Raw genomic sequence first — 57,671 nt, 5'->3', positions numbered from 1 at the left:
GTGATCGACTCGGTCTGTTCCCTGATCCGGTCGTCGCCGTCGTACGCGTAGGTCGTGACGCGGGCGAGGCCGCCGGGGTCCAGCACACTGGTCGTGGTCCGGCCGAGCGCGTCGACGGCGTACGTCTCCGTGGCCGAGCCGCCTCCGGTGACCTGCTTGGTCAGGTTTCCGGCGCCGTCGTACTCGTTGGCCTCCAGCACGATGTCGTGGCGGCTGCCGTCGCCCTGGGTGACCTGCCGGGCCGTGGTGGTCGCGGCGAGCCCGTCGTCGAAGTAGGTGTACGCCGTGGTGGCGCCGAGCGCGTCCGTGGTCGCGGCCAGGCGGCCCGCCGGGTCGTAGGCGTTGGAGACCACCACGAGGTCGCGCGTGGTGCCGGACGGATCGCCCGTCCAGTCCTTCAGGACCGTCTCCGCGTGCTGGCCGCTCGCCGTGTAGCGGTCGGTGAGCCGGGTACCCTCGGCGTCGGTCGTCGCGTTCACCCGGCCGAGCGCGTCGTGCTCGTAGCGGGTCGTGTTCTGCTCGGCGTCCGTGACGCTGTCGTTGAGACCGAGTTCGTCGTAGTGGTAGGCCGTGGTGCGTTGGGGGTCGCCGCCTGTGGTGTCGGACGTCGACTCGGTCAGCAGGTTGCCGTCCTCGTCGTAGCCGCGCGTGATCGTGGCGGTGTGGGTCGTGTCGGTGATCTCGTTCCGTACGGCGGCGCCGGTCTCGGAGACGATCCGGGACCGCTTGTCGTACATGTACAAGGTCGTCACCCCGGTCGGGAAGGTGTCGGACGTCTGCTTCTCGGCGGTCCTGCGACCCAGGCCGTCGTACGTGTACTCGGTCACCAGCCCCGACGGCGCGGTGGACCTGGCCAGGTCGCCGCCCGCGAAGTACGCGTACGAGGTAACCGCACCACCCGGGGTGGTCTCTGTGGCGACCAGGCCGGCCGGGACAGTGCCGCCGCCGACCGCGGTCTCGGTGCCGGTCGTGTAGGTGGTGGTGCTCTTGCGGCCGTCCGCCAGGGTCGTGGTGTCCGGCAGACCGAGGGCGGTGTAGGCCATGGCCGTCTTGAAGCGGTCGTCCTTGACGCTCGTCGAGCGGGCGTCGCGGACCGCTGTGGGCCTGTCGTTGCGCGGATCGAGTTCGTTGGCAGTGTTGAGGTAGTAGTCGGTGAACGAGGTCCAGCAGGAGTCCACGTCCCGGCAGGTCGTCGCCGATACGGTGTTACCGCGCTTGTCGTGTCCCGTGATGGTGACGTGCCCGGCGGGGTCGGTGGCCGTGTGGAGGTAGCCGCCGGTGTCGTAGGCGAAGGTGCTGACACCGCCCTCGGCGTCGGTGGCGGAGACGGTGCGCATGCCATGCAGGGCGTCGTACATCTTGCTCGTGACGCCGCCGACCGGGTCCGTGACCTTGACGGTCGAGGTCAGGGCTGAGGTGTCCGCGAAGGCCGCCGCACTGTAGTGAGCCGCTACCTGATCCTCCGTCAAGGGGTGTGGGTAGATGGCGACTTCGTCGATCTGGCCGGTGAAGTGACTGACGTCCGCCGGAGCACTCGGCCAGTTCTTCGCGAAGCCCGCGCCGATGTACGTACGGGAGTTGGACTGGTGGCTGACGGCGCCGGTGAGGGTGCCGACGGACACGCCGTCCAGGTAGAGGGTCTGTGTGGTGCCGGAGGCGGAGACGACCGCGTGGTGCCACTGGTTGTCGGTGACGGTCGCGGTCGAGGCCAACGGCGTCGCCGTCACAGAGGAGTTGACGTAGAACTTGCCGTGCAGCTTGCCGTCGGCACCCACGTACAGCACCGGGGTCCAACTGCCGCTCGCCGCCGTCGCGCCGGCCATGGAGGCCGACTGGTCGCCGATGAGCACCCCGGCGCGGTCCGTCTTGAACCACATCTCGGCGGCGAGGTCGGTCGAGGCGCGCATGACGCTGCCCGGCACCTCGGCGTAACCGCCGCCGGAAAGGGTGACGGCACTGCCCTGCCCCGCTCCAAATGCTCCGGTGGATCCCAGGGTGGCGTTGGTGTAGGTGCCGTTGCCGCTGTTCACCGTCACGGAACTCTTGACCGTGCTGCCGGTCGTCTCGTCCAGACGCCAGTAGCCGCCGGGTGCGTCGGCACCGGTCGCGCCGCGGTAGTGGGCGGCGTCTCCGGTGACCATGTCGGTACGGGCGCGGAAGTGCGCGGAGACCGTGGCGGCGTCCAACGGGTGCTGGTAGACGGCGACTTCGTCGATCTGGCCGGTGAAGTGACTGACGTCCGCCGGAGCACTCGGCCAGTTCTTCGCGAAGCCCGCGCCGATGTACGTACGGGAGTTGGCCTGATGGTTCACGGCCCCCGCGAGGGCGCCCTGCTTGGCCCCGTCCAGGTAGAGCGTCTGCACGGAGCCCGAGGCGGAGACGACCGCGTGATGCCAGTCGCCGTCGGTCACGGTGGCGGTGGAGGCCAACGAGGTCGCCGTGACGGAGGAGTTGACGTAGAACTTGCCGTGCAGCTTGCCGTCGGCACCCACGTACAGCACCGGGGTCCAGCTGCCCGCGACACCGTCCTCACTGTCGACCGCGACGGACTGGTCCCCGACCAGCACGCCGGGCTTGGCCGTCCTGAACCAGAGTTCGACGGCGACGTCCGTGGCGTCGTGCAGGGCGTCGTCCGGGACCTCGGCATAGCCGCCGGCGCCGTCGAAGTCGACGGCCGTGTCGTCACCGGCGGAGAACACCCCGGTGGCCGCGAGGGACACCCCGTCGCTGTACGAGCCGTCGGCGCCGTCGGTGAGCGCGCTGGCCGCGGCGGCCCCGCTGCGGTCGCCGAGCCGCCAGTAGTTGGCGGGGCCGCTCGCCTGCACCACCTGGGCGTATCCGGCCGAACCGGAGGCGTAGTCGGGGGCGGAGATCTGCCAGGTGCCACCGTTGGCGTCGGTGAGGTGGTCGACCCGGTCGGTGCCGGAGTCGTAGGTGATCTGCGCTTCGACACGTCCCGAGGGCAGGGTTGCCTGCGTCAGGCGGCCCTTGGTCTGGCGGGCCGCGTAGTGGGCGGCGACGGCGGGTTCGGCGAGCGGGCGGTCGTAGACGGCGACCTCGTCGATCTGGCCGGTGAAGTGCCCGAAGGTGTCGGTGGTGTCCAGGGAGGGCCAGCCGCCGCCGGTGTAGCCGGCGCCGATGTAGGTGTAGACCTGCTCGGTGTGGTCGATCGCGCCGGCGAGCGTGCCGATCCGTGTGCCGTCCAGGAACAGGGCCTGGTTGGTGCCCGCGCCGGACAGGACGACGTGGTGCCAGGTGTTGTCGTTGACCGCGCTCGTGCTGGTGATCGGGCCCTTGCCGCCCTCGCGCCAGAACTGGCCGCGCAGCTTGCCGTCGGTGCCGACGTACAGTGCGGGCGTCCACCAGGTGGGCTTGCCGTCCTCGATGCGCTCGTCCTCGTAGGAGAACAGGACGCCCGGTCCCCCCGTCTTGAACCACAGCTCCACGGTCAGGAACGACGAGGCGTGCACGGTGTTGTCGGGCAGGATGACGTTTCCGTCGACACCGTCGAACGAGGCGGCCGTGTCGGGCGTACCCGCCAGGGCGCCTTCGGCCCCGAGCGTGGCGTCCGAGTACTCCGCGTTGTTCAGCCCCGACCGCGAGGGCGCCTCGCTGCGGGCGACGGCACCATCGGCCTCGCCGAACCGCCAGTAGGAGACCGGATTGTCGTCCAGCACGGTGCTGCGGTAGAGCGAGCCGTCCGTGTAGTCGTACGTGGTGCAGGCCGTGGCCGAGTCGGGCGGGCAGACCCTGGTCAGCCGGTCGCCGCTGTAGGCGTACGTCCAGGTGAGTGCCCCGGTCGCCGCGTCCACCGTGCCGGTGGTGACCTGGGTGACGTGACCGCCGGTCCAGGCGAAGGTCAGGGTGCGTCCGGACAACGCGTCCTTCGCCAGGGTGAGCTTGCCACTCGTGTACGTCAGGATCTGAGCGCGGCCCGCGCCGTCCGCGATCTTCGTCAGGCGGCCGGTGGAGTCGAAGGTGTAGGTGGTCGCCGTCTTGTCGGTGAGCGTCCAGCCGCCCGCCGCCACGGACTTGAGGGTGGCGAAGCCTCCGGAGGGCGCCGCGTAGGTGCCGTCGGCGTTCCGGCCGAAGCGTACGGTCTGACCGCTCTGCAGGGTCACCACCAGGTCCCCGGAGGACAGCCAGCTGCCCTGGTCCGGGGTGATGCGCATGTCCCAGGCCGTCGACCAGCCGGCACCGAACACCGAATCGGTGCGCGGGTCCAGGGAGTTGTAGGTGCGGGTGACCGCGAGTTCCGGGCCGACGGTGCTGACCGCGGCGTCCGTGGCCGCCGTCGTGTAGTTGCCCGCCTGGGAACCGAACGGCCTGCCCTCGTCGGCGGTCGCGAGATGGCTGGTGATTCCGGGCTGCGGAACGGCGGTGGAGAAGTGGGCGGGACGCGGCAGCGCGGAGGTGGCCTCGCCGTCACCGACCCTGACGTACCAGGCGTACCGCTTGCCCCAGGACAGCCAACCGGACGGCACGGCCCAGGACTTGGACGTCTGCGCGGTTCCGGCCCTGCAGTTCGCGCGTACGTTGCTGCCCTTCACCTCGCACACCTCGAAGGTGTACGTCAGCGCGGCGTTGGGGTAGCGGTCGCTGTCCTTGCCCGAGGCCCAGAGAGTCGGTGTGAGGGTGTTCTGGACAACACCGCTCGCGGGCGACTCGGCCATCAGCACCGGCGGAATGTTGACCGCGTCGAACTTCATCGCCACGCCCGGCACACCCGAACCGGCGAAGCTGCCCGTGCCGCGGTCGTCCATGGTCCAGGCGAGCGTGTAGGTGCCCGGCGTCAGCTTGGCTATTCGGGCGTCCACGGTCACGGTCTCGCCGGGCGAAATGGTGCTGGGCATGGTCGTCCACACGGAGTTGGTGCTGGTGTCCGTGATGTTGTCGCCGTCGCTGTCGTAGAGGTCGTAGCGCAGCTGGTAGCTGTTGGTCGGCGTCCAGCTCTCCGCGCCCCGGTTGGTGAGAGTGACCTTGAAGAGGCCCTCCTGGGTCGCGGTGACCGGCTGTACCCAGCCGCCGAGCTTGTACGTGGCTCCGTACTTGGTCCAGGTGACGTCGAGCCGGGGCTTGCCGTTCGGATAGTCGTCCGAGCCGAACTGCTTCCAGCTCTTGGAGTCGGTCGTGGACGCCTTGACGGCGAGGCCGTAGTTCCTCTGCCGGCCGTGCGTCCAGTCGTCGACCAGCTTACGGCCGGCCGCACCGAGGCTGATGCCCTCCCAGGCCGGTGCACAGGTCCAGTCCCCCGCGCCGCTGGGCTGCCAGCCGTGCGCGAAGCTCTTGGAGGTCAGCGCCGAGCCGGTGGACGGTCCGGGGTACTTGGTGGTGGTGGACTCCGACCAGTTCGACTTGATCTGGTGGACCGTCACCGGACGGGCCTTGCAGGACTGCGACCAGGAGTTGTACAGGTTCAGTTTGGCGCTGAGCACCCAGTCGTTCTTCAGTGTGGTCTCCAGACCGGAGAACCGCAGGAAGGACGCGGCCTTGTGCGAACCCGCGTCGTACGTACCGGTCTTGAGCACGGTGTCGGTGGAGAAGTTCGTGTTGTACGGGGCTTCCACATAGGTGCCCGAGGTCGCGCTCACCCCCGCCACGGAAGGATCGACCCGCACCGGGAAGACCCGGGCCGGGTCGTGCAGCCACTCCTGGTCGAGCGACACCTTCAGTACCTGACGGCCGGACTCCTCCGCCAGGCTGTAGATGACTCCGGTGGAGATCGCGCCTTCGTTGGCGTTCTCCGCGAGGCGGGAGTCCTCCATCCAGCCCTGCGGTATCCGGGCCCGCTCCGCGCCCTCGCCGTCCTCGAAGACGACCGCGCCCGCGTCGTCCAGACGGGCGGTCAGGCCCGTGGTCGCCAGCGGGAAGCTCCACTCCGTGGGAGCCTCGGGTCCTTTGAGGAGCAGGGTCTCCTTGACCGACGCGTTCCCGGCGAGGAACTCGATGTCGGACGAGGCGCGGACGTCCGGGTAGGTGATCGTGCTGCCGTCGACCTGACCCGCGGTGTGCGCGGCGCCCGACACGGCGAATCCGACCGATCCGTGTTCTCCGAGGTCCAGTTGGGCGACGGGGTCGGCGTCCGCGTGACCCGCGAAGCCGATGGTCACCTCGGTCGAGCTGGTCTCCCAGAGCGGTGCGGCGACGCTCATGGTGCGGGTGCCCTCGGGCTGGGTGAGGGAGGTGTCGATCGGCCGCCAACTCCCCGTCTCGTCGCGGAAGTTGACCGGCTCGTCGTAGTACTGGGTGGTGTAGGTGCCGTCGACGTTCTGATAGGTGCGTCCCTGGGCCGTACGCTCGCCGGCCATTTCACGGCTCGTCTCCGGGTCGAAGCCCTTGACCTTGGGCACCTCGGGGACGACGACCGGATCGGCACTGTCGGACTCGATCGACGGCGCGGCGGCGATCAGCGGCTGCACGGGGAAGCCGGTGTCGAGGGCCAGTTCACCCTTGCCGCTCACATGCCCCGAACGGCCCCCACCCGCGGTGGCGTCCGTCGCATCGGCGACTGCTGCAGGCCAAGCGGAGGTCATTTCTTCGCGAGTCACCACAAGATCACCGCCCGATATCAGGGCGGGAGCATGGCTCACCCACCCCGCCCCCTGTCCACCAAGGACAACGACACACCCCCACCACTCCCAAACGGTGCATGCCCGCCCCCACCCCCCAGGCCTAGCCTGCGGAGAAAGGTGCGGACAAAGACCCGCCTCCGTCACGCCCCCAGGAGCCCCAAATGACCTCCCTCCACCAGGAGCGCCGCCTACTCACCCCCATCCCCGGCCCCAAGTCCCAGGAGCTCCAGGCCCGGCGGCTCGCCGCAGTCGCGGGCGGTGTCGGGTCCGTGTTGCCCGTCTTCACCGTGCGGGCGGGCGGCGGGATCATCGAGGACGTCGACGGGAACCGGCTGATCGACTTCGGGTCCGGTATCGCCGTCACCTCCGTCGGCGCGAGCGCCGAGGCCGTCGTGCGGCGGGCCTCCGCCCAGCTCGCCGCCTTCACGCACACCTGTTTCATGGTCACGCCGTACGAGGGGTACGTCGAGGTCGCCGAGGCGCTCGCGGAGCTGACGCCGGGCGACCACGCCAAGAAGAGCGCCCTCTTCAACAGCGGTGCCGAGGCCGTCGAGAACGCCGTGAAGATCGCGCGGGCCTACACCAAGCGGCAGGCCGTCGTCGCGTTCGACCACGGGTACCACGGACGTACGAACCTCACGATGGCCCTGACCGCCAAGAACATGCCGTACAAGCACGGCTTCGGGCCGTTCGCGCCCGAGGTGTACCGCGTCCCGGTCGCCTATGGGTATCGGTGGCCGACCGGTGCGGACAACGCCGGGCCCGAGGCCGCCGCGCAGGCCATCGACCAGATCAGCAAGCAGGTCGGGGCCGAGAACGTCGCCGCGATCATCATCGAGCCGGTGCTCGGCGAGGGCGGTTTCATCGAGCCCGCGAAGGGGTTCCTGCCGGCCGTCCGGCAGTTCGCCGCCGACAACGGCATCGTCTTCGTCGCCGATGAGATCCAGTCCGGGTTCTGCCGTACGGGACAGTGGTTCGCGTGCGAGGACGAGGGCATCGTGCCCGACCTCATCACGACCGCGAAGGGCATCGCGGGCGGGCTGCCGCTCGCCGCCGTCACCGGGCGCGCCGAGATCATGGACGCCGCGCACGCGGGTGGCCTGGGAGGCACCTACGGCGGGAACCCCGTCGCCTGTGCGGGTGCGCTCGGCTCCATCGAGACCATGAAGGAGCTCGACCTCAACGCCCGTGCCAAGCACATCGAGGGCGTCATGAAGGCGCGGCTGTCCGCCATGGCCGAGAAGTACGAGGTCATCGGTGACATCCGTGGCCGCGGCGCCATGATCGCCATCGAGCTGGTCAAGGACCGCACCACCAAGGAGCCCCACCCGGAGGCGACCGCCGCGCTCGCGAAGGCCTGTCACCAAGAGGGTTTGGTGGTCCTTACCTGTGGTACCTACGGCAACGTCCTCCGCTTCCTGCCCCCGCTGGTGATCGGCGAGGACCTGCTCAACGAGGGCCTCGACATCATCGAGCAGGCCTTCACCAGCGTCTGACCCGTTCCCGGCCCCCGCCGCCCCTCCGCACCACCCGTTCGTACCGGCCGACCGGCCCGGATTCCGCTTGTTTCCGGGCCCGTGCGGAGCCGGTGCGGACGCCGTCAGAGCGTGTGAAGAAGGTGTGCGGGGTGGATGGCGGGTCGCCGATCCGCCTGTTTCAGCCGCCTCCCCTGCCGTAGGTTCTATCCAGATGAGAGATACACCCCGCCCGCAGGAAACTGCGGGTGGCACCTGGTCGGGGCCTCCCCAGCTTCGATCCGGTCGTGCCCTCGCGCACACAACCGGAGCTTCCGGCTCCGGGTCTCCTCACCGATCGGACAGTCGCCCGCCCCAAACCCCCCGGGGCGTGCGACGATCCGATCTGATCGACCGGCCCGGTACTCTCCCCCCTGTTCCGGGCCGGTCGAACTCTCGGATTCTCCTCACCCTTCTGACCCTCGCGGTCCTCCTCTTCGCGCTGATCACCTGGCAGGTCGCCGTCCACGGCCCCCTCGCCCGCGCGGACGAACGCCTCAGCGACTCACTGGTCCACCCCGCTCGCGGCTGGGCACTCCTCGCCGACCTCGGCGGCATCGCCGTCGCCGTTCCGGCCCTTCTCGTCGTCCTGGTGTACGTCGGACTGCGCGCGCGTCGGGCGGGTACGGAGCGCTGGTGGCGGGAACCGGTCGGCGGGGGCCTGCTGATGGCGGCTGTACCGGCGATCGTCGTACCGCTGAAGGAGCTGGTCGCCCGGTCCGGGCCGCCGGTCATGGGCCCCGGCACCGGCTTCTACCCCTCCGGTCACACCGCGACGGCCGTCGTGGCCTACGGCTCCGCGACGCTGCTCCTGCTGCCGTGGCTGCGCCGTACGTACGCCCGACTGCTCGTCCTGATCAGCTGTCTCGCCCTCAACGCGGCCGTCGCCGTCGGACTGGTCGTCCGGGGTTTCCACTGGCCCTTGGACGTGGTGGCGAGCTGGTGCCTGTGCGGGGCACTGCTGATCCTGCTGCGGCTCTTCGCCCGCAGACCCGCAACCTCACCCTGATCCCGTCGGCGGCCAGGCCACCCTCCAGTGCGGCGCGATCACATGCACGGGAGTGAAGTCGGGCTCGGTGCCGCCCGGACGGAAGGTCCGCATGGTGGTCTCCGCGGTCACCTTGAGGTCCCAGTCGATCGTGGCCCGGTAGTCGCCGCAGGTGACGTCGGCGAGCAGCCGCCAGTCGACCAGTCCGCGGTCCTCCGTGTGCGGGGCGAGCACGAGCCGCCAGCCCGTGCCGGCGGCGATCCGCAGCGGGAGCCCGAAGTCCGGCACCACGGGTATCCCCTTCGCGTCGAGCGCGGGACGTATCAGCGGCGGAGTCAGGTCGAGGAACACCTCCGCGTCCGGCACCTGCATGGGCTGGTAGTTCTCCAGACCGCGCCTGCGCGCCTCCGCCAGATCCTCGGCGAACGAGATGCCGGGACCGGGCTGCGGTACGAGGCTCACCCCGTTCGGCTTCATCGGGCTGCGACCGGTCACCTCGGCGCGCAGATCGCGCAGTACGAGGACCTGGTCGCCGCTCGCCACCAGGTCGACGTAAACGTTGTGGCCGGTCAGGGGGATGTGCAGGGGTTCCGGGCCGACGGTGGTGCTGGGGTCGAGCACGGCGAAGGCATGGCTCAGCCCACCGACCCGTATCTCGAAGTTCTCGGGGTGCGGGGGCTGCTCCGGACGCCCCGAAACCCCGTTCGGCCGCTTCTTCTCCCGTCCACGCCACCACTTCACGCCAGGTCCTCCCAGCTCAGGCCGCGCGGCGGACGGGCCGCCGTGCGGAACGGGTGGCCCGCGAGGTCCACCCTGACGGTTCCGGTGCGCCGGCCGCAGACCCAGTCCAGCTCCAACTCCCAAGCGACCTGCCAGCGTTCGGTCTCCACGCGCAGTTCGAATGTCTCGGGGTCGTCCGGGCCGACGGTGTACGAGAACGTGGCCGGGGTGTCCGCGCCGCGCGGATCGAGCCGGGGCGGGTCCTCGTCGAGCAGCACGGTGTAGGCGCGCACGGGCAGTATCCCGGCGTGCGGCGACAACTCCCCTCGCGGCGCCCGCCGTTCGATGACGACGACCCGAAGTCCCGCCAGGACGACGGTACGTTCCGTCGCCGTGACGTACAGCCGTACGGTGTGTCCGCTCGCCGGTACGACGCGCCGCGGCTCACCGGCTCCCTCGGGCACATGGATGTAGCTGGCGTCCGAGACGCGGACGTGGATGTCCAGCGGGTCGCCGCGGGGTGTTCGGCGACGCTGGAGGCGGACCGTTTCCTCGACCAGGGCGGCGGTGACGATCGCGCTCAGAACCGGGGCGAGCCACCCCGGGGCCAGGTCGGAGACCCACAGGACGACCGTGGCCACGGCGGTGACCGCGAGGGCCGCGGCGACCGCGCGCCCCCGGGCACGGACACGCCTCACTCTGTCTCCGAGCGCCACGGCGGCTCCTGTCCTGATCGTCAATTACCCGGCTGTACCCAGCCGTTGACTGTGCGACACGCCTTTCGGCATACCTTCCGACATACCTTTCGACACACTTGCGCCCCACATGGCCACGGTTCGCGTCGACCGCACGGACGGCCGACGAGAGCGTGGTCATGCGGTGATTACGAGAACCGCGCGAGCCTCGACATCACCTGTCCTCGTCCGTCGCCAGACCCGCCGCCGCCTCGTGCATGGCCAGTTCGAGGAGTGCCGGGTCGGTGAGGGTGCCCGAGCCGTCCGGCGGGATCAGCCAACGGACGCCTCCCGTCGAGCGGTTGGGGTACGGCACGACGATCCACGTGCCGCGTCCCGCCGTACGCACCCCCGTGCCCAGCCAGCGGGCCGCGGTGCCCGGCGGCACGAAGAACCCCATCCGGGAGTCGCCGAAGTCGACGAGCACCGGGCCGGGTTGGTCGATGACGCGGGTGAGGACGTCGAGGGTGGGGTAGCCGAGTTCGCCCGGCAGGATCAGTACGTCCCAGGCCTTGCCGGCGGGCAGCAGCGCGATCCCGAGGGGATTGCGCTCCCATTCCCACCGGCAGGCCTCGGGATCCGGAGCCACGGACGCCAGCCACTCGACCGCCGTTTTCGCCCCTGTCATGAGGGGTCCTCCCTTTCTCTGTGAACGCTGGTCGCGTCACGAGGGAGAGAGAGGTTCCCCGGGAGCATTACGCGGGTTCGGCAAGGTTTCGGGAGTGAACCGGCTCATAGCCACTGAGCTGGGCGCAAGCGCCCCCTAAGGGGCGCGGGGAACTGCGCGACAAGCCCCCACCGACCGGCAGCGGACGAACGACCTCCTAGCTGTCGAATCCCAACCCCAACCGATCCATCGTCTTCAACCACAGATTCCGCCGCCCCCCACGCTCATCCGCCCGCGCCAACGACCACTTGGTCAGAGCGATCCCCGTCCACGCGAACGGCTCCGGCGGAAACGGCAGCGGCTTCTTACGAACCATCTCCAGCGACGTCCGCTCCGTCCGCTCCCCCGCCAGCAGATCCAGCATCACGTCCGCCCCGAAGCGCGTCGCCCCGACACCGAGACCGGTGAACCCCGCCGCGTACGCCACGCGCCCCCCGTGCGCGGTGCCGAAGAACGCCGAGAAGCGCGAGCAGGTGTCGATCGCGCCGCCCCACGCGTGGGTGAAGCGGACGCCCTCCAGCTGCGGGAAGCAGGTGAAGAAGTGGTCGGCCAGCTTGGCGTACGTCTCCGGGCGGTCGTCGTACTCGGCGCGCACCCGGCCGCCGTACGGATAGATCGCGTCGTAACCGCCCCACAGGACGCGGTTGTCGGCGCTCAGCCGGAAGTAGTGGAACTGGTTGGCGCTGTCCCCGAGGCCCTGCCGCCCCCGCCAGCCGACCGAGGCGAGCTGCTCCTCGCTCAGGGGTTCGGTCATCAGCGCGTAGTCGTAGACGGGGACGGTGTACGCCCGGACGCGCTTCACCAGGCTCGGGAAGATGTTCGTCCCGAGCGCGATCCGGCGGGCGCGGACCGACCCGTAAGGGGTGCGTACGGCCATTCCCGCGCCGTACGGCCGTAGCGTGAGCGCCGGTGTGTGCTCGTACACGCGCACGCCCAGGCGCAGGCAGGCCCGCTTCAGCCCCCAGGCCAGTTTCGCCGGGTTGAGCATCGCGACGCCGGTGCGGTCGTGGAGGCCTGCCAGGAAGGTGGGGGACGCGACCTGGTCCCGTACCGCCTCCGTGTCCAGGAACTCGGTGCCGGTCGCGAGGCCCTTGGACGTCAGCTCCTCGTGCCAGGCGCGGAGTTCGGCCGCCTGGTGGGGTTCGGTGGCCACGTCGATCTCGCCGGTGCGTTCGAAGTCGCAGTCCAGGGAGTGGCGGGCCACGGCTTTCTCGATCTCGTCGAGGTTGCGGGCGCCGAGTTCCTGGAGCTGGTGGATCTCGTCGGGCCAGCGGGCGAGGCCGTTGGCCAGGCCGTGGGTGAGGGAGGCGGCGCAGAAGCCGCCGTTGCGGCCGGAGGCGGCCCAGCCCACCTCGCGGCCCTCGACGAGCACGACGTCCCGCTGCGGGTCGCGCTCCTTGGCGATCAGCGCGGTCCACAGCCCGCTGTAGCCGCCGCCCACCACCAGCAGGTCGCAGCTCTCGCCGCCGGTGAGGGCAGGCTCGGGGTGCGGCTTTCCGGGGTCGTCCAGCCAGTACGCGACCGGCTGGGCGTCCGAAAGGGATTTCGTCCAGCGATTTACATTTCCATGGGTCATGGCGCTTGGGGCCATGATTCCAACTCCCTACGAATGACGAGGAAAGGCTATGAACTCTTCTGCCTGTTGCGGCGATTACCGATGACCATTCCGCTCAGCACGAGCAGTACCGCGACCAGGAACATGGCCGTACCGATGACATTGATCTGTACGGGAGTTCCGCGCTGCGCCGATCCCCAGACGAACATGGGGAAGGTGACGGTCGAGCCCGCGTTGAAATTGGTGATGATGAAATCGTCGAAGGAGAGCGCGAAGGCGAGCAGCGCGCCCGCGGCGATTCCGGGGGCCGCGATGGGCAGGGTCACGCGTACGAAGGTCTGCACGGGGCCCGCGTAGAGGTCCCGGGCGGCCTCCTCAAGGCGCGGGTCCATCGACATCACGCGTGCCTTGACGGCGACGACGACGAAGCTGAGGCAGAACATGATGTGGGCGATCAGGATCGTCCAGAAGCCGAGCTGCGCGCCCAGGTTGAGGAACAGGGTGAGCAGCGAGGCCGCCATGACGACCTCGGGCATCGCCATGGGAAGGAAGATCAGGGAGTTGACGGAGCCCCGCGCGCGGAAGCGGTACCGCACCAGCGCGAAGGCGATCATCGTGCCGAGGACGGTCGCCCCGACGGTCGCCCAGAAGGCGATGCGAAGGCTGAGCGAGAGCGAGCCGCACATGTCGGCGACCCCACAGGGATCACGCCAGGCGTCCGTCGAGAACTGCTGCCACTCGTAGTTGAAGCGGCCCTTCGGCTTGTTGAAGGAGAACACCGTGACGACGACGTTCGGCAGCAGCAGATAACCGAGTGTGATCAGTCCCGCGATGACGACGAAATGTCTCTTGAGCCAGCGCCCGATGGAGTTCACGAAGGCCATTTAAACCAGGTCCTCCGTCCCGGACTTGCGGATGTAGAGGGTGACCATGATGAGGATCGCCGCCATGAGGATGAAGGAGAGGGCGGCGGCCGTCGGATAGTCGAGGATGCGCAGGAACTGCGTCTGGATGACGTTTCCGATCATGCGGGTGTCCGTCGAGCCGAGCAGATCGGCGTTGACGTAGTCGCCGCTCGCCGGGATGAAGGTGAGCAGCGTGCCGGAGACGACACCGGGCATCGACAGCGGGAAGGTGACCTTGCGGAAGGTCGTGAACGGCCTGGCGTAGAGGTCGCCGGCCGCCTCGTGCAGCCGTCCGTCGATGCGTTCGAGCGAGGTGTAGAGCGGCAGGATCATGAACGGCAGGAAGTTGTACGTCAGACCGCAGACCACCGCGAGCGGCGTGGCCAGCACCCGGTCCCCCGCCGTGATGCCGAGCCAGCTGGTGACGTCCAGGACGTGCAGCGAGTTGAGGGCGCCGACGACCGGGCCGCCGTCCGCGAGGATCGTCTTCCAGGCGAGCGTACGGATCAGGAAGCTGGTGAAGAACGGCGCGATCACCAGGATCATGATCAGGTTGCGCCAGCGTCCCGCGCGGAACGCGATGAGGTAGGCCAGCGGATACCCCAGCACCAGACACAGGATCGTCGCGGCGCCCGCGTACAGCACCGAGCGCAGGAACTGCGGCCAGTAGTCGGCCACGGCGTCCCAGTAGGTCGCGAAGTGCCAGGTGACCTTGTAGCCCTCCTCCAGGGAGCCCGTCTGCACGGACGTGGAGGCCTGGTAGACCATCGGCAGCGCGAAGAACACGAACAGCCAGAGAATGCCGGGCAGGAGCAGCCAGTACGGCGTCCAGCGGCCTCTCTTTCGCGGGGGCTTCCTGGCCGGGGCGGGCGCCAGGGGCGGCGCTTCGGGGGTCGCGGTGGCCATCAGGCGGCCGCCTCGTCGTCGACCGTGCCCACACCCGCGTCTATGTCCTGATCGGCGTCCAGGCCGAAGGTGTGGGCCGGGTTCCAGTGCAGGACGACATCGGCGCCGGGGGCGAGCCTGGCGTCGCGGTCGATGTTCTGGACGTACACCTCGAACTCGGGACAGACGGGGCTGTCGATGACGTACTGCGTGGAGACGCCGATGAAACTCGTGTCGGCGATCTTGCCGGTGATGCGGTTGCGGCCGGCCGGGATGTCGCCGGCGTCGTCCGCGTGCGTGAGGGAGATCTTCTCGGGGCGGACCCCGACGAGCACCTTGCCGCCGGTTCTGGTCGGCGCCGAACAGCGGGCCTCGGGGAGGAGGAGCTTGCCGCCGCCCGCCTTGAGGACGATCTCGTCGCCGCTCTTGGCGTCCACCTCGGCCTCGATGAGGTTGGAGGTGCCGAGGAAGTTCGCGACGAAGGTCGTCTGCGGGTTCTCGTAGAGATCGGCGGGCGAGCCGAGCTGTTCCACGCGCCCCGCGTTCATCACGGCGACCGTGTCGGCCATCGTCATGGCCTCCTCCTGGTCGTGCGTGACATGCACGAACGTGATGCCCACCTCGGTCTGGATGCGCTTCAGCTCCAGCTGCATCTGGCGGCGCAGCTTGAGGTCGAGGGCGCCGAGCGGCTCGTCGAGGAGCAGCACCTTGGGGGTGTTGATCAGCGCACGGGCCACGGCGACGCGCTGCTGCTGGCCGCCGGAGAGCTGGTGCGGTTTCTTGCGGGCCTGCTCGCCCAGCTGGACGAGTTCCAGCATGTCCTCGACCTGCTTCTTCACCGACTTGATGCCGCGCCGGCGCAGACCGAAGGCGACGTTCTCGAAGATGTCGAGGTGCGGGAAGAGGGCGTACGACTGGAAGACGGTGTTCACCGGCCGCTTGTACGGCGGCAGGTTGGTGACCTCCTGCTCGCCGAGGTAGACGGTCCCGGAGGAAGGTTCCTCCAGCCCGGCGATCATCCGCAGGGTGGTCGTCTTGCCGCAGCCGGAGGCGCCGAGCAGGGCGAAGAAGGAGCCCTGCGGGACGGTGAGGTCGAGGGGGTGTACGGCGGTGAAGGAGCCGTAGTTCTTGCTGATCCCGGAGAGACGGACGTCGCCGCCGTGTTCTGTGCTGGTCATGATGTGGTCCTTGGGGAGTCGGAGGGGTTTCGCACCGCTGGGGCAGGCGTGGCTACGCCCCTGTCAACTTCGCGAACTTCTCCTCGTACGCCGTCTCTTCCTTCTGGCTCAAGGACCTGAACGCGTGGGACTTCGCGGCCATCGCCGCGTCGGGGATGATCAGCGGGTTGTCCGCCGCGTCCTTGTCGATCTTCGCGAGGTACGGCTTCACCCCGTCGACGGGACACACGTAGTTGATGTAGGCGGCCAGTTCGGCGGCGGGTTCGGGCTCGTAGTAGTAGTCCATGAGCCGCTCGGCGTTCGTCTTGTGGCGCGCCTTGTTGGGGATCAGCATGTTGTCGCTGGACGTGATGTAGCCGCTGTCCGGGATGATGAAGTCGATGTCCGGGCTGTCCGCCTTGAGCTGGACGACGTCCCCGGCCCAGGCGATACAGGCCGCGAAGTCGCCCGAGGTCAGGTCGGCCGTGTAGTCGTTGCCGGAGAAGCGGCGGATCTGGCCCTTGTCGACGGCCTTCTGGAGGCGGGCGATCGCCGCGTCGTAGTCGTCGTCGGTGAACTTCGCCGGGTCCTTGCCCATGTCGAGCAGGGTCATGCCGATGCTGTCGCGCATCTCGGAGAGGAACCCGACGCGCCCCTTCAGCTTGGGGTTGTCGAGCATGTCGGAGACCGACTTCACCTCGACGCCGTCGAGCGCCTTCCTGTTGAAGGCGATGACGGTCGAGATGCCCTGCCAGGGGTACGAGTAGGCGCGGCCGGGGTCCCAGTCGGGGCTGCGGAACTGCTCCGCCAGGTTCGCGAACGCGTGCGGAAGGTTCGACGCGTCCAGTTTCTGGACCCAGCCGAGGCGGATCAGCCGGCCGGCCAGCCAGTCGGTGAGGACGATGATGTCCCGGCCGGTGTCCTGGCCCGCCGCGAGCTGCGGCTTGATCTTGCCGAAGAACTCGACGTTGTCGTTGATGTCCTCGGTGTACTTGACCTTGATGCCGGTCCGTTCGGTGAACGCGTCGAGCGTGGGGTGGTGCTTCTCGCTCTCGTCGACGTCCATGTACTCGGTCCAGTTGGAGAAGTTGACGGTCTTCTCCTTGGCCGAGTGGTCGTCCGCGGAGACGCCTCCCGCGGTCTTGCCGGCCGCGGGGATGCCGCAGCCGGTCAGCGCGCCGAGGCCGCCGGCCACCAGGGCGCCGCCCGCGGAGGCGCGCAGCAGGGACCTGCGGGTCAGGGCGGCCCTGCCGTTTCGGAAGCTGCGCCGCATGGCGGCCACCTGGGCCGGCGAAAGGCGGTCGGGCTCGTACTGCTCCATGCGCTGGTGCCCTTTCGGGAGGGTGTGCGGCCGCTGGTCGGTCGGCCTGTGTCCGGTCAGCGGTCCCCGAAGATCGTGCGGTGCCAGTCCTTTCGGGCAACCGCGGTGTTGTCGAACATGACGTGCTTGATCTGCGTGTACTCCTCGAACGAATACGAAGACATGTCCTTGCCGTAGCCGGACGCCTTGTATCCCCCGTGGGGCATCTCGCTGATGATCGGAATGTGGTCGTTGACCCACACACAGCCCGCCTTGATCTCGCGGGTGGCGCGGTTCGCCCGGTAGACGTCCCGGCTCCAGGCGGAGGCGGCGAGACCGTAGGGCGTGTCGTTGGCGAGCCGGATGCCTTCGTCGTCGCTGTCGAAGGGGAGTACGACGAGAACGGGCCCGAAGATCTCGGACTGGACGATCTCGCTGTCCTGGGCCGCGTCGGCGACCAGGGTGGGCCGATAATAGGCGCCGCTCTTCAGCTCCCCCTGAGGAGCCTCTCCGCCGGTCACCACGCGCGCGTAGGCACGCGCCCGCTCGACGAAACCGGCGACCCGGTCGCGCTGCGTGTGCGAGATGAGCGGCCCGAGGTCGGTGCCCGGCGTGAACGGATCACCGAGCCGGACGGTGTCCATAAGGGCGGCCGTTTTCGCGATGAACTCCTCGTACAGCGGGCGCTGCACATACGCGCGCGTGGCGGCCGTGCAGTCCTGCCCGGTGTTGATGAGCGCGCCCGCGACGGCGCCGTTGACGGCCGCGTCGAGATCGGCGTCGTCGAAGACGACGAAGGGTGCCTTTCCGCCCAGCTCCAGGTGGAGCCGCTTGACGGTGGCCGTGGCGACCTCGGCGACCCGCTTGCCCACGGCGGTGGATCCGGTGAAGGACGTCATGGCGACATCGGGATGCCCGACGAGATGCTCCCCTGCCTCCTTGCCGGTCCCGGGGACGACATTGATCACCCCGTCCGGAATCCCGGCCGCGGTGGCCGCCTCGGCGAAGAGGAGCGAGGTCAGCGGGGTCAGCTCGGCGGGCTTCAGCACGATCGTGTTGCCGGCCGCGATCGCCGGGAGGATCTTCCAGGCGGCCATCTGGAGGGGATAGTTCCAGGGCGCGATGGAGCCGACGACCCCGATGGGTTCCCGGCGGACGTACGAGGTGTGGTCACCGGAGTACTCCCCGGCCGACTGTCCCTGGAGGTGCCGGGCGGCGCCGGCGAAGAACGCGGTGTTGTCGATCGTCCCCGGCACGTCGAACTCACGGGTCAGCTTGAGCGGCTTGCCGCACTGGAGGGACTCGGCACGGGCGAATTCCTCGGCGCGCTCGGCGAGGACGGCCGCGAAGCGGTGCAGTGCGTCGGAACGCTCGCCCGGGGTGGCCCCGGCCCAGCCGGGGAAGGCCTCGCGGGCCGCGGCGACGGCGGCGTCCACGTCGGCGGAACCAGCCAACTCGTACGTGTAGACCTCGTCGCCGGTGGCGGGGTCGACGACCGCGAACGTACGGCCGGAGGTGCCGTGGGTCAGCCGGCCCGCGATGTACTGCGCGCCGGCCGCGAGCCGCTCCTGCGCCGGGAAGCGATGGCCCGGATTGTGCATGTCGCTCTCCTCCGTCGCCCGCCCCGATATGTGGGGGTCAACGTAGCTCCAGGTCGATTTGAGTGCCGATCCTGACAGAGTAAGTGGACTCCAACAAGGGATTCCGTTGTTGCCTTTTGGTTACGCGACGGAATCTGTCGACCAGGTGTCGAGTCGAACGGGAAAAGGCGGGGCACGTTGTCAGTGGTGGGTGCCAGACTCGCGTGCATGGGGAAGATCGATTCTCGGGACACGCTGGTCAGCGCGGTCCGGTCGGGGGAACACATCAAGTATCTGCACTTCTGGGGGCATCGGCCACGCCCGGACGGCCGCGTGGGAGCGAGCTGTCTCAGCCAGTGGTGGCCGGCCGCGTTTTCCGTGGCCGGGGTGGAGTACGCGACGGCGGAGCACTGGATGATGGCCGCCAAGGCCCGCCTCTTCGAGGACACGGAGGCGGAGCAGCGGGCGATCACGGCACCGAACCCGGCGCTCGCGAAGAAGGCCGGCCGTCTCGTACGCGGCTTCGACGAGGCCGTGTGGGAGCGCGAACGGTTCGGCATCGTGGTCGAGGGCAGCGTCCACAAGTTCGCCGCACATCCCGCGCTACGGGAGTTCCTGCTGACCACGGGCGACCGCGTCCTGGTGGAGGCAAGCCCCGTGGACCGCGTATGGGGCATCGGCCTCGCGGCGGACGACGAGGCGGCACAGGACCCGGAGCGGTGGAGAGGCCCGAATCTGCTGGGGTTCGCACTGATGGCGGCGCGGGAGCGTTTGCGGGCCTGAGGAGGTCAGCAGATCCACGCCGGTGCGTCAGCCGCGCCCCTTGGGGGCGCGGGGAACTGCGCGACCAGCCACGACGAACCCGCAGACAGCGACAACCCGAGCCACGCAGACGAAGCCCTGATCGCCGGCTACACGCGCTGGGACAGGGACGTCGAGTAACCGTCGTCAAACGTACTCGCGTCACTGTCGTCGCCGAAGGCGATGACTATGACGCCGAACGCCACAGCGATGACGATGCCCACCGCACCGCAGATGATCCCGGCCAGCGCCTGCCCCCCATTGGTCGCCTCGCCCCGCCGGACCTTCCCACGCCCGATCACACCGAAGATCACCGCGAGGATCCCCAGGATGATCGCCAGCGGCCACAGACAGAAGAGGACGGCCGACACGATCCCGACCACGAGCGCGGCCGTACCCATGCCATTGCTGGGCTGGGGCGCCATGGGGGCCCAGCCGTAACCGGGCCCGCCACCGTATGCCGGAGGGGGCGGGGCGTACACGGGACCGCCACCGCCGTATCCGGGCTGCTGCGGGTAGCCGTACACCGGCCCGGCCGGGTAGGAGTGCGGTGCCTGTCCGGGGCCGTCGGGGGCTATGGGCGGCGGGGGCACCGGCGCGGCGGGCTGCGCGTAGGAGGCCGGCGGGGCGGGGGGCGCGAAGGGGTTGTCCTGCGGGGTGCCCGCCACGTGACCGCCGGGCGGGGCGAACGGGTTGGCCCAGGGCTGGGAGGGCTGGGGCCCGGGCGGTGCGGCCGCCGGCGTCGCGGGGACCGTCGGATGGCCGTGGGCGGAGGGGGACGTCGGGGTCGTACCGCCGTCGTCCCAGAACAACGTGGTGCCGGAACCGTCGGCGGCGGACCCGGAGCCCTGGGCATCGTCCGCCGGCGGTGCCCAGGGGTCGAACTCGGGTCCGGAATCCGTGGCGCCGCCGGAGGCCGGGGGCCTGTCCAGCGGGACCCGGGCAGGTGTGCCGCTCGCGGGACTCTCGCTTGCGGTCTCACCGGTCGCCGCGCCCTCGGAACTCGCCCCCTCCGAGGGGACGTTCTCCGGTGGGTGCGGCGGCTGCGCGGCGTCGGACATGCGTGGGGTCCCCTCGTTCGTGCGTTCCCGTCATGCTACGGCCCGGGATCACAGGGCGACGGGGGACCTCGGCATCCCCGCCGGACCGCCTGTCCCCACCCGGGACGGAATCCGCGGGCGCCTCCCCGGGGACCCGGCCTACGATGATCCCCGAGTCATCGATCAGCCGATCACCCGCGTCCCGCCGACCGTCGCATGTCCGGGGCGCCGTTCCCGGGGAGGAACCCTTGACCGACAACAACCAGCGTGCCGCGGCGGACGTCCAGGACCCGCACGCCTTCATCGCCGGGCTGCCCAAGGCCGAACTGCACGTCCATCACGTCGGTTCCGCCTCCCCGCGGATCGTGTCGGAGCTGGCCGCGCGCCACCCCGACTCCAAGGTCCCCACCGACCTCGAAGCCCTGGCCGACTACTTCACGTTCACGGACTTCGCCCACTTCATCCAGGTGTACCTGTCCGTCGTGGACCTCATCCGGACCCCGGAGGACGTGCGGCTGCTGACGTACGAGGTGGCCCGCGAACTGGCCCGGCAGCAGGTCCGGTACGCCGAGCTGACCATCACCCCGTTCTCCTCGACCCGGCGCGGCATCGACGAGCGCGCCTTCATGGACGCCATCGAGGACGCCCGGAAGTCGGCCGAGGCCGAGTTCGGGACCGTGCTGCGCTGGTGCTTCGACATCCCCGGCGAGGCCGGGCTCGAAGCGGCCGAGGAGACCGTGCGGCTCGCCACCGACGACCAGCTGCGCCCGGAGGGGCTGGTCTCGTTCGGGCTCGGCGGGCCCGAGATCGGCGTACCGAGGCCGCAGTTCAAGCCGTACTTCGACCGGGCGATCGCCGCCGGACTGCGCTCGGTGCCGCACGCGGGCGAGACCACCGGGCCCGAGACCGTCTGGGACGCGCTGAACCATCTGCGCGCAGAACGAATCGGGCACGGTACGAGTTCCGCGCAGGACGCCGAACTGCTCGCGCACCTCGCCGAGCAGCGCATCGCCCTGGAGGTCTGCCCGACCTCCAACATCGCCACGCGCGCGGTCCGTACGCTCGACGAGCACCCGATCAAGGAGTTCGTGCGGGCCGGCGTCCTCGTCACGATCAACTCCGACGACCCGCCGATGTTCGGCACCGACCTCAACAACGAGTACGCGGTCGCCGCCCGGCTGCTCGACCTCGACGAGTGGGGTCTCGCGGACCTCGCCAAGAACGCCGTCGAGGCCTCCTTCCTCGACCCGGCGGGCAAGGCCGCGCTGGCCGCCGAGATCGACACGTACACCTCGGCGTGGCTCGCCCGCTGACCACCACCGGGGAACATCACGGGCCGCGTCCCAGCACAATGGACCCATGCAGAACGTGACCGCCGTGGCCCATCGCGGCGACCCCTACCGCTTCCGTGAGAACACCATCGACTCGCTGCGTTCCGCGCTCGCCCAGGGCGCGGACGCGGTCGAGTTCGACGTACGGCTCACCCGTGACGGTGTGCCCGTGCTGCTGCACGACGCGACACTGAAGCGACTGTGGGAGCAGGACCGGCCGCTGGCCACGCTGTCGGCGGCCGAGGTGCACGGGCTGACGGAGGGCGGGGTGCCGACTCTCGCGGAGGCGCTGGCCGTGACCGAGGGCAGCCGGGTGATGATCGATCTGCCGGGGTCGCCCGATGTCCGGGCGGTACGGCGGGTGGTGGACGTGGTCCGGGAGTGCGCGGCGGAGGACCGCGCGTACTACTGCGCGGACGCCCCGGCGATGCTCGCCGTGCGCGCGGCCGATCCGTCCGCCGAGATCGCCCTGACCTGGAAGACCCTCGCACCGCCGCGCCCGGCCCTGCTGTCCGCCGTACGCCCGCGCTGGCTCAACTACCGCTTCGCCCTCGTCGACCGGAGCCTCACCGCACGGGTGCACCGGGACGGCTATCTGCTGTCGGTGTGGACCCCGGACACCCGCCGTGCCATGCGACGGCTGCTCGACGTGGGCGTCGACTCGATCACCACGAACCGCATCGACGCGCTGTGCGCGCTGCGCAAGGGGTGACGGAGCCTCCGCCGTGTCAGGTGCGCCCGCCCGCGAACTCCCGTGGCGGCGCGATCGCCTGAGCGTCCGCCCCCTCCCCCACCCACAGCCCGATCAGCAGCGCCGCCGTCGCCTCCAGCAGGGCCGCCCGGTCCAGACTCCCGGCGTTCAACGGCTCGCAACCCAGGTCACGGACGAGTTGTCGTACGACGGACAGCGCATGTTCGTCGTCGCCGCACAGGGGGACGGCGAGCGGGCGGCCGTCGAAGACCGGCGAGGCCAGGCGCCAGACATCCTCGTGGCAGAGGTTGAACGCCTTGATCACGTGAGCGGCGGGGGCGGCGGACGCGATGCGCCTGGCCGCCGAGGGGCCACCCTCCGTCAGCAGGGCGAAGCCCGGGCCCACCGGGTTGGTGCAGTCGATCAACACCCGCCCGCGCAGCGGGACTTCGAGCGCGGCGACCGTGTCCGCAGCCACCGGGCAGGGCAGTGCGAGGAGTACGGCGTCGGTGCCGTGTTCCGCCGCCTGCGGCAAGTCACCGCTGCCGACGGCCCCGATGCGGTGAGCGAGCGCCGCCGCGCGTCCGGCGTTCCGGCCGCCGACGAAGACCTCGTGACCGGCCCGCGCCCACTGGGTGCCCAGGGCGTCCGCCATGCCGCCCGTACCGAGGATTCCCACTCGCCTTGTCGTTCTCATGCTCATGCTCCTGACGGTAGAAGGCCGTTGGGGCACCATTCGGTGCGTGACCACCGACACCGAGCCGCCCTTCCTCGCCGACTGCCGGGCGCGGCTCGCCTTCGATCTGCTCGCCAACACCTGGAACGCGGTGGTGGTGTGGGCGCTGCGCCAAGGGCCCGTGCGCCATGGGGAGTTGAGGGACCGGATCGGCGGCATCAGCCAGAAGGTGCTGACCGAGACACTGCGGCGGCTGGAGTTCAACGGGCTCGTCCGACGACGGGCGTACGGCGGCTCGCCACCGCGCGTGGAGTACGAACTCACCGGCCTGGGACGGTCGTTGCTCGCCCCGGTCGAGGCCTTCGGCGTATGGGCCTTCGAACACGGTGACGAGGTCATGGAGGCGCAGGAGAACTACACGCGGGACGCCTGAGCGACGGTCGCCGGGTCGGTCGGGATGGTCCGGGTGACGTACTGCGGAACCGGGGTGTCGTCCTTGCCGGTGTCGCGGACGAGGCCGTAGCGGATGGCGCCCTCGGGGGGTCCGGCGGTCACGTCCTCCTCCACCTTGTCCCAGGTCGTCGGGAAGACGTTGAGGCCGTAGTCGGCGCCGCGTTCGTTGACGGTGAGGGTGACGCTGCCGTCGACGTAGAAGTACTCGTTCTGCCACATCTGCTGGGTGCCGGCGGGCAGAACGGTGTAGCCGGTGGTCGAGCTGCCCATGCCGGTGGCGGTGGTGTCGGTGGTGCTGACGCTGTCGTCCATGCGGCGCCCGCCGCCCGAGGCCACGTGGAAGAGCTTGCCCTTCAGGGCGGTCCAGGTCGGCATGACCAGGCTGCCGGACCGGTACTGCGGCGAGATCTGCCAGCGGACGAGGACATAGCCCTTGCCGGTGAGGGTCACGCTGTCCCCGCGGTGGTTCATGGTGGCGTGCGCGCCGCCGGTGCTGGTGATCCCGGACTCGGTCCGGTGCGGGAGGGCGGCGGGCCGGGCGTTCGGGTCGGGTGCCGTGTCGACGGCGTCCACGACCGTGCCGTACGCGTCGGTCTTCGGCCGGGTCGCCGACGGGGAGGGGGACGGAGTGGCCGAGGGTGAGGGTGAGGGGGATGCCGACGGGGACCGGGGCGGGGATGCGGTGGGGGCCGCGGGCGACTGGGCGCGGGCCGTGGGGGCCGCGACGGCCGGCGGCGGGTCCTCCGGGGTCTGCGTCACGACGTACGCGCCGCCCGCGACGATCGTCGCACCGGCGCTCAGGGCGACGGCCGGCTTGGTCAGGGCGCCGAGCATCTTGCCCGACCAGCCGACGGAAGCGGCGGCGGTGGCTGCCGCGGCCGTCTTGCCGCCGAAGGCCAGCGACAGGGTGAAGCCGACGGGCAGCGGGACGAGCGCGATGCCGACCAGGAGCCGTTCCGCAGGTACGACGACCGCCTCGCCGGGGCTCGCGCAGTACGCGCACCCCCTGATGTGCCGGGCCAGCCGCTTGCGCCACACGGAGTCCGGGTCGCCGTCCCAGCGGGCGGTCAGTTCGCGCAGGTCGGGGCAGGCGCCGTCGAGCGCCCGGACGATTCCGCGCGAGGCCTCCAGGCGCTCCTTCATCCGCTGGACGCGGACGGCTGCGTGCTGCCGGCTGATGCCGACGGCCGCCGCCAGCTCACGCCGGGTGAGTTCGCCCGCGACCTCCAGCCACCACAGCGACAGCAGCTGCCGGTCCTCGTCGTCGAGCCAGCGCACCGCCTCCGCGACCTCGCGCCGCTGCCCCTCCAGCTGAAGCCGCAGCACGGTGAGTTCGGCGAAGTCGGCAGCACCGTCGGCGGTCTCGTCGCGCAGGGTGTCGGTCGTACGACGGCGGGCGCGGTCCCGGATCTGACGCATCGCGATCGCGACGAGCCACGACCTGAAGCTGTCCGGGTCGCGCAGTGAGCCGAGGTTGTCGACGGCCCGGAGCATGGTCTCCTGCACGACGTCGTCGACGTCCGCGTGACCGTTCAGGGCCCGGCCGACGATGTTGTAGACCAGCGGCAGCCAGCCCTCGACCAGCTCGTCCAGCGCCCGCCGGTCACCGGCCTGCGCCGCAGCGATGGTGGAACTCCACTGGCGCCCGTCCACGAAAGCCCTTTCTCGCACGTATGTGCACCTTACGTCGCCCTGTTGCACACCAGTCCCACGCCCCGGTCACACACCAGGTCGCCCGAGGAGACGGTTCGGGGGCACCCCCGATAACAGTTTTTGGCTTCCCCGGAGCCCGGCCAGGACACGGCCCCTAGGTGCGATCCCCGACAACTTCCGTACGGGGTAACCCAGTTGGCCTCGGGCCGACACCAGGGTCGACGTCATCCTCGATGACGATCCGCGCCACCCCGCATGGATCAAGGATGTGAACACCGACACCAGCCGCCTCCAGGAGCAGCCGATGAGCGCACGTCCCCGCACACGCACCCGCACCGCCTTACGCACCACAGCTCTCGCCACCGCCCTCACCCTCGCCCTGGCGGCCGGCCCGCTGGCCGCACCCGTGCTCGCCGCCTCCGCCCCGGCATCCGAGACCGCGCAGGTCGCGGGCCCCGACGCCAAGGCTCTGCGGGCCGCGATCACCGGACTGCCGAACGCGGACGCGACCGCCGCGCTCGTACGGGTCGGCGGCAAGGGCCCGGACTGGCGCGGCAGTGCGGGGGTGCACGACCTGGCGAGCGGGCGCCCGGCGGACCCCAACGGGCGTTTCCGGGCCGGTTCGACGACCAAGGTGGTCACGGCGGCGGTCGTGCTGCAGCTCGCGGCGGAGGGTGACGTGGACCTCGGCCGGCCGGCCCGGCACTATCTGCCGGACCTGATCCCGGCCGCGTACAAAGACGTGACCGTGCGCCAACTGCTCAACCACACCAGCGGAATTCCGGTCCCCGATCTCCCCGGCGACACCTTCGAGGAGGTGTACGCGCATCGCTTTGACATCCATACGGCTCGCGAGATGGTCGCCTCGGCCACCGCGAAGAAGCCCGAGTTCGCGCCGGGCACCGGGCAGCACTACCTGAACATCGGCTACACCGTCCTTGAGGTGCTGATCGAGCGGGTCACCAAGCACTCGTACGAGCACGAGGCGGCCCGTCGGATCTTCGGCCCGCTGGGGATGCGGGACACGTATCTCCCGGGCACCGACCCAGAGATCAGGGGGCCGCACAACCACGGCTACCAGGCCGTGCCGCGCGCGGACGGGACGACGGAGCTGCGCGATGTCACGGTGTGGGGTACCACGGACACCGGAGCGGCGGGGGCCATGATCTCCACGACCGCGGATCTGGAGCGGCTGCTGACGGCCCTGTTCCGTGGACAGGTCGTGCCCGAGCCGCAGTTGGCGGAGATGTTCACCGTGCCCGCAGGTGTCCCCGGGGCCACGATGACCGCGGGTCTCCAGCGCCATGTCACCGCCGACGGCACGGAGGTGTGGGGGAAGTCGGGCGGCCGCTGGGGCTACAACACGATCGTCGTCGCCACCCGCGACCTGTCCCGCACCCTCGTCTACTCGGTCAACTCGACCGACGCCAAGGGCTACGACATGAATCCGGTCGCCGGGCGCATCATCGAGGCCGCGTTCAGACGGTGACGGCCGCGGCGGCGGGAGGCGCGGGGCTGAGTGCCTCCAGCCGCTTGATCCGCTTCCGTACGGCGTACAGCGGGATCACACCGAACACCCCGAACGAGATGTCGATGACCGTCCACCAGAAGGGAATTCCCCGGATCGGCCCGCAGATCAGCGCGAGCGGAACGACCCCGGCGCAGGCGATCATCCCGAACTCGACGACCCAGATGTTGCGTACGGGGTCGCGGTAGGGCCCGTAGAAGGCGACCGCGATGACGAGGTGGGCGAAGGCGAGCCAGTCCGTGCCGTAGAGGACGAAGGGGTAGCGCTCGTCGGTGGCGTCGAGACCGTCCCGGACGCGTGCGACCCAGTCCATCAGCCCCGGCAGATGCTCGGGGACGGACAGCGCCCGCAACAGGCTCTCGGTCCAGCGCAGTTCGTGCACCAGGGGGAAGGCGGTGGCGCCGCTGAGCACCAGACAGACGACGAAGAGGACCAACCAGGCGCGGATGCCCTTGAGAAGGGCGGCTCTGTCGCTCATGGGGGCAGCATACGCTTGAGTTGAACACGTTCAAAAGCGCTTTCGCCGTCCAGGGACCGCCGTTCGGATCACGCCGACGGCGGCGTGAGTGCCGCGAAGGCCTCGTCGAGGAGGGCGTCGAGGTCGGGGGCGCCGTCGGAGGAGGTCCAGTGACTGACGGCGATGTTCAGGGCGTCCACCGCGGCGGCGGCACGCACCAGCGGACCCAGCGCCGTGGGCCCGGACGAGCCGGCGCGCTCGGCGAGGGCCGCGGCGATGGCGGGCCGCCAGCCGGCCTGCTTCTCCTGGCTGCGGGCACACAGCGCGGGCGTCTCCATGATCAGACGGGACATCACCAGGGCACCGGCCGGATCCCGGCGATGGGACTCCAGGATGACGCCGAGCGCGTGCCGCAGCGCCGTCCAGTCGTCCTCGTCGGCCGGGCGGGCGCGCAGCGCGTCGGCGATCGTCTCGCCCTGTGCGTCGACGGCACCGAGGACGGCATCCTCCTTGGTCCCGAAGTAGCGCAGGAAGGTGGAGCGGGACACGCCGGCGGCAGCGGCCAGGTCATTGACGGTGACCTTGTCGAACCCCTCGGACCGGAACAGCTCGAAGGCAACATGGGCCAGCTCCGCCCGTACGGCGGCCCGTGCGATGTCCCTCGTGTTCGTGCGCACTGTTGCACCCACCCCGCCCACGACCTCCGGTCGCTGATATGACACCGAGTCTCAATCATACGCGGCGAACCGCCCACGACCGCCGACACCCCGAGTTCACCGAATGCGCATACCGAATCAACATGGGAAAGGTGCGGCGGGAAAACTGATTTGAAAAACCAGGAAAAGTGTGAGCACCGGCGGGCGGAGCTCACTCCGTGCCCACACATCGCAAGAAAAGGCAAGTCGACGTCGGAGCAGATCACAGGGCCTGTTGCAGGGGATCGGAGGGGAATGTCAAGCGCGAGAATGACCACACAGGATTCCCCTCTTTCGTGTCTTCGCCGGAATGCATGAGGTGCTACGGTCGCATTTCTCCATTCCCACGGATCAGCGGGCCGTTTCCCCATCCGAAGCTCTCGGGAATGCCGTCGCACCACACTCCCTCTGGAGTTCTCGCATGCCTTCCGACAGCGCGACTGTCACCCCCTCGGTCCACACCGGCGCGGTTACTGGCGCCCCCGGCGGCCCACGCCGGCTGGGGCTCGCCCTCGTCGTGATCGCCGCGGCCCAGCTGATGCTGATCCTCGACGCCACGATCACGAACATCGCCCTGCCCGCCATCCAGACCGAACTCGGCGTGTCCGACGCGAACCTCGCCTGGATCGTCAACTCCTACGCCCTGGCCTTCGGCGGACTGCTGCTGCTCGGCGGCCGGGCCGGCGACCTCTACGGACGGCGCCGGGTCTTCCAGATCGGCATCGCCGTCTTCACCGTGGCCTCCCTGCTCGGCGGCCTCGCCCAGAACGAGGGCCTGCTGATCCTCGCCCGCGTCCTCCAGGGCGTCGGCGCGGCACTCGCGGCGCCCAGCGCGCTGGCCCTGATCACCACCACGTTCCCCGCAGGCAAGGAACGCAACAAGGCCATGGGCGTCTACGCGGCCATGGCCGGCATCGGCGCCACCGTCGGCCTGCTGCTCGGCGGTGTGCTCACCGACACCCTGGACTGGCGCTGGGTGTTCTTCGTCAACATCCCCATCGGCGTGGCCGTCCTGGCCGGCACACGGCTGCTCGTCGAGGCGGAACGCCACCCGGGCCGCCTGGACGTGCCCGGCGCGGTCACCGGCACCGGCGGTCTGATCTCCCTGGTGTACGGCATCACGCGCGGCGGCGAGCACGGCTGGACCAACGGCCTCACGCTGGCGTCCTTCGCGCTGGCCACCGTACTGCTGGCCGTCTTCCTGGTGGGCCAGCGGCGGGCCGCCCACCCGATGATGCCGCTGCACCTGTTCAAGGACCGCACCCGGTCCGGCAGTTACGCCACGATGCTGTTCATCGGCGCCGGGATGATCGCCTTCTTCTACTTCCTCACCCTCTACATGCAGCTCATCCTCGGCTACAGCGCCGTGAAGACCGGCTTCGCCTATCTGCCGTTCAGCCTGGGGATGGGCATCGCGGCCGCCGCCAGTTCGAAGCTGGTCACCCATGTCGCTCCGCGCGTCGTGGCGGGGCCCGGTCTGCTGGTCGCCGGGGCGGGCATGTTCTGGTTCGCCGCCCTCACTCCGGACTCCTCCTTCACGACCCATCTCATGCCGGCGATGTTCGTCACCGCCCTCGGCCTGGGCATGAGCTTCGTCCCGATGACCCTCGGCGCGGTCCACGCCGTCGAGCACCACGAGACGGGCAGTGCCTCCGCGCTGCTCAACACCGCCCAGCAGATCGGCGGCGCGCTCGGCCTCGCCGTCCTGTCGACGCTCTCCACAACGGCCGCCGACGACAAGCTGCCCGAGGCCGCCTCCTCCCTCTACCGGGGCCTGGCCACCCGGGACCACGCCCTGATCGCGAAGGCGGGCGAGGCCCTGACCCACGGCTACACCGTGGCCTTCGCCGCCGCGTCGGTCATGTTCCTCGCGGCCCTGGTGATCACCGCGACGGCCATCAACGCGAAGAAGCAGCAGCACGTCGAGGGCGCGGCCCCGGTCCACATGGGCTGACACCGGCCCGCGCGGAGCGAGCCGGTCGGCCTTCGGGCCGGCCGGCTTCGTGCACCGCCCTCCACACGGACGTGCAGGAAGCGGCCCTCCGGCGGCGAAGACCTACGCCTAGCCGGAAACCGCCGACGAAGCCGGTCCCGTCAGCTGCGCGCCCAGCCAGGCGCGGCCGCGTTCCAGCAGTTCCCGGGCGAGGCGGGAGTCGGGGGCCCAGGTCTCGAAGCCGTGGGGCGCGCCGGGGACGAGGTCGAAGACACAGTCCACGCCCGCGTCGCGCAGGCGTTCGGCGTAGGTGCGGCACTCGTCGGTGAACAGGTCGATGTCGCCGACGCTGATCCAGGCCGGTGGCAGTCCGCGCAGGTCGGCGCGCCGGGCCGCGACCGCGTAGTCGGGGGTGCCGGGGCTGCCGGGCTCGGCGCCGAGGTAGGCGGCCCAGCCGAACCGGTTCGCGGCGTTGTTCCACACCCGGTGCTGCACGGGGTCCAGTTCGCGGCGGGCGGCGGTGCGGTCGTCGGCCATCGGAGCGAACAGCCACTGCGCGACCGGCCGGACACCACCGGCATCGTGCAGCCGCTGCACCAGACAGGCGGCGATCCCCGCACCGGCGCTGCCGCCCCCGACGGCGACGCGTTCCCGGTCGATCCCCAGGGAGCCGGCCGACTTCCCCAACCACTCCCAGGCGGCGAAGGCATCGTCGAGCGCGGCCGGGAAGGGGTGTTCGGGGGCGAGGCGGTAGTTCGCCGAGACGACGACGATGCCGAGCGCCTGGGCGGTCGCGGAGCAGAACACCTCGTCCTGCAGAGCGTCGCCGATGACGTATCCACCGCCGTGCACCCACAGCAGTGCCGCCCCCGAACCACCGCCGGCCGGGGTGTACACCCGTATGCCCTGACCTTCGTCGACAATCTCGACGCCGACGCCCGTCACCGGCTCGCCCGGACTGTGCCGGCGGGCCAGAGCGCGCACACCGCGCAACACCCACCTCGGGCGGAGCGGCAGTCGCGGCATGCGCGTGACGTTGCGACGCAGTTCCGGGGCGACCAGGTCGAGCTTCATGGGCACTCTCCCCTTTGGTAAATCGTATTACCATGAGTCCGCGATACCTTAACCACCGCGCCCGAAAGCGCACAAGACCCAAGACCCGGACCGGAGGAGCGAGCACGTGAGCGAGTCCCCACGCCAGTCCGCGCGACAGTCCCCGCGCGTGACGGCCAAGGACGTCGCCCGGGTGAGCGGTGTCTCGCAGACGACGGTGAGCTTCGTCCTCAACGGTGCCGCCGGGCATGTCTCGCAGGAGACACGGGAGCGGGTACGGGAGGCCGCCCGCACACTCGGTTACGTCCCCAACGGTTCGGCGCAGGCGCTGCGCAAAGGGGCGTCCCGGATCGTCCTGCTCAACGTCGAAGGGGTCCCCACCGGCAGCGGCCTCGGCAGCTACATCCGCGGCCTCGACGCCGAACTCGCCTCGCACCAGCACGTACTCCTGGTGCTGCACGGCCATCTCTCCTCGCAGGCCCTCTCCGACGTGGCCCAGGCCGTCTCCGCCCGGGCCGTGATCGACCTGGGCGACGCCGGCCACGCGGACGAGATCGCCACCGAAGCTTCCCTCACCGCGTTCTCCGCACAGGCCGACGTCCCGGTCCGGTACCTCGTCGAGCGGGGCCACCGCCACATCGCCACCGTCCTGCCGGACACCGCCGAACTCCAGGTCCTCGCCGGTCTGCGCGAGCGGCTCATGCGCGAGGCCGCCGACACCGCAGGCCTGACCGACTGCCCGACGCTGGTCCTTCCCGGCGACCCCGAGGCAGCCGGCGAACAACTGCGGGCCTTCCGCGCCGAACACCCGGAAGTCACGGCCCTCGCCGCCTACAACGACGACCTCGCCCTGGTCACGCTCGCCACGATGCGCCACCTCGGGCTACGGGCCCCGGAAGACCTGGCCGTCATCGGCTTCGACGACACCCCGCACGGCGCACTGTTCTCACCGGCGCTGACCACCGTACGGCTGGACGCGGAGTCCCTCGGCCGCATCGCCGCACGCACCGCACTGGGGCTGCCGACAGCCGGTCTCGCCCCCGAACCGGCACGGGTGATCGTCCGCCAGTCCGGCTAGCGACCCGGACGTCGTGGGCCGGCGGCCGGGGAGGGGGCGGCCGACGAGGCTACAACCCGACAATCACGTTCCACCGCTTGGCGAACTCCACCCGCTCCTTCCCGGTGATGTCCCGGGCGATCGCGAGCCTCTTGCGCATCGCGGTGTCGGGGAAGATCAGCGGGTCCTCGGCGAGGGCGGCCGTGTCCTCGTCCTTCGAGGACGCCAGTACGTCCTGGGCAGCCGGTACCGGGCAGACGTAGTTGACCCAGGCGGCCAGCTCCGCGGCGACCTCGGGCTGGTAGTAGTAGTCGATCAGCGCTTCCGCGTTGGCCTTGTGCCGCGCCAGATTCGGGATCATCAGCGACTCCGCCCACAGCTCGGCGCCCTCCTCCGGGACGACGAAGCGGATGTCCGGGTCGTCCGCCTGGAGCTGGATCACATCGCCCGAGTACGCCTGACAGGCGAGTACGTCACCACTGGCGAGGTCCTTGATGTAGTCGTTGCCGGTGAAGCGGCGGATGTGCCCGCTGCGCACCCGCGCGGCGACCTGCTCGCAGACCAGCTCGAAGTCGTCCGCCGTCCACTTGGTGATGTCGACCCCGTTGCCCTGCATGAGCAGCGCGAACGCCTCGTCCAGCCCGGAGAGGAGGGTGACGCGCCCCTTGAGGTCGTCCGCCCACAGGTCGGAGACATGCCGGATCTCCCGGCCGACCCTGCGCCGGTTGTACGCGATACCGGTGATCCCCGACTGCCACGGCACGGTGAACCTGCGGCCGGGGTCGAAGGCAGGTGAACGGAGCTGCGGATCAAGGTACTTGGTGACGTTCGGCTGCCGGGCGCGGTCCATCTCCTGGACCCAGCCCAGCCGCACGAACCGCGCGCACATCCAGTCGCTGATGACGATGAGATCGCGGCCGGTGCTCTGGTGGTTCATCAGCGCCGGACTGATCTTCCCGAAGAACTCGTCGTTGTCGTTGATCTCCTCGACGTAGTCGACGGTGATCCCCGTGCGCTTCTCGAACCCCTCCAAGGTGGGCCGCCGTGTGGTGTCCTCGTCGTCGGTGTCGATGTAGAGCGGCCAGTTCGCCCAGATCAGCCGCTTGTCCCGAACAGAAAGATCGGCCCCGGCCCGCTCCCCCGGCGCCACATAAGCAGCGGGCACACCACACCCGGCAAGCACCCCACCTCCACCGACCGCACCGAGCACACGCAGCAGGGACCGACGGGAGAGCGAGGCGGAGACACGTGACGCTGACATGCGCGCAGCATGCCACTCCGTGCACACGAGCGCCCCAAAGGGGCGCGGGGAACTGCGCGACCAGCCACACCCAGCCCGCACCCTCCAGACCGCCTCCCCCACCACCCCCTCAGGAACCCCCAGTCAACCGAGCCGCCGCAGGCAACCGCACCTCCACCCCCAACCCACCCCCCTCCCGAGCCCAGGCCACCACCCCACCCCCATGCGCGGCGACAACCGCAGCCACGATCGACAACCCCAGCCCAAGCCCCGTAACACCGGCCCCCCGAACCCGCACCCGCTCCCCACCCAACCGCCGGAACGGCTGAAACAACCCCCGCACCTGATCCGCCCCGATCACCACCCCACTGTTCTCGATCCGCAGAACCGGCCACCCCCCATCGACCCCCGTCCACACCCGCACCCAACTCCCCTCCCCCTCGGGCAAGTTGTGCCGAACAGCGTTGTCGGCGAGATTGACCACCAGCCGCTCGATCAGCTGCGGATCCCCCAGCAGCGGCGCCGGCCCCAACTCCGCCTCCACACACGGACGTCCACCACCACTCTCCGGCAGCCGCCCCCGTACCACCTCCGCCAGATCCACGAACTCCCGCCGCTCCAGCCCCTGTTGGCTGCGCGCCAGCGTGAGCAGCGCGTCGATGAGCCGTTCCTGTTCCCGGCCCGCCGCACGCACCCGTACACAGGCGGCCCGCAGGGTCCCGGCGGACGCGTCGGGGTCGGCGAGCGCCACGTCGACAAGGGCCTGCTGCAGAGTGAGCGGAGTGCGCAGTTCGTGCGAGGCGTTGGCGACGAACTGCTTCTGCGCCTCGAACGCCCCCTCCAGCCTGGCGAGTACGGCGTCGAAGGTGTCGGCCATCGCCTTCAGCTCGTCGTCGGGACCGGGTACCGCGAGCCGCTCGTGGAGGTTGTCGGCGGAGATACGACGAGCCGCGGCCGTCATCGTCCGCAGCGGATCCAGCACCCGCCCGGCCATCAGCCAGCCCAGGGCCACCGACACCACGATCATCACGGCCAGCGCGATCCCCGACTCCATCAGCAGCTGCTGCAACTGCTCGTCCCGCTGCACCGACAGCCGCTGCTGGACGTACTGCGCGACGAGGGGCACGTCAGGGCCCTTGGGGACGCCTTTGGGAACCGTGCCCCGGGGCTCGGGACTTCCCGCCCTCACTCCGGGCTCGGAGTTCGCCACCAGCACATACGTGAAGCTCAGCAGCACCGCCCCCGCGACCGCGAACAACGCGCTGTAGAGCAGGGTCAGCCGCCACCGGATACTGCGCGGCCCACGCAGCGCCAAGCCGACCATGGACCTCACAGCCGGTACCCCGCCCGCTCGACGGTCTCGATCAGCGGCGGCTCCCCCAGCTTCCGCCGCAGCCGGCTCACCGTCACCTTCACGGTCTGGCTGAAGGGGTCGGCGGCCTCGTCCCAGGCCCGTTCGAGCAGTTCCTCGGCGGACACCACGCTCCCGCGCGCCCCCATCAGCAACTCCAGTACGGCGAACTCCTTGGGGCTGAGCGGCAGTTGGCACCCGGCGCGAGTGGCGACCCGCCGCGCCGGATCGAGCCGCAGCTCACCGCTCACCAGCACCGGCGGCAACGCGGGCTGCGCACGGCGCGCCAACGCCCGTATCCGCGCGACGAGTTCCAAGAACGCGAAGGGCTTCGGCAGATAGTCGTCGGCGCCGAGTCCGAGCCCCGCGACCCGGTCGGCCACCGTCCCGGACGCCGTCAGCATCAGCACCCGTGCCCGGCTGCCGCCCCCGGTCAGCGTGCGGCACACCTGGTCGCCGTGGACGCCGGGCAGATCGCGGTCGAGCACGACGACGTCGTAGCCGTTGACCGCGGCGCGCTCCAGCGCGGTCGGGCCGTCGAAGGCGAGGTCGACCGCCATCCCCTCCCGGCGCAGGCCCGCGGCGACGGTCTCGGCGAGTTCTTCGTGGTCCTCGACCACCAGCACACGCATGCCGGTCAGTGTGGCGCGCGGCCGGTTACAGGGCGATAAGTCCGCCCGTTCCGCTGCTGTAACCGGCGACGCGCTTCCGTGGATCCCGCATCACCCACGACATCACCACCACCCACGACCCACCTGGAGGCACCCATGCCCGTACTCGCGGCCCGCCCCCGGCGTCTCGCCCTGGCCTGCGCCATGATCTCGGTCGTCGCGCTGGGCACGGTCAGCGCGACGGCGGCCATGGCGACCGGAACCACCGGAACCACTGAGACCGGATCCGGATCCACCGGCACGCCGGACCCCACAACCCCGGAACCACCGCGCGGAGGTGAGGCGTTCGGCCTGAAGTACGAGCCGACCGACAAGGCCCCCGACGACGTCAACGAGGCGAACGACGACTTCGCCGCGTGCATGCGCGACGAGGGCCAGACCCGCTTCCCGAGCTTCCACGCCGTCAAGGACGACGACGGGGAGATCCGGCTGCGGACGAAGCTGGGAGGCGAGCGCGGCGACCGGAACCGCACCGACATCGGCGACTTCCGCAAGGCCCTGGAGAAGTGCGCGCCCATCATGGCGAAGACGGGCATCACCTTCCCCGACGAGGACGAGTTCCCCGGCGCCCCCGACCACGAGCTGCCGGGCCCGCCGGACTGCGGAGTGCTCAACCGCACGGACCACGCGGAGACGCGGGCGTCCTGAAACAGTGCGGCCCCGGACGGAGAACTCCCGCCCGGGACCGCACACACACCTGAACGACCGACGACCGACCGTCAGCCGTCGAGCGACGTCATCACATGCTTGATCCGCGTGTAGTCGTCGAACCCGTACCCCGAGAGGTCCTTGCCGTAGCCGGACTTCTTGAAGCCGCCGTGGGGCATCTCCGCGACCAGCGGGATGTGGGTGTTGATCCACACACAGCCGAAGTCCAGGACCTTGGACATCCGCATCGCACGCGAGTGGTCCTTCGTCCACACGGACGAGGCGAGGGCGTAGTCCACGCCGTTGGCCCACTCCACGGCCTGCTTCTCGTCCGTGAAGGACTGGACGGTGATGACCGGGCCGAAGACCTCGTTCTGGATGATCTCGTCGTCCTGCTTCAGACCGGACACGACGGTCGCGGCGTAGAAGTAGCCCTTCTCACCGACCCGGTGACCGCCCGCCTCGACCTTGGCGTGGGCGGGCAGCCGCTCGATGAACCCGGTGACCTGCTTGAGCTGGTTCGGGTTGTTGAGCGGCCCGTACAGCACGTCCTCGTCGTCCGGCTGGCCGGTCTTCGTCTCGGCGGCGGCCTTGGCGAGCGCTGCGACGAACTCGTCGTGGATGGACTCCTGGACGAGGACGCGCGTGGCCGCCGTACAGTCCTGGCCCGCGTTGAAGTAGCCCGCGACCGAGATGTCCTCGACGGCCTTGGCGATGTCGGTGTCCTCGAACACGACGACCGGCGCCTTGCCGCCCAGCTCCAGGTGGACACGCTTGAGGTCCTTCGACGCGGACTCGGCGACCTGCATACCGGCCCGCACCGAACCGGTGATCGACGCCATCGCGGGCGTCTTGTGCTCGACCATCAGCCGCCCGGTCTCACGGTCACCGGTGATGACGTTGAAGACACCCTTGGGCAGGACCGAACCGATGATCTCGGCGATGAGGACCGTGGACGCGGGCGTCGTGTCCGACGGCTTGAGCACCACCGTGTTGCCGGCCGCGATCGCCGGTGCGAACTTCCATACGGCCATCATCATCGGGTAGTTCCAGGGCGCGACCTGCGCGCAGACCCCGACCGGCTCGCGCCGGACGATCGACGTCATCCCGTCCATGTACTCGCCGGCGCTGCGCCCCTCCAGCATCCGGGCGGCACCCGCGAAGAAGCGGATCTGGTCCACCATCGGCGGGATCTCCTCGGACCGGGTGAGCCCGATCGGCTTGCCGGTGTTCTCCACCTCGGCCGCGATCAGGTCCTCGGCACGCTCCTCGAACGCGTCGGCGATCTGGAGGAGGTACTTCTGCCGCTTGGCCGGCGTCTCGTCGCGCCAGGCGGGGAAAGCGGCGGCGGCAGCCGCCATGGCGGCGTCGACGTCCGGCTGCCCGGACAGCGGCGCGGTCGCGTACGCCTCGCCCGTCACGGGGTTGACCACCTCGGTGGTCCGCCCGTCGGCGGCGTCCCGGAACTCACCATCGATGTAGTTGCGCAGACGACGCAGCTCGGTGCTCACTGCCGGCCCTCCAGTTCAGGTGTCCAATGACTCAGCTGTCCAATGACTCGGGTGTCCATTGGCTGAGACACCCACCCTATTCCGCAGTCCGACGTTTTCAACACCCCCGATCCCCCGCATGCTGCGAAATCCGCAAGACAGACACCCATGAACAACGAATTTCATCGATCGAGCCTTGCGAAAGTATCGACCCCTCGTGCACAGTGAGCGCGTGGCCAGTCGAAGCGCAGAGCACAGGGACGCCCGCGAGCCCAGGAACGGCACGCCCCAGCTGGACGCCGTCTCCCTCGGCATCATCGAACAGCTCCAGGAGGACGGCCGCCGGCCGTACGCGGCGATCGGCAAGGCGGTGGGCCTCTCGGAGGCGGCCGTACGCCAGCGCGTCCAGAAGCTGCTCGACCAGGGCGTGATGCAGATCGTCGCCGTCACGGACCCCCTCACCGTGGGTTTCCGCAGGCAGGCGATGGTCGGCATCAATGTCGAGGGAGACACGGAGTCGGTGGCGGACGCGCTCACGGCCATGTCCGAAGTCGAGTACGTGGTGATGACCGCGGGCTCCTTCGACCTCCTCGCCGAGATCGTCTGCGAGGACGACGACCATCTGCTGGACGTCATCAACAAACGCATACGGGCCCTGTCCGGCGTGCGCTCCACCGAAAGCTTCGTCTACCTCAAGCTCAAGAAGCAGACCTACATGTGGGGAACCCGATAACCGTGACGACATCCGACAGCCCCAAGGACCTCAGCCGCACCGCGTACGACCACCTGTGGATGCACTTCACCCGCATGTCGTCGTACGAGAACGCCCCCGTCCCGACGATCGTCCGGGGCGAGGGCACGTACATCTACGACGACAAGGGCCGACGCTACCTCGACGGTCTGGCGGGGCTGTTCGTGGTCCAGGCCGGACACGGCCGCGTCGAGCTCGCCGAGGCCGCCTTCAAGCAGGCGCAGGAGCTGGCCTTCTTCCCGGTGTGGTCGTACGCCCACCCGAAGGCGGTGGAGCTGGCGGAACGTCTGGCCGACTACGCGCCGGGCGACCTCAACAAGGTCTTCTTCACGACGGGCGGCGGCGAGGCCGTCGAGACCGCCTGGAAGCTCGCCAAGCAGTACTTCAAGCTGACCGGCAAGCCCACCAAGTACAAGGTCATCTCGCGCGCGGTCGCCTACCACGGCACCCCGCAGGGCGCCCTGTCGATCACCGGCCTGCCCGCCCTGAAGGCCCCTTTCGAGCCCCTGGTCCCCGGCGCCCACAAGGTCCCGAACACCAACATCTACCGCGCCCCGCTCTTCGGCGACGACCCGGAGGCGTACGGCCGCTGGGCCGCCGACCAGATCGAGCAGGAGATCCTCTTCGAGGGCCCGGACACGGTGGCCGCGGTCTTCCTGGAGCCGGTCCAGAACGCGGGCGGCTGCTTCCCGCCCCCGCCGGGCTACTTCCAGCGGGTCCGCGAGATCTGCGACCGCCACGACGTCCTGCTCGTCTCGGACGAGGTCATCTGCGCCTTCGGCCGCCTCGGCACGATGTTCGCGTGCGACAAGTTCGACTACGTACCGGACATGATCACCTGTGCCAAGGGCATGACCTCGGGCTACTCCCCGATCGGCGCCTGCATCATCTCGGACCGCCTCGCGGAGCCGTTCTACAAGGGCGACAACACCTTCCTGCACGGCTACACCTTCGGCGGCCACCCGGTCTCGGCGGCGGTGGGCCTCGCCAACCTCGACCTGTTCGAGCGCGAGGGCCTCAACCAGCACGTCCTGGACAACGAGGGCGCGTTCCGCTCGACCCTGGAGAAGCTGTACGACCTGCCGATCGTCGGTGACGTCCGCGGCAACGGCTTCTTCTACGGAATCGAACTGGTCAAGGACAAGACGACCAAGGAGTCATTCGACGCGGAGGAGACGGAACGTATCCTCTACGGCTTCCTCTCCAAGGCCCTCTTCGAGAACGGCCTGTACTGCCGTGCCGACGACCGCGGCGACCCGGTCGTCCAGCTCGCCCCGCCCCTGATCTCCAACCAGGAGACGTTCGACGAGATCGAACAGATCCTGCGCGCGACGCTGACGGAGGCATGGACGAAGCTGTAGCGCTCCGCTGGCGGCCCGGCGCGTCATCTGCGGGTCCGTCGTGGCTGGTCGCGCAGTTCCCCGCGCCCCTTTGGGGCGCGGCTGCACCTGCCTAGATGGCCCGGGTACATCCGTACGAGTGAGAACGGGTGCACCCGGGCCGTGTGCTGTCCGGCCTCGCGCCGCCGAATACCTAGCGTGCCTGTAACCGATCGGCCCTGCCTTCGTTCCCCCGCACGGGGGATTTCGCGGATTCCGCCCGCGATCCGCACGGCATTTCTGATCTGAACCGAGGTGTACGCGATGGTGGCCCCGCCGGACAACGACGTGCTCTGGGCACGCGCCCTGCACTTCCAGCACAACGACGGCTCGCCGGCGCTGAGCGGTGTCTCACTCGGCGTCCGGGAGGGCGAGATCCTCGCCGTCAGCGGCCCGCGCGGCAGCGGCAAGACGACCCTGCTGCGCTGCCTCTCAGGCCTGGTACGACCGCAGCGCGGCGAGGTCTGGTTCAACAGCGCGCCCGTGCACACGATGGGCCCGATCGCCCGCGAACGGCTGCGCCGCGACCGGTTCGGCTGGATCGACCCGGCCCCCGTCCTCGTACCGGAACTGAACGTCTGGGAGAACACGGCCCTGCCCCTCATGCTGCGCGGCACCAGCCGCCGACGGGCCAAGACGGCGGCCCTGGAGTGGCTGGAGCGCCTGGACATCGGCGACCGGGCCCGCAAACGCCCGCACGAACTGCGCCAGTCCGAACGCCAGCGCGTCTCGATCGCCCGGGCACTGGCCCCGGCCCCCACGATCCTCTTCGCGGACGAACCGACGGCGACCCTCTACCAGGCGGACCGCGCCCACGTCCTAAGAACCCTGACGACAGCGGCCCGCTCACACGGCATCACGGTGATCCTGGCAACCCACGACACGAACACGGCGTCCCTGGCGGACCGCACGGTCTCCCTCCTCGACGGCCGCCGCGTGAACACCGTGCACCTGCCACCGGTCGACAACAAGGAGAACGGGAACGAGCCCGGCACCGGGCACGAGTCCCGGACCAGGGCCGGGACCAGGGCCGGGGCCAGGGCTGGTGCCAGGGCTGGTGCCAGGGCCGGGGCCGGGGCCGGAGCCGGAGCTGAAAGCGGCACCGGAGCCCGAGCCGGAAACGGGACTGGGAACGGGGTCGGGGCTGGGAACAGGGTCGGGAACGGCGTCGGGGGCGGGAACGGGGTCGGGGTCGGGGTCGGGGTCGGGGTCGGGGTCGGGGTCGGGGTCGGGGTCGGGAACGGTGCCGGTGCCGGAGCCGGTACCGGGGTCGGGAACGGTGCCGGAGCCGGTACCGGGACCAGGAACGGTGCCGGAGCCGGAGCCGGCACCACGGACGGAGCCAGAGCCGGGAGCGGGAACCAGAACGGTAGCGGGACCGGAACCGGGACCAGGAACGGTGCCGGAGCCGGAGCCGGCACCACGGACGGAGCCAGAGCCGGGAGCGGGAACCAGAACGGTAACGGGACCGGAACCGGGACCAGGAACGGTGCCGGAGCCGGAGCCGGCACCACGGACGGAGCCGCAGCCGGGAGCGGGAACCGGAACGGTAACGGGACCGGAGCTGGGACCAGTGCCAGGAACGGTGGCGGGGCCGGGAGCAGTGGCGGGGCCGGAGTCGGGAGCGGTGCCGGGACCACGAACGGTGCCGGGAGCGGTGCCGGGACCGGGACCGGAAACGGGGCCGGGACCAGAAACGGGGCCGGGACCGACGCGGAAGGTCGGGCGGCGTGCTCGCTCTCCGTCTAGCCCGCGGCTCCCAGTCGGCCGTCCAGCTCCGCCGTCTGCTGGTGGCGACGGCGTCGGCGGCCACGGGTTTCCTCCTCCTCGGCACCCTGGGCCACGCCCTCGCCCACCAGGACTCGGCCGGCGGCTCGGCCCTGCGGCTGGCCTGGTGCGTGGCCCCCATCGCGGCCACGGTCCACTTCGCGGTGACGGTGGCCCGTACGGACCCCGGCACGAGACCGCGTCCGGGCCTGTCGGCGATCGGCCTGGGCCCGGCCCGCCTGATGGCCGTCTCGGCCGCGACAACGGCCCTGTCCTGCACCCTCGGTTCGATGCTGGCCCTCCTGTTCTTCCTCCACCTGCGAGGCGACCTGACGGGCATGCCCTTCGACGGCGACGCGTCGGACTTCCTGGCCGCAGACCATTCCCTCCCCCTCCCGGCAGCCCTGACCCTGCTGACCCTGGTCCCGGCGGCGGCATCGATCTCGGTCGCGCTGACATTGCGCCCACGAGACACACACCGCCGCACACGCGCACAAGCTGCGGGCGCACGCACACAAGCCGCGGGCACACCCGCCCAAGCCGCAGGCGCACGCGCCCAAGCTGCGGGCAGCAGTGCCGCTGGGGCGGCGCCCGTCCCAGCGAGAGGCGGCACTCCGTCAGCGCCGGGCAGCGCGGCCAACCCCCCAGCCCCCACTCCGGGCACCCCCGAATCCCCGGCCCAGGACCCCGACGACCTCCCCTCCACCGACCCGCACCCCCTCCCCGCCCCCAACCCCACCCCGCGAGACCTCCCCTGGGGCATCGCGGTGCTGGCAGCAGGCCTCGCCGTAGAGGCCTACGCCAGCCGCGACACCCACACCCCCGGCCTCACCATCCCCGGCGGAGCCACCGGCAGCCCCGCAGCCGTACTCGCCGGCTGGACCCTCACCGCCCTCGGCCTCGCCCTCGCCGGCCCCGGCCTCACCCACCTCTGCGGACGCCTGCTGCAAGCAGTCCGCCCCGGCGCCCTCCGCCTCCTCGCCGGCCGCGTCCTCATGGCGGAGTCGACCCGTATCGGCCGCCCCCTCGGCGTCGTCTGCGCGGTGGCCTCGGGCGCGTACGCCATGGCCACGCTGTACGACGCCGACGACCCGTCCCTCGGCCCCCTCACCACCCTGGGCGCCCTGGTCGTGGCCGGCTGCACGGTCGCCACGCTCCTCACGGCCGCCGCCGAGGCCAGAGCCGCCCGCGCGGACACCACCGCGGCCCTGCTCCGCCTGGGCGCCCCGGCGACGACCCTGCGCACCGCCGCAGCCATGCGCGCAGGTGCCCTCCTCGCCCTGTTCGCCCCGCTGACCTTCCTGATCGCGGAGCTGGCGGCGCTACCACTGACCACCTGAACCCCCACTGAACCCCCACGAAAAAAATCCCGCACCCACCGATGAGTTCCGCCCGACCCCCGGGTCTACCCCTCCGAACAGCACACATCACGAATGGGAGAGACTCCGATGACCTCGCCGACCTACCAGCAGATGATCTTCGTGAACCTGCCCGTGAACGACCTCGGCGCCTCGAAGAAGTTCTTCACGGAACTCGGCTACACGATCAACCCGCAGTTCAGCGACGACAACGCCGCGTCCATCGTGATCAGCGACACCATCGTCGCGATGCTGCTCACCAAGGCGTTCTACGCGACCTTCACCCAGAAGGAGATCGCGGACGCGACGAAGACCAGCGAGGTGCTGGTCGCGCTGAGCGCCGAGAGCCGCGAGAAGGTCGACGAGCTGGTCGACAAGGCGCTCGCCGCGGGCGGTTCCCCGGCCGGCCAGACGCAGGACCTCGGCTTCATGTACGGCCGCTCGTTCGACGACCTCGACGGCCACACCTGGGAGGTCGTGTGGATGGACCCGGCGGCCGTCCAGGGCTAGTCCGAGCGCGTACACGGACCGTGCTTACATGGGCGGGTGCAGACGAGCCCCGCCCATGCGGCCCACCACGACGACCGTGAGATCGAGACGCTGGAGGAGTTCGACGCCGTGGTCTCGGCGCGCGGCACCCTCGCCGGATTCCGCGTCCAGGCCGTCGATCTGACGGACCGTACGAAGGAACTGCTGACCAGCGACACCGCGGGCGCCGTCTTCCTCGGCTGCCCGATGCGGCAGGACGCGGCGGCGAAGGTACGCGCGAGCGGCGCCCTGGTCTTCCCGCCCGCCCCCGACCTGCCGTTCGACCCGTACCGCGGCCATGTCCACACGCCGGACGAGCTGTTCGCCGGACTCGACAGCGGCTACGAACGCACCCCCGACGCCCTCGCGTACGCCTGGTTCCAGCGCACCAAGGCCGACGGCGACATCTTCGCCTCGATGCTGCGCTCCGTCCACGACGACTCCGTCACCGACGCCCTCGACGAACTCCTGCGCGGAACACAGGTCGTGGGGGTGATGGGCGGGCACGCGATGAAACGCGGGACCGAGGCGTACGCCGGTGCCGCGCGCCTGGGGCGCGAGCTGACGCGCGCCGGGTTCACGGTGGCCACGGGCGGCGGCCCTGGCGCGATGGAGGCGGCGAACCTGGGGGCGTACGCGGCGCCCTTCGAGGACGCGATGCTCGACGAGGCGTGCGAACTCCTCGCCGCAGCGCCCTCGTTCACCCCCTCGATCACCGACTGGGCGCGCGCCGCGTTCGAGGTCCGCTCACGCTGGCCCCGAGGCGGCAACTCGGTCGGTATCCCGACCTGGTTCTACGGACACGAGCCGCCGAACGCCTTCGCCTCGCACATCGCCAAGTACTTCGCCAACGCCACCCGCGAGGACGGGCTGTTGGCCCGCTCGAACGCGGGCGTCGTCTTCCTGCCGGGCGCCGCCGGGACCGTACAGGAGATCTTCGACAACGCGACCCCGAACTACTACGAGTCGCGCGGCGAGCCCACGCCCATGGTGCTCGTGAACCGCGCCCACTGGACCGAGCGACTGCCCGCCTGGCCACTGCTTCAGGCGCTCGCGCGGGAGCGGGCGATGGAGGACCGAATTGCCCTGGTCGACCGGATCGAGGAGGCTCCGGAGGCCTTGAAACGTCTCGCTGGTTAACGGGTAGGCAAAACCAATCGCTGTAGCCCGCATACGGATTGACAGCCCTTATCCCGCGCTTATAAACCTGTGAGACTCCTGGGGGTGATGAGGTGATGAGGTCTCTTCACTCCCTCCACCCCCCTCAGTTGCGCATCCCGTGAAGGGCAATCGTGTCCATATCTCGCCGTACCGCACGTTCCGTGCGTTTTCTCGGTGTCGCCTCCGCCTCGGCCGCGCTCGCGCTGGGTGTCGCCGGCAACGCGTTCGCCTGCAACATCAGTGAGTTCTCCGCCGTCGCCAAGTGCGACGGCGAAAACGGTGTCATCAGCGTCACCGACAAGGACCCGTCGGGCACCCCGGCCACCGTCACCGTGTACCTGGGCGACAAGGTCATCGGCACCGAGGACGTCGTGGGCACCCGCGAGGGTGTCACCGTCGACTTCTCGGAGGACTGGGCGCCGAACACGACGTACCGCGTCCACGTCAAGGCCGGCAACCAGGTCGACGAGTACATCAAGGGTGACGTGACCACCCCGGACGAGGCCTGCAAGACGGAGCCGACCCCGACTCCGACCCCGCCGGCATCGGAGACCCCGGAGCCGTCCGAGCCCGCGACGCCGACCCCGTCGGCCTCCGAGCCCGAGGAGTCGGCCACCCCGACCCCGTCGGCCGACGAGAGCACCCCGGGTGCCCCCGCGAGCAGCGTTCCGACGCCTGCGGGCGGCAGCTCCAACCTCGCCGAGACCGGCGCCAGCTCGAACACCGGTGTGATCGCCGGTATCGCGGCTGCCCTGGTCGCCGTCGGCGGCGGCGCCGTCTTCTTCGGCATGCGCCGTCGTGGAGCGTCCAGCAACCGCTGACGTCCCGCAAGCGGTATCCGGTTGTACGTACGTTGTGGCCCGCCCCTCGTCAGGGAGGCGGGCCACTCCGCTGTCAGCCGAAGGTGGCCCTCTCCAGCCAGAAGTCCAGCAGCTCCCGCTCTCCGAGAACCTCCAACTCCGGGCTGTCCAGCGGAAGTCGCCGATAAAAGGCGAGCAGGACGCCCGTGAGGGGCCCGCGCAGAGCGACCGTCGCCTTCTCATGCCCGCGACGCCACACAACACCACCTTCGGTGAGCTCGACGAGCCACTCGGCGTTCAACTCCGGTGCGGTGTCCGTGGCATGGAGATGAATACTTCGCCCCACCCCCCTCAACTCCCGCGCCGCGTCGTGCGGATCGGTCCGCTGCACGAACTCGACGATCTGCAGCCACTCGTCGATCGCGTCGGCGGCGATGTCTTCCGCGACCTCGTACGGCAGCCCGGCGGCGAGGGTCGCGTCCGCGCGGTGGACGGTGATCTCGTGGGCCATCCGCCGCGCCCAGAACCCCGAGTTGTGGATCCCGGCCCAGGCCCACACCTTGACGTCCGGCCCGGCCTCACGCAAGGCCCCGACAACCAACTCCCCGGTCTCGGCAAGCCAGGAGTCCAACGCACCGGCATCGCCCCGAACCTCGGGCCCCCCACTCAGGGGCACGTGCTCCTCATCAACATTCCCCTCGGCCCGCGTACGCACCAACGTGTCCACCCACCGCAGGGCACCACCGGTGTGCCGCACCAGCTGCTCCAACGACCAGTCGGGACAGGTCGGCACGGTCACGGCCAGATCGACACCAGAGGTCACGACAGCTCTCAACTGTCCGACCTGGTGGGCGATTTCATCGCAATAGCGGGCATGTGCGAGAGTCGTCATGCCGCGAACCCTAATGCCGCACCTTCACCCCGGGCCGGGTATTTTCCGCCCGCCCGATACCTGCGGCATTCCAGCGACGGCCGACACCCTCCAGCCCGTCCGGCGCTTGAGGACGGGGGTCCACCATCCAGCCTGTCCGGCGTCTGAGGACGGGGGGCCACCCCCCCAGCCCGTCCGGCGTTTGAGGACGAGCGCGTTCAGCGCGACAAGGGGGGTCTGGGGGCGCAGCCCCCAGAAGGATGGGACGGGTAGGGGCGGCGGGGGCGAAAAACACCCCACCTCACCCAAGCACAACCGTCTCCGCCCCCTCAAAGACCACCCCCACCACATCCCCCTGCTCCGGCGCCTCCCGCAACGCACACGCAGCCTCCACCCAAGGCACATCCCCACCCACCCCCTCAGGCCGAAGCCGCACAGCCACATGCGTCCCCCGAAAGGTCCGCGCAGCCACAACACACCGCAGCCCCTCATCAGCAGCCACCAACCGCACCCCACCAGGCCGCACAAGCACCATCCGCACCCCCTGAAGCGCCCCCTCAGGCACCGGCACCTTCCCCCAGACCGTATCCGCGACCTGCCCACTCACCGTCCCCTCAACAACATTGTCGAACCCGAGAAACCGCGCCACGAACTCGTCAACAGGCCGCTGCCACACCTCAAGAGGCGTACCGGACTGAGCGATCCGCCCCTCCCGCATCACCACCACCCGGTCGGCAAGAGCGAAGGCCTCCCCCTGGTCATGGGTGACCGCGAGCACGGTGGTCCCCAACCGCCCAAACAGCTCCCGGAGTTCGACAACGAGCCGCTCACGCAACGAGCGGTCCAACTGCCCCAGCGGTTCGTCGAGCATCAGCAACCGAGGCCGAGGCGCAAGAGCCCGGGCAAGAGCGACCCGCTGCTGCTCCCCACCGGACAACGAGGCAACAGCCCGCCCCGCAGCCCCCGGCAACCCAACCAGCTCCAACAACTCACGCACCCGCAAGCCCTGTTGATCCTTGGACACGTGATGCATACGCAACCCGAACCCGACATTGCCACCGACATCCCGCTGCGGGAACAGCTGATGATCCTGGAACATCAGCCCGACCTCCCGCTTGTGCGCGGGCACCCCGGCGAGATCCCGCCCGTCGAGCAACACCCGCCCCGCGTCCAGCGGCTGAAGCCCGGCAACCGCCCGCAGCAACGTCGACTTCCCGCTGCCGCTGGGCCCGAGCACACACACGATCTCGTGCTCGGCGACATCGAGACCGACCCCGTCCAACACGGCCCGCGCCCCGAACCGCACCGTCGCCCCTTCAAGACTGAGCATGGTCATGGTCAGAACTCCCCCGTCCGGTCGGTCCGCAGCCGCTCCAGCACGAGCAGGGCCACCGCGCACACCACCATCAAGATCGTCGAAAGGGCCATCGCCTGGCCGTAGTTGAGGTCACCCGGGCGGCCCAGCAGCCGGGCCACGGCGACCGGCAGGGTCGGATTGTCGGGCCGCGCGATGAACACGGTCGCGCCGAACTCGCCCAGCGACACCGCGAACGCAAACCCGGCCGCGACCAGCAACGCCCGCCGCACGATCGGCAGATCCACCTCGCGCCAGACCCGCCAGGGCGAGGCCCCGAGCACGGCCGCCGCCTCCCTGAGCCGCCCGTCCACGGCCCGCAGCACCGGCAGCATGGTCCGCACCACGAACGGCACCCCGACCAGCGCCTGGGCGAGCGGTACGAGGATCCAGCTGCTGCGCAGATCGAGCGGCGGCTCGTCGAGAGCGATGAGGAACCCGAACCCGACGGTCACCGCCGACACCCCGAGCGGCAGCATCAACAGCGCGTCGAACCCCCGTACGAGCCGCCCGGCATCGCGCCGGGTGAGCGCCACGGCGGCCAGCGACCCGACGGCGACGGCGATACCGGTGGCGGCGAGGGCGTACTGGAGCGAGTTCCCGATGGCATCGATCGGCGCGACGAGAAAGATCCCGGAGTCGTCACTGGTGAGGGCCTTGTAGTAACCAACCCCCGGCCCGCCGGCCGTATCGAACGACCGCTGCACCAGAACACCGAGCGGCAGCACGAGCAGCAGGGCGATACTCACCAGCACCCCACCCAGCAGCGCCCACTGCCCCCGCCCACGCGGCCGACGCGAGGTGGTCTCCGGCGCCACGAGCCGCAGCACGCTCTCCCGCCGCCGTACCGTCCGGGCGTGCACGGCCAGGACCGCACCCACCGCCACGAACTGCACGATGGTCAGCACGGCGGCCGTACCGAGGTCGAAGATCTCCGAAGTCTGCCGGTAGATCTCCACTTCGAGGGTGGCGAAGGTCGGCCCGCCGAGGATCTGCACCACCCCGAACGAGGTGAAGGTGAAGAGGAAGACCATGAGCGCGGCGGCGGCGACGGCGGGCGCGAGGGCGGGCAGGGTGACCTGCCGCCAGGCCGCGAACCGCGAGGCACCGAGCACCCGCGCGGCCTCCTCCTGGCGCGGGTCGAGCTGCGCCCAGAGCCCGCCGACGGTCCGCACCACGACGGCGTAGTTGAAGAAGACGTGCGCGAGCAGGATCGCCCACACGGTGGTGTCCAGCCGTACGCCCCACAGCTCGTCCAGCAGCCCGCCGCGCCCGACCAGCGCCAGGAACGCCGTACCGACGACCACGGTCGGCAGCACGAACGGCACGGTCACCACGGCCCGCAGAATCTGCTTGCCCCTGAAATCGAAGCGTGCGAAGACATACGCGCCGGGGAACGCGATCAGCAGCGTGAGCGCGGTGGACGCGAGCGCCTGCCAGGCCGTGAACCAGAGGACGTGCCGGATCCCGGAGTCCGCCAGCACGTCCCCGATCTGCCCGAACCGCCAGACCCCGTCGACGTGCAGACCGCGCGCGACGATGGCGGCGACGGGATATGCGAAGAAGAGCGCGAAGAAAACGACGGGCAGCGCGAGCAGGGCACCGCGCAGAACGGCACCCTTCGCGCGCCCGACCGCCGGGCTTGCTTCCAGACCTGCTCCCGGGGCTACTTCAGTACGAGAGATGTCCACGACTTGACCCACTGGTCACGGTGTTCGGCGATCTTCGCGGGGGCCATGGTCTCGGGGTCCTTGGCCTGCGGCCCGTACTCGGTGAACTCGGCGGGCACCTGGGCGCCCTCCCGCACCGGGTACACGAACATGTTGAGCGGCATGTCCTCCTGGAAGGTCTTGCCGACGAGGAAGTCGAGCAGCGCCTTGCCCCCGGTGGCGTTCTTGGCGTTGCTCAGCAGCCCGGCGTACTCGACCTGCCGGAAGCAGGTGCCGGTCGCGACCCCGGTCGGGGCGGTGGCCGGCTTCGGGTCGGCGAAGATCACCTCGGCGGGCGGCGAGGAGGCGTACGAGACGACGAGCGGCCGGTCGCCCTTGGCCTTCTTGCCGCCGGCCGACCCGGAGAACTCCTCGTTGTAGGCCTGCTCCCACCCGTCGACGACCTTGACGCCGTTGGCCTGGAGCTTCTTCCAGTAGCCGGTCCAGCCGTCGTCGCCGTACTTGGCGGCGCTGCCGAGCAGGAAGCCGAGCCCCGGCGAGGAGGTGGAGGCGTTCTCGGTGACGAGGAGATCCTTGTAGGCGGGCTTGATCAAATCGTCGAAGGACTCGGGCGGGGTCAGCTTGTGCTCGCTGAACCAGGCCTTGTCGTAGTTGACGCAGATGTCCCCGGTGTCGATCGGCGTGACCCGGTGCCTGTCCTCGTCGGCCCGGTACGCGGGCAGGATCGCGTCGGCGTCCTTCACCTCGTACGACTGGAAGAGCCCGTTGTCGAGCGCGCGGGAGAGCAGGGTGTTGTCGACGCCGAAGAAGACATCGCCCTGCGGGTTGTCCTTGGTCAGGATCGCCTTGTTGACGGCCTGCCCGGCGTCGCCGTCCTTGAGGACCTTGACGGTGTACCCGGACTGCTTCTCAAAGGCGGCGAGAACGTCCTTCGACACGGCCCACGAGTCATGGCTGACGAGGGTGACGGTCTTGGACTCCGCCGCCGATCCACTGGCGCCGTCCTCGGACCCGCACGCGGCGAGCGTGACGAGCCCGAGTCCGACGGCCACGGCCGTGACCATGACCTGCTTGGTGGTGCTCACTGGATTCTTCCTCCTGGGATGACCAGGAAGAGACGCGGCCCTGCCCGGGGCCTCATGGAGGGTTCCCGGGCAGGGCGCAACAGCAAGAGTGATGACCGAACTTCCTACCCAGAATGACCTGGGCGAGGTTCAGAGGGTCTGCGGCCCACCAATGTGATCTGGCTGCCGCACTCTCAGCGCTGTGGCGCTCCCCTGTCGGAATATGAAGATATGTAGGTACGACGTAAGACTACCGCTCAGTGGCCGCGAGCTGGCCGCACGCCCCGTCGATCTCCTGCCCCCGGGTGTCCCGAACGGTCACGGGCACGCCGTGGGCGGCGATCGCCTCGACGAACGCCTTCTCGTCCTCGGGCCGCGAAGCGGTCCACTTGGACCCCGGAGTCGGGTTCAGCGGGATCAGGTTGACATGCACGGGCTTGCCCCGGAGCAGCCGCCCGAGGCGGTCACCGCGCCAGGCCTGGTCGTTGATGTCCCGGATCAGCGCGTACTCGATGGACAGCCGGCGCCCCGACTTGGCCGCGTACTCCCACCCGGCGTCGAGGACTTCCCGTACCTTCCACCGCGTGTTGACGGGTACGAGGGTGTCGCGCAGCTCGTCGTCGGGGGCGTGCAGGGAGATGGCGAGCCGGCACTTGAAGCCCTCGTCGGAGAACCGGTTGATGGCCGGCACCAGCCCGACGGTCGAGACGGTGATCCCCCGCTGCGACAGCCCGAGCCCGTCCGGCTCGGGATCGGTCAGCGCACGGATGGCACCGACGACCCGCTTGTAGTTGGCGAGGGGCTCGCCCATGCCCATGAACACGATGTTGGAGAGCCGCGCGGGCCCGCCGGGAATCTCCCCGTCCCGCAGCGCACGCATCCCATCCACGATCTGGTGCACGATCTCGGCGGTGGACAGATTCCGGTCAAGACCGGCCTGCCCGGTCGCGCAGAACGGGCAGTTCATCCCGCACCCCGCCTGCGAGCTGATGCACATGGTCACCCGGTCCGGGTACCGCATGAGCACCGACTCGACGAGCGTCCCGTCGACCATCCGCCACAAGGTCTTGCGGGTGGTCTCCTGGTCGGTCGACAGATGGCGGACGACCGTCATCAGCTCCGGAAGCAGCGCCTCCTGGAGCTTGGTGCGCGAGGCGGCCGGGATGTCCGTCCACTCGGCCGGGTCGTGCGCGAACCGCGCGAAGTAGTGCTGCGAGAGCTGCTTGGCACGAAACGGCTTCTCACCGATCGCGGCAACGGCCTCTTTACGCTCGGCGGGCGTGAGATCGGCAAGATGCCGCGGCGGCTTCTGGGCTCCGCGCGGGGCGACGAATGTGAGTTCTCCGGGCTTAGGCATGGCTGTACCAGTGTCGCAGACATCCGGACAGCCCCTCGCCGCCCTGTGGACAACCTCCGAACCACGCACAAAAGGCCAGCTCAGCAGGCCTGCCACGCCCTCACCGCGACGCCGAGGCCATCGCCCCCCGCAGCTCCGCCACCTCTCGCTCCAGCTCGCGGTAGTGGTCGCTGACCTTGCGTCGGGCTGTCGGGATGACGTGGCCCCCGTCCAGTTCGGCCAGTCGGACGGCCAGGGCGGTGAGGGCCGTCTGCCAGGCGTGCCAGCCGTCGGCGCCCTCGGCGGCCGCCAGCTCCTCCTGGGCGGCACGCAGGGCCTCGTGGGCCCCCTCGCGCAGCGGGACCAGGTCGGCGCGCAGCCGTTCGGTGCGTTCGCGGAGGTAGGCCAGGGACTCGCCGACCCCGGAGAACGTCTCCCCCAGCTCGGTCATCGACCCGGTGTGCTCCCCGAGCGCCGCCAGCCAGGGAGCGGCCACCTCGACGCCGTGCTCGGCCGCCTCGACGGTTGCCGTACGGATCTCCTGGTACTGCCGGGACACGCCGTCCAGGTCGGCGAAGACGGTCACCGCGCCGAGCGTCTGCTCCCGGATCGTGTCCGAGGGCACGCCGTCGCCACGGTCGAGCAGCGCTTCGAGCCGCGCCAGCTCGCCCCGCATCTCCCGGCTCAGCTCCAGCAGCGCCTGATGAGCGGCGTCCGCCGCCTCGACGGGACCGGTGACAGCGGCGAGCCCCTCGACCTGCCGCTGGCGTCTCGCACGACTACGCCCCCACATGCACGCCACCCCTTCCGGACACATCGACCTCACTGAAGTCGATCTTAGGTTCGAAAGGGGTGGTTTCAGGTCGACGTAGGTGTTTCACAGGAAACCCGGACCGTACTGGAACATTCGGACCGCCCCCAGCCCCGCCATCAACCCGGCCCTCAGCCCACGAACGCGACGAACAGCAGCCACACCACGGGAGCCGTGGGCAGCAACGAGTCCAGCCGGTCCATGATCCCGCCGTGGCCCGGCAGCAGGGTGCCCATGTCCTTGATGCCCAGGTCCCGCTTGATCATCGACTCGCCGAGGTCGCCGAGCGTGGCGCTGACCGCGACCGCGAGTCCCAGCAGCAGACCCTGCCACCACGTGCCCTCGTCGATCGCGAGCTCCATCAGCAGCGCGCCCGCCACCATCGCGAAGACGACCGCACCCAGCATGCCCTCGCGGGTCTTGCCGGGGCTGATGCGCGGGGCGAGCTTGTGCTTGCCGAAGCGCCAGCCGATCGCGTACGCGCCGGTGTCGCTGACCACGGTCAGCACCAGGAACGTCATGACCCGCTGCGCACCGTCGTCGGCGGTGAGCATCATCGCGACGAACGTGGCCAGGAACGGGACGTAGAAGGCCGCGAAGACCCCCGCCGTGACGTCCTTGAGATAGCCCTCCGGTGGTTCCGTCATACGCCAGACCAGGACCGCGAGCGCGGTGAGCGCCATCGCGACCCACGCGCCCTCGGCACCCCGGACGTATCCGGAGACGACCATCGCGGCCCCGCCGAGCGCGAGCGGCACCAGGGGTGCCTTGATGCCCTTGCGCTCCTGGAGCCGGGACGTCAGCTCCCACAGGCCCACCACGACGGCGACGACTATCACGCCGACGAAGACGGCCTTGACGACGAACAGCGACGCGATGATGACCGCACCGAGCCCGACAGCGACCCCTATGGCCGCGCCCAGATCCCGGCCCGCGCTCTTCTTCTGCGGGGCGGGGGCGGGCTGGGCATCGTCGGGCGTGGGCATGGAATCCGGCTTCTGCGGCACCGTCCCGTGGGGCTGCGCCTGTGGCATCTCGTCGCGGAACAAGGGGCCGCCCGGCCGAGCGGCCCCCCGGTCGTCATCCTGGTCCCCGCCATGTGCGGGTACGTCGGGCACGATGGGCATGGGGCGAGTCTGCTGCGCGTGGTGCGCATCGTACGCGGGACCCGCCGGGGCAGCCCCCTGGACAGGCCCTCCGTCGGACGGCCCCCAGTACCCGGCGTGTGGCGGCGCCCCCCAGGAAGAGTCGTTCATCAGACTTCGAGAAGCTCCGCTTCCTTGTGCTTGAGAAGCTCGTCCACCTGTGCGACGTACTTCGCGGTGGTGTCGTCGAGTTCCTTCTCCGCGCGGCGTCCCTCGTCCTCGCCGACCTCGCCGTCCTTGACGAACTTGTCGATGGCGTCCTTGGCCTTGCGGCGGATGGACCGGATCGAGATCTTGGAGTCCTCGGCCTTGGTCCGGGCGACCTTGATGTAGTCCTTGCGTCGCTCCTGGGTGAGTTCGGGGAACACCACGCGAATGATGTTTCCGTCGTTGCTCGGGTTGACGCCGAGGTCGGAGTCGCGGATCGCCTGCTCGATGTTGCGCAGCGCGCTCTTGTCGAACGGGGTCACCACGGCCATGCGCGGTTCGGGCACGGAGAACGAGGCCAGCTGGTTGATCGGCGTCAGCGCGCCGTAGTAGTCGGCCACGATCTTGTTGAACATCGCCGGGTGCGCACGACCGGTGCGGATCGCGGCGAAGTCCTCCTTGGCGACCACGACGGCCTTCTCCATCTTCTCCTCGGCCTCGAGGAGGGTCTCTTCGATCACCACTTGCTCCTGCGTGTCTTGAGTAGGCCCGGCTGCGGTTCGCTGTGCTCTGTCAGGTCGGCGGCCGGCTGCGTCGCGTCTTCTTCCTGCACGGTTCCCGACCGGCAGGCCATTGTCCATCCCCCGCTCAGGGTCCGTCCCCGGGCAGGGCTGATACCCGGTCAGTCCCGGCTGGCGTGTTCACCGACGAGAGTGCCGATCTTCTCACCCTTGACGGCCCGCGCGATATTGCCCTCGGCCAGAAGCTCGAAGACCAGGATCGGGAGCTTGTTGTCGCGGCACAGCGTGATCGCGGTCATGTCGGCGACCTTGAGGTCCCGGGTGATGACCTCGCCGTAGCCGAGCGAGTCGAACTTGACGGCTTCGGGGTTGGTCTTCGGGTCGGAGTCGTAGACCCCGTCCACGCCGTTCTTGCCCATCAGCAGCGCCTCGGCGTCGATCTCCAGGGCGCGCTGTGCGGCGGTCGTGTCGGTGGAGAAGTACGGCATGCCCATACCGGCGCCGAAGATGACCACACGGCCCTTCTCCAGGTGCCGTACGGCGCGCAGCGGGATGTACGGCTCGGCGACCTGCCCCATGGTGATGGCGGTCTGGACCCGGCTGTCGATGCCCTCCTTCTCCAGGAAGTCCTGGAGGGCGAGGCAGTTCATGACGGTGCCGAGCATGCCCATGTAGTCCGAACGGGCCCGGTCCATACCGCGCTGCTGGAGTTCCGCGCCGCGAAAGAAGTTGCCGCCGCCGATGACGACGGCGATCTGCGAGCCGTCGCGCACGACGGCCGCGATCTCGCGGGCAATCTTGTGCACCACGTCAGGGTCGACGCCCAGGCCCCCGCCGCCGGAGAAGGCCTCTCCGGACAGCTTCAGCATGAACCGGCCGCGTACCTTGCCGTCGTCGCTCTTCTGGGCCTTGGTGGTCATCGAGATCTCGCCTCTTCACGTGTCACACATACGAAGAAGGCCACTGCCGGTGGGGTGTCGATCGCATCCCATGCTCGGCAATGGCCTCCTCGTCAGATCTGCTGTCGTCCGCCACGCGCGCGTGCGTGACGGCGTACGCGCGTGACTGCCGTCGACCCTATAGGCATGCCTACGTGGGCCGCGCGTCGATCGCGGTACGGACTCAGATGCCGACCTTGATGCGCGTGAAGCGCTTCAGGGTGACACCGGCCTCGTCCAGGACCTTCTGGACGGACTTCTTGTTGTCCAGGGCGTACGGCTGGCCGAGCAGCGTGGCGTCCTTGAAGAAGCCGTTGACGCGACCCTCGACGATCTTCGGCAGGGCAGCTTCGGGCTTGCCCTCGGCGCGGGTGGTCTCCTCGGCGACACGGCGCTCGGTCTCGACGACCTCGGCCGGCACGTCCTCCTTGGAGAGGTACTTCGGCGCGAAGGCGGCGATGTGCTGGGCGATGCCCTTGGCGACGTCGGCGTTGGGCTTGTCCAGCTCGACGAGGACACCGATCTGCGGGGGCAGGTCGGGCATCGTGCGGTGCATGTACGCCAGTACGAAACCGTCCGCGTACTGCGCGAAGCGGTCCAGGACGATCTTCTCGCCCAGGTTGGCGTTGGCCTCGTCGACGTACGCCTGAACCGTCTTGCCGGGCTCGATCTCGGAGGCGAGCAGCGCCTCCAGGTCGGCCGGGGAGGTCTTGGCGACGTGCTCGGCGAGCGCGTTCGCGGCGGCCTGGAACTTCTCGCCCTTGGCGACGAAGTCCGTCTCGCACTTCAGCTCGACGAGGACACCGGAGGTGTTGTCGTCGGCGATCAGGGAGACGACGGCGCCGTTCTCGGCGGACCGGCCCTCGCGCTTGGCGACGCCCTTCTGGCCCTTGATGCGCAGGGCCTCTACGGCCTTGTCGACATCGCCCTCGGCCGCGTCCAGCGCCTTCTTGCAGTCCATCATGCCGGCGCCGGTGAGCTCACGGAGCTTCTTGACGTCGGCGGCGGTGTAGTTCGCCATGATTCTCGGAGTCTCTCTCGAAGTCTGAAAGATCTACGGATCGAAGGCGGGGGCCCGATGGAGGTGCCCCCGCCGTCAACAACCCGAAGGGGTGAGGGTCAGGCCTGCTCGGCGTCCGCGGCCGGAGCCTCGGCGACGGGAGCCTCGACGGGGGCCTCAGCGGCAACCTCGGCCTCGGCGGCGGCCTCAGCCGGAGCCTCGACGGCAGCGGCCTCGGCGGCGGGCGCCTCGGCGTCGTCGGCCTTCTTCTCGCCCTCGAGGAGGTCGCGCTCCCACTCGGCGAGGGGCTCGGCGACGGCCTTCTCGCCCTTGTCACCGGTGTTGACGCCGGAACGGGAGATGAGGCCCTCGGCGACAGCGTCGGCGATCACGCGGGTGAGCAGCGTGACGGAGCGGATCGCGTCGTCGTTGCCCGGGATCTTGTAGTCGACCTCGTCGGGGTCGCAGTTGGTGTCGAGGATCGCGACGACCGGAATGTTGAGCTTCCGGGCCTCACCAACGGCGATGTGCTCCTTCTTGGTGTCCACGATCCAGACGGCGCTGGGCACCTTCTGCATCTCGCGGATACCACCGAGGGTCTTCTCCAGCTTGGCCTTCTCGCGCGAGAGCACGAGAAGCTCCTTCTTGGTCAGACCGGACGCGGCGACGTCCTCGAAGTCGATCTGCTCGAGCTCCTTGAGGCGCTGCAGACGCTTGTAGACGGTCGAGAAGTTGGTGAGCATGCCGCCCAGCCAGCGCTGGTTGACGTAGGGCATGCCGACGCGGGTCGCCTGCTCGGCGATCGCCTCCTGCGCCTGCTTCTTCGTGCCGACGAACATGACCGTGCCGCCGTGGGCGACGGTCTCCTTGACGAACTCGTAGGCGCGGTCGATGTACGACAGCGACTGGAGCAGGTCGATGATGTAGATGCCGTTGCGCTCCGTGAAGATGAACCGCTTCATCTTCGGGTTCCAACGACGGGTCTGGTGACCGAAGTGGACGCCGCTTTCCAGCAGCTCCCGCATCGTGACGACGGCCATGGCCGTTCTCCTTGTGTTTCTCGGTTGTGCCGCGGGTACCGGCCGGCACCCGCGCCTGACGCCCGATTGCGCCTTGCCGCGAGGGACCGAGAGGCGCTGACACCGACTCCAAACGGGGCCTGATGTCGGGGCGTGCGAAGTCGACCCGGTGACCCGGATCGCCAAAGGAAGTGTACGGGACCCGCGAGGCCTCGGGTGACGCCGTTGTCCACAACCGGTCAGTACTCCACAGGCCCGCACGAACCACCGCGAATCGCGCCAGCCTCCTCCCATGCGAGCGATCAGAGGAGCGTGCTGGACCGTGGGACTACTGCTGGCACTGACGACATCGACGGCACAGGGCGCGACAGATCCCGACCCCATCGCACCGGAACCCCCACCCACTCCCACGATCGCCCGCAGCTGGCCCGTGGGCACCCGTCCCCTGGTCCTACGGGCCTGGGAACCACCCCCGACGCCCTACGCGAGGGGCCACCGAGGCGTCGACCTGGCGGCAACGACAGGCGCCCCGGTCCGGGCGGTGGCCCCAGGCCGAGTGCACTTCGCGGGCCGGGTGGCGGGCCGGGGAGTCGTCTCGGTGGAACTCACGGGCACGGGCACTCCGCCCCTACGGACCACGTACGAGCCGGTGACACCAGCGGTGAGGAAAGGGGCGGAGGTGAGGGCGGGCGAGGTGGTGGGCACG

Annotated in this window: 47 protein-coding genes, 2 pseudogenes and 1 riboswitch (2 of these 50 running past the window's edge); of the genes and pseudogenes, 18 read left to right on the top strand and 31 right to left on the bottom strand. The window is 69.9% G+C overall.

What is annotated here, in order from left to right:
* Nucleotides 1–6,533, bottom strand: partial view of a LamG-like jellyroll fold domain-containing protein gene (locus ACFYXF_RS33670; protein ID WP_389355403.1) — the 5' portion only. Its footprint begins 775 nt before the window's first position; 6,533 of the gene's 7,308 nt are visible here — the first part of the coding sequence; its start codon is at nt 6,531–6,533; its stop codon lies off the left edge, out of view.
* 200 nt (nt 6,534–6,733) lie between these two features.
* Between ACFYXF_RS33670 and gabT the strand changes: the two genes are divergently transcribed.
* Together gabT and ACFYXF_RS33660 are read left to right on the top strand one after the other, a co-directional pair.
* Nucleotides 6,734–8,068, top strand: coding sequence for a 4-aminobutyrate--2-oxoglutarate transaminase (gene gabT, locus ACFYXF_RS33665; protein ID WP_389355401.1), 1,335 nt, complete (start codon nt 6,734–6,736; stop codon nt 8,066–8,068).
* 349 nt (nt 8,069–8,417) lie between these two features.
* The gene (locus ACFYXF_RS33660; RefSeq protein WP_389355400.1) at nt 8,418–9,095 is read left to right on the top strand and encodes a phosphatase PAP2 family protein; all 678 of its coding nucleotides are present in this window, start codon (nt 8,418–8,420) and stop codon (nt 9,093–9,095) included.
* Here the strand turns inward: ACFYXF_RS33660 and ACFYXF_RS33655 are convergent.
* The 9 genes from ACFYXF_RS33655 to ACFYXF_RS33615 form a co-directional block, all read right to left on the bottom strand.
* Nucleotides 9,087–9,815: a hypothetical protein gene (locus tag ACFYXF_RS33655; RefSeq protein WP_389355398.1), complete on the bottom strand. Its 729-nt coding sequence runs from the start codon at nt 9,813–9,815 to the stop codon at nt 9,087–9,089. The genes ACFYXF_RS33660 and ACFYXF_RS33655 overlap by 9 nt on opposite strands.
* A complete protein-coding gene (locus tag ACFYXF_RS33650; protein WP_389355397.1) occupies nt 9,812–10,492 on the bottom strand; it encodes a hypothetical protein in 681 nt (226 codons plus the stop codon). The genes ACFYXF_RS33655 and ACFYXF_RS33650 overlap by 4 nt, the downstream gene beginning before the upstream one ends.
* A gap of 211 nt (nt 10,493–10,703) precedes the next feature.
* Nucleotides 10,704–11,156 (bottom strand): hypothetical protein, encoded by a 453-nt coding sequence (locus ACFYXF_RS33645; protein ID WP_389355395.1) that lies wholly within the window; start codon nt 11,154–11,156, stop codon nt 10,704–10,706.
* A gap of 196 nt (nt 11,157–11,352) precedes the next feature.
* Complete coding sequence (locus ACFYXF_RS33640) at nt 11,353–12,786, bottom strand: NAD(P)/FAD-dependent oxidoreductase (RefSeq protein WP_389355393.1); 1,434 nt, start codon at nt 12,784–12,786, stop codon at nt 11,353–11,355.
* Nucleotides 12,787–12,818: 32 nt separating this feature from the next.
* Complete coding sequence (locus tag ACFYXF_RS33635; protein WP_389355391.1) at nt 12,819–13,634, bottom strand: ABC transporter permease; 816 nt, start codon at nt 13,632–13,634, stop codon at nt 12,819–12,821.
* Nucleotides 13,635–14,561 (bottom strand): ABC transporter permease, encoded by a 927-nt coding sequence (locus tag ACFYXF_RS33630; protein WP_389355389.1) that lies wholly within the window; start codon nt 14,559–14,561, stop codon nt 13,635–13,637. It abuts the gene before it with no gap.
* Nucleotides 14,561–15,718: an ABC transporter ATP-binding protein gene (locus ACFYXF_RS33625; protein WP_389355387.1), complete on the bottom strand. Its 1,158-nt coding sequence runs from the start codon at nt 15,716–15,718 to the stop codon at nt 14,561–14,563. Before ACFYXF_RS33625 ends, ACFYXF_RS33630 begins: the two co-directional genes overlap by 1 nt.
* A 52-nt stretch (nt 15,719–15,770) precedes the next feature.
* Nucleotides 15,771–17,018: a spermidine/putrescine ABC transporter substrate-binding protein gene (locus ACFYXF_RS33620; protein ID WP_389355385.1), complete on the bottom strand. Its 1,248-nt coding sequence runs from the start codon at nt 17,016–17,018 to the stop codon at nt 15,771–15,773.
* A 56-nt stretch (nt 17,019–17,074) separates the two neighbouring features.
* Nucleotides 17,075–18,598, bottom strand: coding sequence for a gamma-aminobutyraldehyde dehydrogenase (locus ACFYXF_RS33615; protein ID WP_389355382.1), 1,524 nt, complete (start codon nt 18,596–18,598; stop codon nt 17,075–17,077).
* Between the two features lie 207 nt (nt 18,599–18,805).
* On the opposite strand from ACFYXF_RS33615, the gene ACFYXF_RS33610 reads away from it, so the two are divergent.
* Nucleotides 18,806–19,360, top strand: a complete 555-nt coding sequence (locus tag ACFYXF_RS33610) for an NADAR family protein (protein WP_389355380.1) — start codon at nt 18,806–18,808, stop codon at nt 19,358–19,360.
* Between the two features lie 128 nt (nt 19,361–19,488).
* Here the strand turns inward: ACFYXF_RS33610 and ACFYXF_RS33605 are convergent, their stop codons facing one another.
* On the bottom strand, nt 19,489–20,439 hold the full coding sequence (locus tag ACFYXF_RS33605) for a DUF4190 domain-containing protein (RefSeq protein WP_389355378.1): 951 nt from the start codon (nt 20,437–20,439) through the stop codon (nt 19,489–19,491).
* A 109-nt stretch (nt 20,440–20,548) separates the two neighbouring features.
* On the opposite strand from ACFYXF_RS33605, the pseudogene ACFYXF_RS33600 reads away from it, so the two are divergent.
* Both ACFYXF_RS33600 and ACFYXF_RS33595 read left to right on the top strand, forming a co-directional pair.
* Nucleotides 20,549–21,731, top strand: a pseudogene (locus tag ACFYXF_RS33600) (adenosine deaminase).
* 46 nt (nt 21,732–21,777) lie between these two features.
* Nucleotides 21,778–22,461 carry a glycerophosphodiester phosphodiesterase gene (locus ACFYXF_RS33595; RefSeq protein ID WP_389355376.1) on the top strand — a complete coding sequence of 228 codons (684 nt, stop codon included), beginning with the start codon at nt 21,778–21,780 and terminating at the stop codon, nt 22,459–22,461.
* Nucleotides 22,462–22,477: 16 nt separating this feature from the next.
* Here ACFYXF_RS33595 and ACFYXF_RS33590 read toward each other — a convergent pair whose 3' ends face one another.
* Nucleotides 22,478–23,137 (bottom strand): NADPH-dependent F420 reductase, encoded by a 660-nt coding sequence (locus ACFYXF_RS33590; RefSeq protein ID WP_389355374.1) that lies wholly within the window; start codon nt 23,135–23,137, stop codon nt 22,478–22,480.
* A 46-nt stretch (nt 23,138–23,183) separates the two neighbouring features.
* Between ACFYXF_RS33590 and ACFYXF_RS33585 the strand changes: the two genes are divergently transcribed.
* Nucleotides 23,184–23,549, top strand: coding sequence for a winged helix-turn-helix transcriptional regulator (locus ACFYXF_RS33585; protein WP_389355372.1), 366 nt, complete (start codon nt 23,184–23,186; stop codon nt 23,547–23,549).
* Here the strand turns inward: ACFYXF_RS33585 and ACFYXF_RS33580 are convergent.
* Nucleotides 23,531–25,222 carry an RNA polymerase sigma factor gene (locus ACFYXF_RS33580; protein WP_389355502.1) on the bottom strand — a complete coding sequence of 564 codons (1,692 nt, stop codon included), beginning with the start codon at nt 25,220–25,222 and terminating at the stop codon, nt 23,531–23,533. The genes ACFYXF_RS33585 and ACFYXF_RS33580 overlap by 19 nt on opposite strands.
* Before the next feature lie 304 nt (nt 25,223–25,526).
* Here ACFYXF_RS33580 and ACFYXF_RS33575 point away from each other — a divergent pair, with 304 nt between their 5' ends.
* A complete protein-coding gene (locus ACFYXF_RS33575; protein WP_389355371.1) occupies nt 25,527–26,711 on the top strand; it encodes a serine hydrolase domain-containing protein in 1,185 nt (394 codons plus the stop codon).
* Here the strand turns inward: ACFYXF_RS33575 and ACFYXF_RS33570 are convergent.
* A complete protein-coding gene (locus ACFYXF_RS33570; RefSeq protein WP_389355369.1) occupies nt 26,701–27,228 on the bottom strand; it encodes a hypothetical protein in 528 nt (175 codons plus the stop codon). The two genes, ACFYXF_RS33575 and ACFYXF_RS33570, sit on opposite strands and share 11 nt — an antisense overlap.
* 68 nt (nt 27,229–27,296) lie before the next feature.
* Nucleotides 27,297–27,884: a TetR family transcriptional regulator gene (locus tag ACFYXF_RS33565; protein WP_389355368.1), complete on the bottom strand. Its 588-nt coding sequence runs from the start codon at nt 27,882–27,884 to the stop codon at nt 27,297–27,299.
* Between the two features lie 439 nt (nt 27,885–28,323).
* On the opposite strand from ACFYXF_RS33565, the gene ACFYXF_RS33560 reads away from it, so the two are divergent.
* Nucleotides 28,324–29,856: an MFS transporter gene (locus ACFYXF_RS33560; RefSeq protein ID WP_389355366.1), complete on the top strand. Its 1,533-nt coding sequence runs from the start codon at nt 28,324–28,326 to the stop codon at nt 29,854–29,856.
* A 108-nt stretch (nt 29,857–29,964) separates the two neighbouring features.
* Here ACFYXF_RS33560 and ACFYXF_RS33555 read toward each other — a convergent pair whose 3' ends face one another.
* Nucleotides 29,965–30,909 (bottom strand): alpha/beta hydrolase, encoded by a 945-nt coding sequence (locus ACFYXF_RS33555; RefSeq protein ID WP_389355364.1) that lies wholly within the window; start codon nt 30,907–30,909, stop codon nt 29,965–29,967.
* Nucleotides 30,910–31,015: 106 nt separating this feature from the next.
* Here ACFYXF_RS33555 and ACFYXF_RS33550 point away from each other — a divergent pair, with 106 nt between their 5' ends.
* Complete coding sequence (locus ACFYXF_RS33550) at nt 31,016–31,966, top strand: LacI family DNA-binding transcriptional regulator (protein WP_389355362.1); 951 nt, start codon at nt 31,016–31,018, stop codon at nt 31,964–31,966.
* Between the two features lie 49 nt (nt 31,967–32,015).
* Here the strand turns inward: ACFYXF_RS33550 and ACFYXF_RS33545 are convergent, their stop codons facing one another.
* From ACFYXF_RS33545 to ACFYXF_RS33535, 3 genes are all read right to left on the bottom strand, one after another.
* A complete protein-coding gene (locus ACFYXF_RS33545; RefSeq protein WP_389355360.1) occupies nt 32,016–33,206 on the bottom strand; it encodes a spermidine/putrescine ABC transporter substrate-binding protein in 1,191 nt (396 codons plus the stop codon).
* Nucleotides 33,207–33,315: 109 nt separating this feature from the next.
* A complete protein-coding gene (locus ACFYXF_RS33540; RefSeq protein WP_389355500.1) occupies nt 33,316–34,509 on the bottom strand; it encodes a sensor histidine kinase in 1,194 nt (397 codons plus the stop codon).
* 5 nt (nt 34,510–34,514) lie between these two features.
* On the bottom strand, nt 34,515–35,168 hold the full coding sequence (locus tag ACFYXF_RS33535; RefSeq protein ID WP_389355358.1) for a response regulator transcription factor: 654 nt from the start codon (nt 35,166–35,168) through the stop codon (nt 34,515–34,517).
* A gap of 135 nt (nt 35,169–35,303) precedes the next feature.
* Between ACFYXF_RS33535 and ACFYXF_RS33530 the strand changes: the two genes are divergently transcribed.
* Entirely contained in the window at nt 35,304–35,855 is a 552-nt protein-coding gene (locus ACFYXF_RS33530; protein WP_389355356.1) for a hypothetical protein, read from the top strand.
* Between the two features lie 71 nt (nt 35,856–35,926).
* On the opposite strand, the gene ACFYXF_RS33525 is transcribed toward ACFYXF_RS33530, so the two are convergent.
* A complete protein-coding gene (locus tag ACFYXF_RS33525; protein WP_389355354.1) occupies nt 35,927–37,366 on the bottom strand; it encodes a gamma-aminobutyraldehyde dehydrogenase in 1,440 nt (479 codons plus the stop codon).
* A 196-nt stretch (nt 37,367–37,562) separates the two neighbouring features.
* On the opposite strand from ACFYXF_RS33525, the gene ACFYXF_RS33520 reads away from it, so the two are divergent.
* From ACFYXF_RS33520 to ACFYXF_RS33490, 7 genes and pseudogenes are all read left to right on the top strand, one after another.
* Nucleotides 37,563–38,078 carry an Lrp/AsnC family transcriptional regulator gene (locus ACFYXF_RS33520; protein WP_389355352.1) on the top strand — a complete coding sequence of 172 codons (516 nt, stop codon included), beginning with the start codon at nt 37,563–37,565 and terminating at the stop codon, nt 38,076–38,078.
* A complete protein-coding gene (locus ACFYXF_RS33515) occupies nt 38,063–39,457 on the top strand; it encodes an aspartate aminotransferase family protein (RefSeq protein ID WP_389355350.1) in 1,395 nt (464 codons plus the stop codon). Before ACFYXF_RS33520 ends, ACFYXF_RS33515 begins: the two co-directional genes overlap by 16 nt.
* 282 nt (nt 39,458–39,739) lie before the next feature.
* A pseudogene (locus tag ACFYXF_RS33510) lies at nt 39,740–40,450 on the top strand (ABC transporter ATP-binding protein); the annotation flags it as partial.
* A 755-nt stretch (nt 40,451–41,205) separates the two neighbouring features.
* The gene (locus ACFYXF_RS33505) at nt 41,206–42,582 is read left to right on the top strand and encodes a hypothetical protein (RefSeq protein WP_389355348.1); all 1,377 of its coding nucleotides are present in this window, start codon (nt 41,206–41,208) and stop codon (nt 42,580–42,582) included.
* 108 nt (nt 42,583–42,690) lie between these two features.
* Nucleotides 42,691–43,110, top strand: a complete 420-nt coding sequence (locus tag ACFYXF_RS33500; protein ID WP_369033211.1) for a VOC family protein — start codon at nt 42,691–42,693, stop codon at nt 43,108–43,110.
* Nucleotides 43,111–43,146: 36 nt separating this feature from the next.
* A complete protein-coding gene (locus ACFYXF_RS33495) occupies nt 43,147–44,268 on the top strand; it encodes an LOG family protein (protein ID WP_389355346.1) in 1,122 nt (373 codons plus the stop codon).
* Nucleotides 44,269–44,420: 152 nt separating this feature from the next.
* Nucleotides 44,421–45,110, top strand: a complete 690-nt coding sequence (locus ACFYXF_RS33490; RefSeq protein ID WP_369033213.1) for an LAETG motif-containing sortase-dependent surface protein — start codon at nt 44,421–44,423, stop codon at nt 45,108–45,110.
* 73 nt (nt 45,111–45,183) lie between these two features.
* Here the strand turns inward: ACFYXF_RS33490 and ACFYXF_RS33485 are convergent, their stop codons facing one another.
* The 11 genes from ACFYXF_RS33485 to rpsB form a co-directional block, all read right to left on the bottom strand.
* Nucleotides 45,184–45,981 (bottom strand): maleylpyruvate isomerase family mycothiol-dependent enzyme, encoded by a 798-nt coding sequence (locus tag ACFYXF_RS33485; protein ID WP_389355344.1) that lies wholly within the window; start codon nt 45,979–45,981, stop codon nt 45,184–45,186.
* A 280-nt stretch (nt 45,982–46,261) separates the two neighbouring features.
* Nucleotides 46,262–47,296, bottom strand: a complete 1,035-nt coding sequence (locus ACFYXF_RS33480; RefSeq protein ID WP_389355342.1) for an ABC transporter ATP-binding protein — start codon at nt 47,294–47,296, stop codon at nt 46,262–46,264.
* 2 nt (nt 47,297–47,298) lie between these two features.
* Complete coding sequence (locus ACFYXF_RS33475; protein WP_389355341.1) at nt 47,299–49,005, bottom strand: ABC transporter permease; 1,707 nt, start codon at nt 49,003–49,005, stop codon at nt 47,299–47,301.
* Complete coding sequence (locus tag ACFYXF_RS33470) at nt 48,981–50,048, bottom strand: thiamine ABC transporter substrate binding subunit (protein ID WP_389355498.1); 1,068 nt, start codon at nt 50,046–50,048, stop codon at nt 48,981–48,983. Before ACFYXF_RS33470 ends, ACFYXF_RS33475 begins: the two co-directional genes overlap by 25 nt.
* Before the next feature lie 104 nt (nt 50,049–50,152).
* A riboswitch (TPP riboswitch) is annotated at nt 50,153–50,273 on the bottom strand.
* Nucleotides 50,274–50,298: 25 nt separating this feature from the next.
* A complete protein-coding gene (rlmN, locus tag ACFYXF_RS33465) occupies nt 50,299–51,405 on the bottom strand; it encodes a 23S rRNA (adenine(2503)-C(2))-methyltransferase RlmN (RefSeq protein WP_235474542.1) in 1,107 nt (368 codons plus the stop codon).
* Between the two features lie 100 nt (nt 51,406–51,505).
* Complete coding sequence (locus tag ACFYXF_RS33460) at nt 51,506–52,177, bottom strand: hypothetical protein (protein WP_389355339.1); 672 nt, start codon at nt 52,175–52,177, stop codon at nt 51,506–51,508.
* Between the two features lie 149 nt (nt 52,178–52,326).
* Entirely contained in the window at nt 52,327–53,451 is a 1,125-nt protein-coding gene (locus ACFYXF_RS33455) for a phosphatidate cytidylyltransferase (RefSeq protein WP_389355337.1), read from the bottom strand.
* The gene (gene frr / locus ACFYXF_RS33450; protein WP_053739750.1) at nt 53,451–54,008 is read right to left on the bottom strand and encodes a ribosome recycling factor; all 558 of its coding nucleotides are present in this window, start codon (nt 54,006–54,008) and stop codon (nt 53,451–53,453) included. The genes ACFYXF_RS33455 and frr overlap by 1 nt, the downstream gene beginning before the upstream one ends.
* Before the next feature lie 161 nt (nt 54,009–54,169).
* On the bottom strand, nt 54,170–54,928 hold the full coding sequence (gene pyrH, locus ACFYXF_RS33445) for a UMP kinase (protein ID WP_389355336.1): 759 nt from the start codon (nt 54,926–54,928) through the stop codon (nt 54,170–54,172).
* A gap of 202 nt (nt 54,929–55,130) precedes the next feature.
* Complete coding sequence (gene tsf / locus ACFYXF_RS33440) at nt 55,131–55,967, bottom strand: translation elongation factor Ts (protein WP_389355334.1); 837 nt, start codon at nt 55,965–55,967, stop codon at nt 55,131–55,133.
* Nucleotides 55,968–56,065: 98 nt separating this feature from the next.
* The gene (gene rpsB / locus ACFYXF_RS33435; protein ID WP_389355332.1) at nt 56,066–56,986 is read right to left on the bottom strand and encodes a 30S ribosomal protein S2; all 921 of its coding nucleotides are present in this window, start codon (nt 56,984–56,986) and stop codon (nt 56,066–56,068) included.
* Nucleotides 56,987–57,257: 271 nt separating this feature from the next.
* Between rpsB and ACFYXF_RS33430 the strand changes: the two genes are divergently transcribed.
* A protein-coding gene (locus ACFYXF_RS33430) for a M23 family metallopeptidase (protein WP_389355330.1) crosses the window boundary here: on the top strand, nt 57,258–57,671 show its 5' portion. The gene runs 159 nt beyond the window's last position; 414 of the gene's 573 nt are visible here — the first part of the coding sequence; the start codon lies at nt 57,258–57,260; its stop codon lies off the right edge, out of view.

It is taken from the genome of Streptomyces sp. NPDC002680 (assembly GCF_042889145.1).
Taxonomy (GTDB): Bacteria; Actinomycetota; Actinomycetes; order Streptomycetales; family Streptomycetaceae; genus Streptomyces; species Streptomyces adonidis.
The sequence above is the reverse complement of the archived record's forward strand: the minus strand, read 5'-3'. Positions and strand labels throughout refer to the sequence as shown.

Excerpts from the sequence above, each read along its gene's own strand:
- ACFYXF_RS33595 (WP_389355376.1), top strand. The coding sequence starts at position 21,778 with ATGCAGAACGTGACCGCCGTGGCCCATCGCGGCGACCCCTACCGCTTC.
- ACFYXF_RS33455 (WP_389355337.1), bottom strand. The coding sequence starts at position 53,451 with ATGAACGACTCTTCCTGGGGGGCGCCGCCACACGCCGGGTACTGGGGG.
- ACFYXF_RS33640 (WP_389355393.1), bottom strand. The coding sequence starts at position 12,786 with ATGGCCCCAAGCGCCATGACCCATGGAAATGTAAATCGCTGGACGAAA.
- ACFYXF_RS33590 (WP_389355374.1), bottom strand. The coding sequence starts at position 23,137 with ATGAGAACGACAAGGCGAGTGGGAATCCTCGGTACGGGCGGCATGGCG.
- ACFYXF_RS33575 (WP_389355371.1), top strand. The coding sequence starts at position 25,527 with ATGAGCGCACGTCCCCGCACACGCACCCGCACCGCCTTACGCACCACA.
- ACFYXF_RS33535 (WP_389355358.1), bottom strand. The coding sequence starts at position 35,168 with ATGCGTGTGCTGGTGGTCGAGGACCACGAAGAACTCGCCGAGACCGTC.
- ACFYXF_RS33460 (WP_389355339.1), bottom strand. The coding sequence starts at position 52,177 with ATGTGGGGGCGTAGTCGTGCGAGACGCCAGCGGCAGGTCGAGGGGCTC.
- ACFYXF_RS33555 (WP_389355364.1), bottom strand. The coding sequence starts at position 30,909 with ATGAAGCTCGACCTGGTCGCCCCGGAACTGCGTCGCAACGTCACGCGC.
- ACFYXF_RS33635 (WP_389355391.1), bottom strand. The coding sequence starts at position 13,634 with ATGGCCTTCGTGAACTCCATCGGGCGCTGGCTCAAGAGACATTTCGTC.
- ACFYXF_RS33605 (WP_389355378.1), bottom strand. The coding sequence starts at position 20,439 with ATGTCCGACGCCGCGCAGCCGCCGCACCCACCGGAGAACGTCCCCTCG.
- ACFYXF_RS33610 (WP_389355380.1), top strand. The coding sequence starts at position 18,806 with ATGGGGAAGATCGATTCTCGGGACACGCTGGTCAGCGCGGTCCGGTCG.
- ACFYXF_RS33530 (WP_389355356.1), top strand. The coding sequence starts at position 35,304 with ATGCCCGTACTCGCGGCCCGCCCCCGGCGTCTCGCCCTGGCCTGCGCC.
- ACFYXF_RS33630 (WP_389355389.1), bottom strand. The coding sequence starts at position 14,561 with ATGGCCACCGCGACCCCCGAAGCGCCGCCCCTGGCGCCCGCCCCGGCC.
- ACFYXF_RS33500 (WP_369033211.1), top strand. The coding sequence starts at position 42,691 with ATGACCTCGCCGACCTACCAGCAGATGATCTTCGTGAACCTGCCCGTG.
- gabT (WP_389355401.1), top strand. The coding sequence starts at position 6,734 with ATGACCTCCCTCCACCAGGAGCGCCGCCTACTCACCCCCATCCCCGGC.
- rpsB (WP_389355332.1), bottom strand. The coding sequence starts at position 56,986 with ATGGCCGTCGTCACGATGCGGGAGCTGCTGGAAAGCGGCGTCCACTTC.
- ACFYXF_RS33540 (WP_389355500.1), bottom strand. The coding sequence starts at position 34,509 with ATGGTCGGCTTGGCGCTGCGTGGGCCGCGCAGTATCCGGTGGCGGCTG.
- pyrH (WP_389355336.1), bottom strand. The coding sequence starts at position 54,928 with ATGACCACCAAGGCCCAGAAGAGCGACGACGGCAAGGTACGCGGCCGG.
- rlmN (WP_235474542.1), bottom strand. The coding sequence starts at position 51,405 with ATGCCTAAGCCCGGAGAACTCACATTCGTCGCCCCGCGCGGAGCCCAG.
- ACFYXF_RS33485 (WP_389355344.1), bottom strand. The coding sequence starts at position 45,981 with ATGACGACTCTCGCACATGCCCGCTATTGCGATGAAATCGCCCACCAG.
- ACFYXF_RS33615 (WP_389355382.1), bottom strand. The coding sequence starts at position 18,598 with ATGCACAATCCGGGCCATCGCTTCCCGGCGCAGGAGCGGCTCGCGGCC.
- ACFYXF_RS33570 (WP_389355369.1), bottom strand. The coding sequence starts at position 27,228 with ATGAGCGACAGAGCCGCCCTTCTCAAGGGCATCCGCGCCTGGTTGGTC.
- ACFYXF_RS33545 (WP_389355360.1), bottom strand. The coding sequence starts at position 33,206 with ATGTCAGCGTCACGTGTCTCCGCCTCGCTCTCCCGTCGGTCCCTGCTG.
- ACFYXF_RS33480 (WP_389355342.1), bottom strand. The coding sequence starts at position 47,296 with ATGACCATGCTCAGTCTTGAAGGGGCGACGGTGCGGTTCGGGGCGCGG.
- ACFYXF_RS33620 (WP_389355385.1), bottom strand. The coding sequence starts at position 17,018 with ATGGAGCAGTACGAGCCCGACCGCCTTTCGCCGGCCCAGGTGGCCGCC.
- ACFYXF_RS33645 (WP_389355395.1), bottom strand. The coding sequence starts at position 11,156 with ATGACAGGGGCGAAAACGGCGGTCGAGTGGCTGGCGTCCGTGGCTCCG.
- tsf (WP_389355334.1), bottom strand. The coding sequence starts at position 55,967 with ATGGCGAACTACACCGCCGCCGACGTCAAGAAGCTCCGTGAGCTCACC.
- ACFYXF_RS33470 (WP_389355498.1), bottom strand. The coding sequence starts at position 50,048 with ATGGTCACGGCCGTGGCCGTCGGACTCGGGCTCGTCACGCTCGCCGCG.
- ACFYXF_RS33560 (WP_389355366.1), top strand. The coding sequence starts at position 28,324 with ATGCCTTCCGACAGCGCGACTGTCACCCCCTCGGTCCACACCGGCGCG.
- ACFYXF_RS33625 (WP_389355387.1), bottom strand. The coding sequence starts at position 15,718 with ATGACCAGCACAGAACACGGCGGCGACGTCCGTCTCTCCGGGATCAGC.